This window comes from Calothrix sp. NIES-3974, from assembly GCF_002368395.1.
In the GTDB taxonomy this organism is placed as follows: domain Bacteria; phylum Cyanobacteriota; class Cyanobacteriia; order Cyanobacteriales; family Nostocaceae; genus NIES-3974.
In genome coordinates this window covers 3633306-3690976 of sequence record NZ_AP018254.1, presented here as the reverse complement: position 1 = coordinate 3690976, position 57671 = coordinate 3633306, and the positions used below count along the sequence as shown (strand labels likewise).

The 57671-nt window shown below is 42.8% G+C and carries 36 protein-coding genes, 1 tRNA gene, 3 rRNA genes, 2 pseudogenes and 1 riboswitch (2 of these 43 cut by a window edge); of the genes and pseudogenes, 19 read left to right on the top strand and 23 right to left on the bottom strand.

Translation table 11 applies throughout. The features are described 5' to 3' along the window. From CDC37_RS14845 to ftsZ, 3 genes are all read right to left on the bottom strand, one after another. Positions 1-1091: the beginning of a CHAT domain-containing protein gene (locus CDC37_RS14845; RefSeq protein ID WP_096622717.1), read on the bottom strand. It extends 3364 nt beyond the left edge of the window; the window shows 1091 of its 4455 coding nt (coding positions 1-1091); the start codon lies at positions 1089-1091; its stop codon lies off the left edge, out of view. Between the two features lie 1101 nt (positions 1092-2192). After that, positions 2193-2906 carry a hypothetical protein gene (locus CDC37_RS14840; protein WP_096622715.1) on the bottom strand — a complete coding sequence of 238 codons (714 nt, stop codon included), beginning with the start codon at positions 2904-2906 and terminating at the stop codon, positions 2193-2195. A gap of 940 nt (positions 2907-3846) precedes the next feature. Continuing rightward, positions 3847-5130: a cell division protein FtsZ gene (gene ftsZ / locus CDC37_RS14835; protein WP_096622713.1), complete on the bottom strand. Its 1284-nt coding sequence runs from the start codon at positions 5128-5130 to the stop codon at positions 3847-3849. 94 nt (positions 5131-5224) lie between these two features. Between ftsZ and CDC37_RS25545 the strand changes: the two genes are divergently transcribed. Next, the gene (locus CDC37_RS25545; protein WP_255408810.1) at positions 5225-5350 is read left to right on the top strand and encodes a hypothetical protein; all 126 of its coding nucleotides are present in this window, start codon (positions 5225-5227) and stop codon (positions 5348-5350) included. A gap of 756 nt (positions 5351-6106) precedes the next feature. Here the strand turns inward: CDC37_RS25545 and CDC37_RS14830 are convergent. Then, the gene (locus CDC37_RS14830) at positions 6107-6931 is read right to left on the bottom strand and encodes a cell division protein FtsQ/DivIB (protein ID WP_096622711.1); all 825 of its coding nucleotides are present in this window, start codon (positions 6929-6931) and stop codon (positions 6107-6109) included. A 1588-nt stretch (positions 6932-8519) separates the two neighbouring features. On the opposite strand from CDC37_RS14830, the gene CDC37_RS14825 reads away from it, so the two are divergent. Further along, the gene (locus CDC37_RS14825) at positions 8520-9878 is read left to right on the top strand and encodes a P-loop NTPase fold protein (RefSeq protein ID WP_096622709.1); all 1359 of its coding nucleotides are present in this window, start codon (positions 8520-8522) and stop codon (positions 9876-9878) included. Positions 9879-10290: 412 nt separating this feature from the next. Beyond that, entirely contained in the window at positions 10291-15336 is a 5046-nt protein-coding gene (locus CDC37_RS14820) for an nSTAND1 domain-containing NTPase (protein WP_096622707.1), read from the top strand. A 78-nt stretch (positions 15337-15414) separates the two neighbouring features. Here CDC37_RS14820 and CDC37_RS14815 read toward each other — a convergent pair whose 3' ends face one another. Further along, positions 15415-15726, bottom strand: a complete 312-nt coding sequence (locus tag CDC37_RS14815) for a hypothetical protein (RefSeq protein WP_096622705.1) — start codon at positions 15724-15726, stop codon at positions 15415-15417. 795 nt (positions 15727-16521) lie between these two features. Here CDC37_RS14815 and CDC37_RS14810 point away from each other — a divergent pair. From CDC37_RS14810 to CDC37_RS14780, 7 genes are all read left to right on the top strand, one after another. Further along, positions 16522-17352: a photosystem II manganese-stabilizing polypeptide gene (locus CDC37_RS14810; protein WP_096622703.1), complete on the top strand. Its 831-nt coding sequence runs from the start codon at positions 16522-16524 to the stop codon at positions 17350-17352. A gap of 301 nt (positions 17353-17653) precedes the next feature. Then, positions 17654-17854 (top strand): hypothetical protein, encoded by a 201-nt coding sequence (locus tag CDC37_RS14805; RefSeq protein ID WP_096622701.1) that lies wholly within the window; start codon positions 17654-17656, stop codon positions 17852-17854. Beyond that, positions 17854-18111: a hypothetical protein gene (locus tag CDC37_RS25255; RefSeq protein ID WP_096622699.1), complete on the top strand. Its 258-nt coding sequence runs from the start codon at positions 17854-17856 to the stop codon at positions 18109-18111. Before CDC37_RS14805 ends, CDC37_RS25255 begins: the two co-directional genes overlap by 1 nt. Positions 18112-18745: 634 nt before the next feature. Then, positions 18746-19516 carry an RNA polymerase sigma factor SigF gene (locus CDC37_RS14795; RefSeq protein WP_096622697.1) on the top strand — a complete coding sequence of 257 codons (771 nt, stop codon included), beginning with the start codon at positions 18746-18748 and terminating at the stop codon, positions 19514-19516. A gap of 121 nt (positions 19517-19637) precedes the next feature. Continuing rightward, positions 19638-20555 carry a hypothetical protein gene (locus CDC37_RS14790; RefSeq protein WP_231943068.1) on the top strand — a complete coding sequence of 306 codons (918 nt, stop codon included), beginning with the start codon at positions 19638-19640 and terminating at the stop codon, positions 20553-20555. A 3-nt stretch (positions 20556-20558) separates the two neighbouring features. Next, positions 20559-20804, top strand: coding sequence for a hypothetical protein (locus tag CDC37_RS14785; RefSeq protein WP_096622694.1), 246 nt, complete (start codon positions 20559-20561; stop codon positions 20802-20804). A gap of 763 nt (positions 20805-21567) precedes the next feature. After that, positions 21568-25362, top strand: a complete 3795-nt coding sequence (locus CDC37_RS14780) for a hypothetical protein (RefSeq protein ID WP_096622693.1) — start codon at positions 21568-21570, stop codon at positions 25360-25362. Between the two features lie 122 nt (positions 25363-25484). Here CDC37_RS14780 and CDC37_RS14775 read toward each other — a convergent pair whose 3' ends face one another. From CDC37_RS14775 to hoxU, 3 genes are all read right to left on the bottom strand, one after another. Next, the gene (locus tag CDC37_RS14775) at positions 25485-26936 is read right to left on the bottom strand and encodes a Ni/Fe hydrogenase subunit alpha (RefSeq protein WP_096622692.1); all 1452 of its coding nucleotides are present in this window, start codon (positions 26934-26936) and stop codon (positions 25485-25487) included. 306 nt (positions 26937-27242) lie between these two features. Next, on the bottom strand, positions 27243-27794 hold the full coding sequence (locus CDC37_RS14770) for an oxidoreductase (RefSeq protein WP_096626249.1): 552 nt from the start codon (positions 27792-27794) through the stop codon (positions 27243-27245). Continuing rightward, complete coding sequence (hoxU, locus tag CDC37_RS14765) at positions 27791-28504, bottom strand: bidirectional hydrogenase complex protein HoxU (protein WP_096622691.1); 714 nt, start codon at positions 28502-28504, stop codon at positions 27791-27793. The genes CDC37_RS14770 and hoxU overlap by 4 nt, the downstream gene beginning before the upstream one ends. 681 nt (positions 28505-29185) lie before the next feature. Here hoxU and CDC37_RS14760 point away from each other — a divergent pair. Next, positions 29186-29680 carry a host attachment protein gene (locus tag CDC37_RS14760; protein WP_096622690.1) on the top strand — a complete coding sequence of 165 codons (495 nt, stop codon included), beginning with the start codon at positions 29186-29188 and terminating at the stop codon, positions 29678-29680. A gap of 288 nt (positions 29681-29968) precedes the next feature. Further along, a complete protein-coding gene (locus tag CDC37_RS14755; RefSeq protein ID WP_096622689.1) occupies positions 29969-30193 on the top strand; it encodes a DUF4327 family protein in 225 nt (74 codons plus the stop codon). Between the two features lie 722 nt (positions 30194-30915). On the opposite strand, the gene CDC37_RS14750 is transcribed toward CDC37_RS14755, so the two are convergent. The 6 genes from CDC37_RS14750 to CDC37_RS14725 form a co-directional block, all read right to left on the bottom strand. Then, the gene (locus CDC37_RS14750; protein WP_096622688.1) at positions 30916-32550 is read right to left on the bottom strand and encodes a NuoF family protein; all 1635 of its coding nucleotides are present in this window, start codon (positions 32548-32550) and stop codon (positions 30916-30918) included. Positions 32551-32653: 103 nt separating this feature from the next. Continuing rightward, positions 32654-33136 carry a bidirectional hydrogenase complex protein HoxE gene (hoxE, locus tag CDC37_RS14745; RefSeq protein WP_096626247.1) on the bottom strand — a complete coding sequence of 161 codons (483 nt, stop codon included), beginning with the start codon at positions 33134-33136 and terminating at the stop codon, positions 32654-32656. A 374-nt stretch (positions 33137-33510) separates the two neighbouring features. Then, positions 33511-34581, bottom strand: a complete 1071-nt coding sequence (gene psbA / locus CDC37_RS14740; RefSeq protein WP_096622687.1) for a photosystem II q(b) protein — start codon at positions 34579-34581, stop codon at positions 33511-33513. 1272 nt (positions 34582-35853) lie between these two features. Continuing rightward, positions 35854-36354: a hydrogenase maturation protease gene (locus CDC37_RS14735; RefSeq protein ID WP_096622686.1), complete on the bottom strand. Its 501-nt coding sequence runs from the start codon at positions 36352-36354 to the stop codon at positions 35854-35856. Positions 36355-36401: 47 nt separating this feature from the next. Next, positions 36402-37709 (bottom strand): ATP-binding response regulator, encoded by a 1308-nt coding sequence (locus tag CDC37_RS14730; protein WP_172892787.1) that lies wholly within the window; start codon positions 37707-37709, stop codon positions 36402-36404. Positions 37710-38401: 692 nt separating this feature from the next. Further along, the gene (locus tag CDC37_RS14725) at positions 38402-40435 is read right to left on the bottom strand and encodes a glycoside hydrolase family 10 protein (protein ID WP_096622684.1); all 2034 of its coding nucleotides are present in this window, start codon (positions 40433-40435) and stop codon (positions 38402-38404) included. Between the two features lie 315 nt (positions 40436-40750). Between CDC37_RS14725 and CDC37_RS14720 the strand changes: the two genes are divergently transcribed. Beyond that, the gene (locus CDC37_RS14720; protein ID WP_096622683.1) at positions 40751-41548 is read left to right on the top strand and encodes a hypothetical protein; all 798 of its coding nucleotides are present in this window, start codon (positions 40751-40753) and stop codon (positions 41546-41548) included. Between the two features lie 120 nt (positions 41549-41668). Further along, positions 41669-41956, top strand: a pseudogene (locus CDC37_RS14715) (ATP-binding protein); the annotation flags it as partial. A gap of 173 nt (positions 41957-42129) precedes the next feature. On the opposite strand, the gene crcB (CDC37_RS14710) reads toward CDC37_RS14715, so the two are convergent. Together crcB (CDC37_RS14710) and crcB (CDC37_RS14705) are read right to left on the bottom strand one after the other, a co-directional pair. After that, positions 42130-42519, bottom strand: a complete 390-nt coding sequence (crcB, locus tag CDC37_RS14710; protein WP_096622681.1) for a fluoride efflux transporter CrcB — start codon at positions 42517-42519, stop codon at positions 42130-42132. Further along, on the bottom strand, positions 42519-42944 hold the full coding sequence (gene crcB, locus CDC37_RS14705) for a fluoride efflux transporter CrcB (protein ID WP_096626245.1): 426 nt from the start codon (positions 42942-42944) through the stop codon (positions 42519-42521). The genes crcB (CDC37_RS14710) and crcB (CDC37_RS14705) overlap by 1 nt, the downstream gene beginning before the upstream one ends. Positions 42945-43190: 246 nt before the next feature. Then, positions 43191-43276, bottom strand: a riboswitch (Fluoride riboswitch). Between the two features lie 708 nt (positions 43277-43984). Between crcB (CDC37_RS14705) and CDC37_RS14700 the strand changes: the two genes are divergently transcribed. Next, positions 43985-44875: a hypothetical protein gene (locus tag CDC37_RS14700; RefSeq protein WP_096622680.1), complete on the top strand. Its 891-nt coding sequence runs from the start codon at positions 43985-43987 to the stop codon at positions 44873-44875. Between the two features lie 99 nt (positions 44876-44974). Here the strand turns inward: CDC37_RS14700 and metK are convergent, their stop codons facing one another. Together metK and CDC37_RS14690 are read right to left on the bottom strand one after the other, a co-directional pair. Then, a complete protein-coding gene (gene metK, locus CDC37_RS14695) occupies positions 44975-46186 on the bottom strand; it encodes a methionine adenosyltransferase (RefSeq protein ID WP_096622679.1) in 1212 nt (403 codons plus the stop codon). A gap of 162 nt (positions 46187-46348) precedes the next feature. Next, entirely contained in the window at positions 46349-49366 is a 3018-nt protein-coding gene (locus tag CDC37_RS14690; RefSeq protein ID WP_096626243.1) for a cation-translocating P-type ATPase, read from the bottom strand. Between the two features lie 481 nt (positions 49367-49847). Between CDC37_RS14690 and CDC37_RS25820 the strand changes: the two are divergent. Continuing rightward, a pseudogene (locus tag CDC37_RS25820) lies at positions 49848-49946 on the top strand (IS982 family transposase); the annotation flags it as partial. 87 nt (positions 49947-50033) lie between these two features. Here CDC37_RS25820 and rrf read toward each other — a convergent pair. From rrf to CDC37_RS14665, 5 genes are all read right to left on the bottom strand, one after another. Continuing rightward, positions 50034-50151, bottom strand: a 5S ribosomal RNA gene (gene rrf / locus CDC37_RS14685). Positions 50152-50214: 63 nt separating this feature from the next. Then, positions 50215-53103 (bottom strand): 23S ribosomal RNA (locus tag CDC37_RS14680). 290 nt (positions 53104-53393) lie between these two features. Next, a 16S ribosomal RNA gene (locus tag CDC37_RS14675) occupies positions 53394-54880 on the bottom strand. Together the 16S, 23S and 5S rRNA genes form the textbook arrangement of a ribosomal RNA operon. A 518-nt stretch (positions 54881-55398) precedes the next feature. Beyond that, a complete protein-coding gene (locus tag CDC37_RS14670) occupies positions 55399-55626 on the bottom strand; it encodes an indolepyruvate ferredoxin oxidoreductase subunit alpha (protein WP_096622678.1) in 228 nt (75 codons plus the stop codon). Positions 55627-56092: 466 nt separating this feature from the next. Beyond that, a tRNA-His gene (locus CDC37_RS14665) sits at positions 56093-56165 on the bottom strand. 128 nt (positions 56166-56293) lie between these two features. Between CDC37_RS14665 and CDC37_RS14660 the strand changes: the two genes are divergently transcribed. The 3 genes in view from CDC37_RS14660 to cobA are tightly spaced (at most 31 nt apart) and all read left to right on the top strand, a layout consistent with a single transcriptional unit that may run on beyond the window. Then, positions 56294-56674 carry a DUF4359 domain-containing protein gene (locus CDC37_RS14660; RefSeq protein ID WP_096622677.1) on the top strand — a complete coding sequence of 127 codons (381 nt, stop codon included), beginning with the start codon at positions 56294-56296 and terminating at the stop codon, positions 56672-56674. Positions 56675-56705: 31 nt separating this feature from the next. Further along, positions 56706-57452, top strand: coding sequence for a sirohydrochlorin chelatase (locus tag CDC37_RS14655; RefSeq protein WP_231943067.1), 747 nt, complete (start codon positions 56706-56708; stop codon positions 57450-57452). Further along, on the top strand, positions 57439-57671 hold the start of the coding sequence (cobA, locus tag CDC37_RS14650) for a uroporphyrinogen-III C-methyltransferase (RefSeq protein ID WP_096622676.1). 574 nt of this gene lie beyond the right edge of the window; the window shows 233 of its 807 coding nt (coding positions 1-233); it begins with the start codon at positions 57439-57441; the stop codon falls past the right edge of the window. The genes CDC37_RS14655 and cobA overlap by 14 nt, the downstream gene beginning before the upstream one ends.

Below are 57671 nucleotides of genomic sequence, written 5' to 3'. Positions count from 1 at the left end.
TCCAATTCCTCTGTCACATCAACAAAAATATCATTCTCCCCAGTGCTACGGTCATCACCAATTGACTCCATAATTGGGGATGGAGAGGATTGATTAAGAACTGGATCAACTTCTTTAACAGAATCTGTCTCAAATCTATTTTCTAAATTAGTCTCAAAATTATTTTCACTAGCCTCTAAACTTTCTGCTAAACCCGAACTATCCCAACTCGGATTAACAAACTCAACAAATTGGACACCATCCCCATCCATCTGTACTGGTTTGACCTGAGCATTTGTTTCCTCCTGTACTGGTTTGACCTGAGCATTTGTTTCCTCCGCTAACACCCGACTTCTTTCTAGCTCCGGTTCATCCTCAACCCCTACCTCCCATAATTCATCCCCAAATTGTCTCAACAAATCTTGTCCAGGGGTATTTTCCAGAGCAATCAAAGCATTTTCATCCGGGTTGATCTCCCAATCGTAACCATGATTTTCCGCAGGTTGGAAATCAGCATCAAAAAGAATATTATTACTAGGCAATCCCAAATGTGGTACAGCTATTTCTCCCCCCAGAGAAATAGGGATTGATACATAATCACTATTATCGACCCCATGATTTTGTTCAGGGGAAAAATTGGCAACACCTTCTCCAGATTGCTCACCATTGTCTGCAACTGAAGGTTGAAAAATATCAGGAGTTTCCCACTCAGTCGGATTAGTAGTGCGGGCTAGTAACTGCATACCAATACTACCAGCATATTCGCCAACAATCCCGATATTTAACTCACCTAACTGTACCATCCTAAACGCTAATTCATCATTAGGTACAGGGGAATTTAAGACCCGGGAACCAAATATTTGTAGCCATTCTAACCAGCGCTGTTCACTAATTCGATTTTCCATCCGTTGCAAATATCGGATTGCCCATTGTTGTCCACGAGCTTGATATACACCCTCCAGCAGTTGGGTGAACAAAAACTCTAAATCCGCATTTGTCAATTCTGGTAGATTATGGGTGTGCGTCAATTCATTCCCAATAGTGTCTTGGGAATCCTGAGTAAAAATGCGTTGAAAAATCTGTTTAATCCACTTCACAAGTAGCCTAAGCATCTCCCCTAAAATTGGACTAATTTTCCCCTTAATCGCTGATTAATTAACAGTTATCAAGTGATAGCATTTAAACTTAACCAGTCTTTCAACCTAGGTATAGATATGGACTAGCTGGAAAAATAATTGTCAAAAAATAATAAGTATAACTAATACCTCTTTGACATCACTCTTACCGATAACTTACGGGAAACAAAAGTTACAATAACATTCAAACAGTTAGATATGCCATAATTTTTCCCAGCATATTTAATCTTGTTTACTTTCTTTGTATTTTAGAATCAAATCAATACAAATTTTTCATAGACATTATCAGTATAAGTTGAAATAGATACATTAATCCATGTTATCTGGATGTGGTGTTTTAAATGACTTACAGAGAAAATTGCACCCCAGCATAGCGATCGATCCAAATAGGCTGCAATCTGGAATTGGGGATAGGGAGTAATCCTTTGTTTCAACTTAATTGAACTTCTGTGATGTGGGAATGAGAATTTGCTCCATACTTCCTGGTTGACTCTAGAGCAAGCAAATTTGTACCATTTTAGATGACCTTGGGGTCGATCCACCACTGTCTGGATTTAGGGAGGAAAACCCTTACACAGCAAAACTTTCCCATACCTATCGGTCGCATTCATTTTTGCAATTGGTATGATCTACAAATTCCATCCAACAACCCAAAATAATTTGCTTAAATTGCTCAAACTGTGTGAAAAAATCAGAAAATCGAACAAAATTCAATCTGACAAAAAATATCTTAGAGGAGAATAAAAATCACACAAGAGTCAAAGCCTTTGAATTTTAGCCGCGAAGATTCAGGTACTTTCTTCGATTACCCAGAAATTACGCCACAACAAAAGTCAGAATATGCTTCTATTTCCTAATTACGCTCTCCCATCGTGTTTGGATACAAGCAAACCATGTAGCTTGAGTTTTAGTGCTGTGCATGATTATTACTGTCCGGTTCCCTATTTGACTTGGAAGTAGGGAGTAGTGCAGATCCATCGGGGATGGACGCGAAAGTATGGGGAAAAACAAGGTTCATCGGTTTTGGTGTCAGCACTACAGGTAGGTTGCTCCCTGTTCCCTTCTTTGCCAACCTGATTAGGATTCACTGCTTCCATCCCCAGATACCACACCAGCGGTTTGCAAATGATGCACAACCGCTTGAATAATCATTTCTGGATCATCGCTTTCTAAACCAACCTGTTGAGCCAAGTTTTGCCGTAGGGATGGGTCCTGCTGTATCAATTCAAATAACTGCTCCACGGTAATTGTTTGATACGCACCATCATCCGGTGGGGATTGTACAGATGCGATCGCCTCTTCCCCTGTCTCTCCCAGATTACTACCTATTAGGTGCTGATTATTTGTATCTACTGCGATCGCTGCATCGGGTCCAGTATATTCCCAAATTGGCTCCGGTTGATTGCGTGTTAACAATTGCATCCCCAAATCATAGGCTGCATTCCCTACCGCACCAACTCCCAATTCCCCTAATTGCACCATTCTGGCAGCAATTTCGTTATTTGCCGAGGTGGAAGCGAGTAAGCGGGAGCCAAATTTCTCTAACCATTCTAACCAACGCCGCTCAGAAACGCGATGCTCCAGATTTTTTAACCATCGCAAAGCCCAACTTTGTCCCCTAGCTTGGTGTACTCCTTCCAACAGTTCCGTAAACAAAAATTCCAAGTCCGTATCATCCAGGGGTGGGGGAGCTTGCTTTTCTTTGACTGGATTGACACGGGATGTTGTTTTTTTTGCTCCAAATATCTTGGAGAAAAAACTTTGGAGCCATTGTATCAATCGCTTGAACATAATTTGCACCCTCCCGTGGTGGTGTGTACCCTAAGATTGTAACGGTGTCGAGACAAAATAGTTACAACTTTAGGATTTTTTACATTGAGTATTACTCAATACTAAGTAACTAGACAGGGAATAGGGAGTGGGGAATCGGGAGTAGCCATCTTGTTGATGAGTGGGGTGTAGCTTCTTTTTGAGGTGGGAAGCCGCTAAGTGCCTACGTGTAGGCGTAGTGTTGTCCTAGAGGGTGTTTGTCAAGTGTCAATAAACACCTTATGAACCACTGATTGAAGACGTTCAATAGGCTCACACGTCTCTCCCAATTCCCTTCTGCCTACCGCCAAAAAACAATCTTGTTAAGTATTAAAATCGACTTTTAAAACATCCTCTGGGAGAACTGCGTACACTAGTACCCATGAAAGTTATTTTCCCCTACTTTCCTGGAGACGACCCACCGGATCGCTTCTACTCCCAATTCCCTATTTTCAGAGAGGGATGTGAGATGGGGAACTACCTGGAAAATAGTACTTTAGTTTGTTAGTATAAGAGTATTATTATATGTCACTAATTTAAATTTTAATCTATGGGGAAAATAAAATATGTCATCAAACCAGAGATTCAGGTAATTTTATAGTTTATTTATGCTTTACACGGTCAAGTAAGTAAGCTTTTTCTTTATGGAGATGGTTAATATTCCCTAATTCCTTTCAATCCTAAAACCAGTGACGTAGAAATGCGATCGCGACATCTTGAGGATATCGCCTAGTATGGAGTTAAAAGGGAATTTGATAGATAGGGAACACGAAAAAAATTAATTTCCACCAAATTCGGGCGATTAACATACATTTCAACCAAAAACGCATCACAATTGACCATTGATTGGACGCAAATCAATGGTGGCTTGATCATGTTTTCCACATCTAACCTAGAACCAGGATATCCTGAGAGGATGAATTTAGCGATTACGTCGGCGTTCCAAGAAATCAGGTAAATCCAAACCACCGGATTTGCGTTTAGGTTGTTCCTCGTTTGCCGTGGGTTGGGTAGGTTGGGGAGGGGTAGGTTGACGACGGGGTGGAGTACCTCCAACTCTGGGAGTAGCAGTAGTTTGCTGGTTTGTAGTGGGAGCTTCACCCGTAAACCCTGTAGCAATTACCGTTAAGCGCACCTCACCTTGAAGACGGTCATCAATCACCGCACCAAAGATAATATTGGCGTTGGGATCAACCACTTCATAAATGGTTTCTGCTGCTGCATTGACTTCGTGGAGAGTCAAGTCACTACCACCAGTGATATTAAATACAACCCCCCTTGCTCCCTCAATGGAACATTCCAACAGGGGAGAAGAAATCGCCGCGATCGCAGCTTCTCTAGCTCTAGATTTACCAGAACCTATGCCAATTCCCATTAAAGCCGAACCCGCATCCGCCATCACCGCTCGCACATCGGCAAAGTCCACGTTAATTAAACCGGGAATGGTAATAATATCGGAAATCCCCTGTACCCCTTGACGCAGGACATCATCCGCATATCGAAACGCATCTTGCATCGGAGTCTGTTCGGGAATGACCTCTAACAGCTTGTTGTTGGGAATAATGATTAAAGTATCAACACGACTTTTTAGCGCTTCTATACCCTGTTCTGCTTGGCTAGTGCGACGACGACCTTCAAAGATAAACGGACGCGTCACCACACCCACCGTCAAAGCACCCATTTCCTTCGCTACTTCCGCCACAATTGGTGCAGCACCCGTTCCGGTTCCACCCCCCATTCCAGCCGTAATAAAGACCAAATCGGAACCTTCTAAAGCAGAAGCAATTTCGTCACGGGATTCCTCTGCAGCCTTTTGACCAATTGCTGGGTTTCCACCTGCACCTAACCCCCGCGTCAACTTTTGACCAATTTGTAAACGACTAGGTGCATCAGCTAAAGTTAGGGCTTGAGCATCGGTATTAATCGACCAAAATTCGACTCCGCCAACATCGGAAGCAATCATCCGATTCACCGCATTGCTACCACCACCACCGACACCAATCACCTTAATATTGGCGACGCGTCCGGGAACAATATCCCCCATGCGTGGTTCCTCGGCTGTGGGTTTGCGCATATCGTTACTAGCACCATAATTCAACCCAGAATGGTTAAAAGGGTTGGTTGAATTGTTCGTCAGGGACAACCCTGGTTGTCCGGGAGACTGTGAGTTGATGTAAGTTAGCCCTTGGCTATGATCGAGTGTCATTGTGCGTTTTGCGTTTGTGTAGATAAACGACGGTTTGAGGTGTTTCTCACCTACGAGTCAACAATCTTTGTTTGCTGCCAAAATCGTTGGTGTTATGATTTGTTTGTCTGTTCAACTGGTTAACTGGAAAGGAACGGTTCAAGATGGTTATGATAAATTTAGCCATCTCACACCCCATATCACAGCCAATTCTAAAGAAGTATACCTAGAATTTATCTAAAAATTTGCATGTTATTGGCTTTGACCCTAGACCTCCATCTTGGTTGTCATTTAACACATCAGCATCGCCTCTCCGCATAGATTTTGTATTATACGCAACTACTTTTATTTTGTTCACAGATTTTAAGACTAGTTACTTATTTTACATGTGTCCTTGTCATTTGTTCTGTCCCCATCAAAAACAATTATGGCGATGGAACTGACTAAAAATCTCCTGAAACACTGAGTAGATGACAGTATGCGATTGGTGTTATTGACATTGGCTCCAGTTTTCCTGGATCTAATCGTCCATATAGCTAAAATGAATATTATTTATTTTCAATTAGCCATGATCTCCTTCTTGGGCAGGAGGAGGTAATATTAAAACTTACCACAGGATGTCTGGAATAATTAACAATTTAGCCTGTTTCATAGATGTCCAATGATAATAATCTTCATTTTGTCCATACCTAATTCAGTGGTGAACCAGAATTTCAAGTCAGTTAAACAATTGTGGATTCCGGATTAGTTCCATAGATAAATCTCCTTGTTTTATACTATCTCTGCGTCGCATACACAGGTACAGACGCGACACATTGCTTCTGTTGATGCAAAGGGAGTGGGGATGAGGTCTACTTCGCACGCTGATATATTTACTTTTTAGTTTACTGATAGTTGGCTGGTGATTTTTAAGCATTAACCATATAGACGAACAGTTCACTTGTTGATCGGATTCAAGTATATTTCCATGTTTGATTGTGTCCAAGTGACATGGGGACTAACTTGATTGGGATTTGGATTGTTTTTTTTGTTTCATTTGCAACATAGGTGTTTCGGGATTGCGGAGATTAATATATTCAACTTGTTCTGGTCGAACTTGGGCTTTTGTATAGATATCGCGCATTTCTCCTAAACGCATCAGAGCCTCCGAAAAGTTAGTATCAATATTTCCTAAGTGAACAATTCCTAAATCCGTAGTCAAAATAAGATTACTTGGGTCTTGAAAATTAACTTCTGAAATTGGCACAATACTTTGGCGAATCGAAGGGAGAATCTTTGACCAATATTCCTTGTATTGTTCCGGATTGCCGATTACCTGTAAATTGGGTAAATTCTGAGTTGGAGCATAGTTATCAACGGGGATCAACACACCATCTGCATCCAACAGTCCGATGACTTGGGTTTGGTTGTCTGATCCTACAGCTTGTCGAGCGATCGCCACGGGAATTCGCTCCTCGACCTGAACCACTACACCGGGAGGGAACAAACGTCGGTTCACCGTTGCAGATGCGATCGCGGGTTGTGTCACCAACCTTTGGCGAATTTTTGCTGGTTCAATTCGCCATAATGATTGGGGATAGTCAATGGATAGCTTCGACTGAATCGTTTGAGTGGAGATCAGCTGATTTCCATCGACAATAATATCTTCCGCAGTTCTAATCACCCACATCGGTTGAATTGCGACCCAAAACAATCCACCAGCTAATCCACTCACCGCAGTTGTCTGCCAAATTCGTTGTAAATTTTTAAACTGTCGCTGACGGCGTAATTTTTTACGCCTTGTTTCTAAATCATTTCGGGAAATTGATGCAATATCAGCCATTCAAGACCCTTCCGTCTTCAGTACAATATTCGAGCAGTCGTTTAATTTGTGTCAGTTAAATAAAACTAGCAGTTATAGATTAACGATTACAGTCTATTTTTGCTACATTTTTCCGCGATTTTTTCCAATTTATGACCAAAATCCTGAATTAGTTAGCCTCCATTCCAATACCCCAGTTCCAAGCAAAAACTACAAAAATATACCTGTAAAGGTACGCGATCGCCAATTTAACCTGCATGTCCAAAAGTTAAATCTCAACTATACAAAAGTACTGTGAACTTCACCAGTGGAGTAATTGAACTCTAAAAGTTGAGTTGGAATTACCCTATCCCACCAGCTATACTAAACCCGGATTTCTCACAAATTCCTCAAACTTTCAGTGAGTAGTCCGTGATGGGAGTAGCAGGAAAATCAACCCACTACTCAAGGCTTATTACTCCCTTATGAGAAATGCAGGTAAAAACCCTAAGAAATAGGGACTTTCCACATCCTGAAAATACCCTTGAGTTAGGTGATACAGCTAACCGCTCATAGTATAAACAATTGTGGATTCTAGATTACCCTGTGGATACCCCCATGAGCGTTTTTGGAGACAAGCTACTACTAGTGTGGGATTAACCAGTAGATGCATCTTCTTGCTCTGTATTGCTCTGTAATATCTCTGCATAGCTTGATGGAAAGACAGCAGCGTACAAAAAATACCGCCCACGGACATCTACAAACAATAATGACTCACAATCCTTAATTGCTGAATAAATAATATTTTCTAATGTATGCAGTTAGTAGATGCCTCTTCTACTTAGATAACCTTCGTAATGCCCTGACCCGTAGATGAATTTTACTCCATTCACAAAAAAATAGTAACTAATTATGGATGTGTTACGTAGGCAAATCATGACGAAACCATCAAGGTAGAAAATACATTCCTGAAAATACTCCTAATGAAGTTTGACAAGTAAGAGACTTAGTGATAAGACTACCATGACATTTATCAAAAAATAAAAATTTATTAAAGAAAGGAGTCGGGAATTGGGAATATTTTTTCTATCCGCTTTTACCTCTTGGGGTGTCAAAGACCCCATTTCTATAAGTGGCATGGTTGATATTTTGTATAAAATTAAACTTTTTGTTTCCTGTAATCATTGAAAACCGATCCTAGCTAGGAGAGAAATTGGGAGACTATGTATATGAAGATGTACAGAAAGTTTATTTACCTCCTCTATTTGAGGTCAGTCAACCGTAATTTCCTCTAGTCAGGTGAAAAATTGTCAAAACGTGAAAACAGGGTGTAAAAAAGACGAATATCGGAAATGACCATCAAGGGGAAAAGGATTATGTCCCTATGGATAAATAGTAGCAATGACAGCCGAGGGTCTGGCAATTAACTTTGTCAGAAAACTGAGATTGACAACTCCCTCCCCATTCTGGGTCCCAAGGGTTCGTGGGGAATGGAGGTATGTATACTTTCCACGTTAATTAACTGTCACCTGTCAACGGTTAACAAACCAAAAGGGCAATATATCAGCGTGTGAAGTATATCAGGGTGATTATGTATAGCAAGCAATATTTGGGAAAAACTAGCATCTACATGAAAACAAATCTTAATTTGTCCAGATTTTTTAAAGCCTGTAACCCCAGTAAAACTCTAGTTATTGGTGATGAACTTGACCGCCAGTACTACATTGATTTTTCCGATGTGCGGGGGTGTAAAATTGTTGAGGAACTTCAACGGACAATCGTCCGTATTTCCCCCGATGAACCCACCTGTCAATTATTTACGGGACATATTGGTTGTGGGAAATCTACAGAGCTTCAGCGTTTAAAAGCCGAATTAGAGCAAGCGGGATTTCACGTAGTATATTTTGAGTCCAGTCAAGACCTGGATATGGCGGATATCGATGTCAGCGATATTTTATTAAGTATTGCCCGTCAGGTCAGCGTCAGTTTAGAAAATACAGGAATTACCCTCAAACCAAGTTATTTTGCCAATTTATTTCGGGAAATAGGGGATTTTTTACAAACACCCATTGAGGTAAACGGCGAAATTTCCTTGGGAATTGCCAAAATTAGCACACGCACCAAAGATAGCCCCCAACTGAGAACCCAATTACGTCAGTACTTGGAGCCACGCACCAATAGTATTTTACAGGCCATTAACGAAGAAATCTTAGATAAGGCTAACCAACAACTCAAAACCAAGGGAAACAAGGGTTTAGTCGTTATTGTCGATAACCTCGATCGGGTGGATATGCGACCCATGGCCAGTGGGCGATCGCAACCGGAGTATTTATTTATCGACCGGGGAGAACAGCTACGTCGTCTCAACTGCCATTTGGTTTATACCATCCCCCTAACATTAATTTTCTCCAATGAATGTGAAACCCTGAAAAATCGCTTGGGGGGAGGGATTGCTCCCAAGGTACTACCGATGGTATTAGTTCGACAGCGCGATGGTAGTGACCATGAACCCGGGATGGTACTTTTACGTCAATTAGTTATGGCCCGTGCTTTTCCAGAAGTCCCGTGGAATGCCAGATTAGGGCTAATTCACGAAGTTTTTGATGCCCCGGCCACTTTGGATCGCCTATGTCGTGTCAGTGGTGGGCATATTCGGAATTTACTAGGTTTGCTGTATAGTTGTTTGCAACGCCAAGACCCGCCCTTTTCCCGGGAATGCTTGGAAGCAGTCATCAAGGATTATCGAGATGATTTGTTATTGGCAATAGATGATACCGAGTGGGATTTATTGTACGAAGTAGTCCAACAACAAAGTGTGAAGGGCGAAACCGAGTATCAACGTTTGTTACGCAGTATGTTTGTTTATGAGTATCGGGATATGAGTGGACGTTGGTTTGGCATTAGTCCAGCTTTAGCGGAAACCGAAAAAGTCAGTGCTTGGCAACAAAAGTTACGTACTGATTTGGAAGTTAAACCGGCTGGGATTTGAGGAGATAGGAGTCAGAAGAATACGATTCGGATAAGTAGAGACGCGAGATATCGCATCTCCCGAAATCACCTCATAATACGGGAATACTCAGATACACCATTATCTTCGCACCTCTGCTTTTCCACTTACTTAGAGACGACCCACCTACTTAGAGACGACCCGGTGGGTCGTCTCTACTCCCAACTCCCCTAGAGACGCGACATGTTGCGTCTCTACCCCCTAACGACAAAAAAACTAGTAAATCATCGTCTTGACTCAATATACGTGAATTTACAGTCTTAATTGCCAGAATTGCGTAAATTACGTAGTTATATCCGTAATTCCACAGTATCGAAGTCAAGGAGTAAATGACAGAATCCTATTTTGGCAGCCTGTCGGCAGCTTGTATTGGTGTACCACCCAGTTTGATGTTATGACCCAGTGGGAATTCACTACCGCGACTATTTCTGAAGGTGTGGCAAATCATTCTCTTGCCACTGTCAATCAACGTTCTTTGCAAAGGTTGATTCGAGCGATCGCGCTTTCTGGTGGACATTTTTCCTTGATTTTGGTTCGGTGTAATTACCGACAATTGTCTCAGCAGATTGTGGATGAGTTGCGGATATTGACTAAGGATGTGAATATCCGTGAGGTGTTTTTATCGCCGCAGACAACAGTAAATTTACATAAGACGATTATTTCGGAACTTTATTTAGATATTCCGGCGGTGGCTAGTGATAGTCCACCTTCAGCAGTGATGGTGTTTGGGTTGGAATCGGTAACGGCGATTGAGGATTTGTTGACTGGTTTAAATCAAGCTCGAGATATTTATGCCGATACATTTCCGTTTCCCCTGGTGCTATGGTTGAAGGATGAGACTGCCGCCATGTTGTCTCGATTAGCACCTGATTTTAAAAGTTGGGCTGCGACAACCATTAAGTTTGAGATGGCGGCTGGAGATTTAATTGGGTTGATTCGCCAGCAAACGGAGCCTTTATTTGAGCAGATATTGGCAGCAGGTGCGGATCATTTTCTTTCCAATGCGGCTTTAAATGTTGATCCGGGTTCACAAAATCGTCAGGAAATTACAGCCGCTCGCCATGATTTGAAGAATTTATATAATATTTGCCTGGAACCGGAATTAGAGGCGAGTTTAGAATTTGTATTAGGGCGAGATGCCTACAGCAAGGATGAAATTGAAACCGCGATCGCTCACTATCAATCTAGTTTGGCTTTGTGGCAACAACAGGCGACATCAACCAGTTTACCGGATATAGCCGCCAAAAGTGCCAGTTTTTCCCCCCATACTGCTTGTTTACGCCAAGGGGTGGTATTGTTCCATATCGGTTTATGCTACCGACGGATGGCTGATTTACGTCCAGCCCTGAATGTCAGCTATTGGCGGGAAGCCCACAACTGGTTTGAACGCTGTATCCACCGGTTTAAATCTGTCCAGCGTTTGGATTTGGTAGCCAAATTTGTAGCTGCGGTTTGCGAAATGCTGCAACGTCTCCAGGCTTGGGATGAGTTGGAGGATTTGGCCCAGCAAGCTTTAAAATTACATCAGGAGGACGGAAGTACAGCCCTAGTTGCCCAGGATTACGGCTTTTTGGCAGCCGTAGCTGGTGCGCGGGGAGATTGGCTTAAAGCCTATGAATTGGCAAATATGGCCTTGTCCGTGGCTGAGACGGCCGCCAATGTCTCCCGCCAACAGGAAAGTTGGTATTTGTTGTTACTGGGTCGCGCCCAGTGGCATTTAGGAGAATCAGAGGAGGCGATTAATAATTTAGAATGGGCAAAAGTTGTTTGTGAATTGCAGTATGAGCCGGCTTTGTATTTAGAAATTGTCGAGGAATTGCGATCGCTGTACTTTTTTGAGCGCCGGGATTACAATGAGGCATTTCAACTTAAGCAAGAAAAAATCCAAATTGAACATCAGTACGGTTTCCGGGCTTTTATTGGTGCAAGTCAACTCCAACCCCAACGCTACAAGCTCAATCCCGCATTAGACCCCCGCACCACTCCCCCCATCCCGGAAGCAGTAGCCCAAGAAATCGCCGCTTCGGGACGACAAAAGGATGTCCAAAGATTAATTGAACGGATTGCCCGCACAGATTGTAAATTAACGGTGGTACATGGTCCTTCCGGTGTGGGTAAAAGCTCCATCCTCAAAGCCGGATTAGTTCCCACCCTCCAGGATCAAGTTCTCGGCGATCGCACTGCCAAGGTGTTGCTGATTTCTGTGTATAGTGATTGGATTGCGGTTCTGGCTCGCAATTTAAATATGGCCCTGGCTCAGGTGGATTTGTCCGTATCGGCTAAATTTACGACCCAAGTCCTACTGCATAAAATCAGGGAATTAACGGAGCGCAATTCCACAGTGGTGTTAATTTTTGACCAATTGGAAGAGTTTTTCTTCGTGGTTAAAGAACAAAGTCAACGGATGCAGTTTTATAAGTTTATTGGTGAGTGTTTAAATATACCCTTTGTCAAAATAATTTTTTCCTTGCGGGAAGATTATTTACATCATTTATTAGAATTGGAGCGGTTGAGTCAGCAGCAAAGCACAGCGAGTTATGATTTAGGGGCAATTAATCAAAATATTCTCGATAAAGATATTCGTTACTATATCGGTAATTTTTCCGTTCAAGAGGCAATTGGTGTGATTGACGTATTGCAAGCGCGATCGCATTATGAGTTAAGCAATGAATTAATTAACCAGTTAGTCAGGGATTTAGCCCACGACGAGACGGAGGTTCACCCGATTGAATTACAAATCGTTGGGGCACAACTGCAATCGGAAAAAATCACCACCCTCAAAGAGTATCAGGAATCCGGGGGTTCGGCGAAACTGGTGGAACGGTGGTTATCGTCAGTGGTGAAGGACTGTGGTCGAGAAAACGAACAATTAACCTGGAAAATATTGTTTGAACTCACCTCAGAAAAAGGAACCCGTCCCCTGCGCAGTACAGCCCAAATTGAAGAGGCAATTAACCAAAACCTGGAATTAGGAGCAAAATTTGATACCAGCTGCCAATTGATTTTGGATATATTGGTGGGTAGCGGGTTGATATTATGTTTACATAATGATGCCGGCGATCGCTATCAATTGGTGCATGATTATTTAGTCGAACCAATTCGTCAAAAAAATAATTACGGCATCGTCGCCGAATTAGAAAAAGTCCGATTTGAGAAAACCCGCGCCGAAGTTGCCCAGAAAATCAGCCAAGAACAACTAAACCAAATTCTCACCCGTCGTTTGCGGGAAGCACGCACAATTGGGGCAGTTTTGGCCACCATGACCGCCACCATTGGCGGATTATGGTGGCACGCCGACATCCAAAAACGGGTGGCCATTCGCCAAACTACCCGCGCCGAACAAAGTGAAGCCAATTTAAGAATAGCCGCCATTGCCGCTTCCAGCGAAGCCCTTTTTGCCTCCCGCAAAGAATTTGATGCCCTAATTGAAAGTTTACGGGCTTGGCGACAACTGCAATCGGTCACCACAGTCCCCCAACACTCAGAGGAAATCATCAAACCCGATACCAGGGTCAGAGTAATTACCGCCCTCCAGCAGGCAGTTTACGGAGTATCAGAAATTAACCGCTTGGAAGGACATGTAGATAACGTTTGGGGAGTCGCCTACAGCCCCGATGGTAAATTAATCGCCTCAGTTAGCACCGATAAAACCCTGAAAATTTGGCGCAGCAACGGTCAACTACTGCAAACCCTGACCGGACACACAGAAGCCATTACCAGCGTCACATTTAGCTTAGATGGTAAAAGTTTGATTACCACCAGCATGGATAAAACCGTGCGAATTTGGCAACGTCAACCAGACAGCGAAGAATTCCAGAGTTATCGCATCCTCACCGGTCATACCGACTGGATCAACGCCGCCGCCATTAGTTCCGACAATCAGATAATCGTCAGTGCCGGCAAAGACGGTCAAATATTGATTTGGCAACGGGACGGTGACTTATTGAACAAAATTCCAGCCCATACCAACCGAATTAACTGGGTGACATTTAGCCCCGATGGACAACTAATCGCCACCGCTGGAGAAGACAGCACCATCAAAATTTGGACAAAGACAGGAGAACTCATTGCCAACTTACAAGGACATCAAAAAGGAGTGAGCGCGATCGCCTTTAGTCCCGATGGACAAACCCTAGTTACAGGGAGTGGGGATACGGATATTATCATCTGGCGACGGCAATCTACCCCCAACGGCAAAATTAAATTTCAACGTTGGCGCACCATTAGCCAACATACATCCATAGTCTGGAGTTTAGCCTTTGCCCCCGACGGCAAATCCTTCATCTCCGCCGGCGATGACAACATGATTTACCAATGGAACCTGGAAGGAGCAAGGATGCGCACCTTCAAAGGACACAGTGACGCGGTTGTCAGCGTTGCCTTTAGTCCCGACGGCAAAAATATCGCCTCCGCCAGCTACGATAAAAGCATCAAAATTTGGCGACTTGATGCCCCCCAACAACCAGTCCTCACCGGTCATCAAAAGCGAATCATGGGTATTGCTTGGAGCGCCGACGGTCGATTACTTGCCTCCGCCAGTCGCGACAACACCGTCAAACTCTGGGGAAAAATTCCCACCACCGACTCGAAAACCCCAATCCAACTCCTACATACCCTTAAAGGCCATCAAGAACGGGTCACCAGCGTCAGCTTTGATCCCCGCAATCAACTATTAGCCACCGCCAGCTACGACAAAACCATTAAACTCTGGCGATATGACGGCACTCTAGTCAAAAATATCGGCACAAACGAACAAATTACCAGCATCAACTTCAGTCCCGACGGCGCACTCCTAGTTTCCGGAGGCAAAGACAAAACCATCAAAATTTGGAGTCGGGAAGGACAATTACTACACACCCAGCCAGGACACCAAGCCCAAATTAACCACGTCTCCTTTAGTCCCGACGGTAACATAATTGCCAGCGCTAGCGACGACCGCACCGTCAAACTGTGGCGACGGGACGGTCAACTACTCAAAACCTTTCCCGTGCAAAACGCTTGGATGATGGGAACCAGTTTTAGTCCCACCGAAAAAATATTAGCCACAGCAAGTTGGGACAACAGCGTCAAATTGTGGAAATGGGACGGAACCCTATTACAAAACCTGCTGCGGGGTTATAGCGATAGCGTCAACGCCGTGAGTTTCAGCCCCAATGGGGAATACCTCGCCGCCGCCAACTGGGATAGCACCGTCAAACTCTGGAGTCGAGACGGTAAATTAATCAAAACCCTCAATGGACATACTGCCCCAGTTCTAAGTGTTAGCTTTAGTCACGACGGCAAAACCCTCGCCTCCGCCGGAGAAGACCATACCATCAAACTGTGGAACTTGGATTTAGAAGATTTAGCCAAAAAAGGTTGTAACTGGGTCAGGGATTATCTTCAGCATAACCCCAACCTGGATAGCCGCGATCGCGATTTGTGTCCATCAGGAGAATAAATCAGGAGACAGGATGATTCACATACAGAAGTATTGATATATACTCTTGTCCTTCCCCAGCATCCCCAACAGCCAGCACTACTCCCCATTCCCCTCCTGCTGCTCCAAATAGACAAGAAGGGACTTTAAGCGCATTCGTTCAATATAGGGCCAACCCCCCTCCGCTTCAATTTCCCGTAACAAAGCATACAGATGGTGGCGGCTTTTCGGTAAATTTTCTTGAAACACAGTGTCGCGAATTTCCCGATGTAGGGCTTCCAACTTCCGTAATAATGCGAGGATAGCAATCACATCCGTATCGCAAACAGCGATCGCATCTCGAACCGTCGCGTCAATTTCTTGCAATTTGCCTGATAAAATACTTGCATCAGCCCCAAAATTGTTATCCATACTACCCTCCGTTCCATAAAGCCAAATCAAATTCAACTTGAGATTAACTCAAATTGTGTGTTTGCCAGTTAACCAGCGTAACCAATACAACGCTCGATTTCCAAATCATCATCAAAACCTTTTGATTTTGAGGTGGAAAAAATCGTATGATCTGGCTGAAACCTTTATTAGCCTGTTAGCTGTATTTCCCAGCAACAGGTACAGCAAACGGGGCAAACCACAGTGGTGGAATGTAGTATTCTCCCCCCCAACAAGCTCAAGTTAGAGTCCATTGTTGACTGTGGAATCATTTGTCGGTTCGCGATGGGGTGAAACCTCCCAGCACCCACATCCAACCGCTAATGGTAAAACTGCAAGCTGTGTGCTTGGTATTAAGTAGTAGTGCAAAATTAATTGTCGATACCAGGAAGCGTCAACTCTGGTGCGAATCAGCAACAACGCCTACCTAGGTGTCCTGTATCCCCAGAAATTGAAATATACTGCGGACAAGAAAAATTCTTTTTGCATCCACACCTACTTAATTGCCTGTTTGGAGATGGAGGCTCATACCCCATCCCTAACAGATTCCGCCGTCCGAGCGTCGGAACCAAACCATAGCCCACAAAGGGTTCAGACCATATATCAATCGTCAAAATAACCGCAGACGAAAATGGGAGACCCCCTCAAGGCGCTGTTGTTTCCAGACGCAGCGCTCAACAACAGGTCAGACAACCCTTGATTGTCTAGTACCAAACCTGGAGTGCAGTTTGACAAGCTTTTTTATTTTTGATCGATTTTTTTACATTGAGGTTGACCATGAGGTATCGTGCTTTAATTTTTGCATTTTTAGCGTTATGTATGGGGTTTTTGACTGCGTGTAATGACGTATCTGAGATTGCAAGTGTTGAAACTCTTACCTACGACCAAATTCGGGGTACGGGACTTGCAAATAAATGTCCCCAATTATCTGAAACTAGCCGTGGTTCTATCCCCTTGAATTCAGGTGATTCCCTAGTCATCAAAGAGTTGTGCTTAGAACCAACAGCATACTTTGTCAAAGAAGAACCTACTAACAAACGCCAAAAACCAGAATTTGTCCAAGGTAAAGTTCTGACCCGCAAAACCTCATCCCTCGACCAAATTCAAGGTGATTTGATTTACAATGATGACGGTAGTCTCACCTTTAAAGAGAAAGACGGTTTTGATTTCCAAGCCATTACCGTGAAACTTCCCGGTGGTGAAAGCATTCCTTTCCTATTTACAATTAAAGGCTTAGTAGCCCAAAGCCAACCTGGATTAACTAGCATCAATACCTCAACTGATTTTAAAGGTTCCTTCCGCGTTCCTTCCTACCGTGGTGCAACTTTCCTAGACCCGAAAGGTCGTGGTGTTGCCAGTGGATATGATAATGCTGTAGCCCTTCCAGCCCATGCTGATGAGGAAGAACTCAAAACTGCCAACGTGAAGCGCGTTGAAGTGTTAGACGGTACTATTTCCATGTCTATTGCTAAGGTCAATAGTTCTAGTGGTGAAATCGCCGGTACATTTGAAAGCATCCAACCATCTGATACCGACCTAGGAGCCGATGAACCCAAAGAAGTGAAAGTTCGTGGTCTGTTCTACGGTCGCGTTGAGCCAAAAGCTTAAATTTGGGCTTTGATTCTAAATTCCCAATTGCTCGCAAATCGGGAATGAGGAGCGGGAAAATAACTATGAGCGGTTAACAATATGTTTTGTTAGCCGCTCGTATTATATTTGCCAAAGCTACCTAAAGTATGAAAGTACCTAGTCAACTGTAATTACAAACTTGATTCCATCCGCTATAATTCCGCTATAATGTAGGGCAATATCCTCTGTTTATAAAGGTTCTGATGGACTAAATTAAGCTCACAAGACAAGGGAAAGGAATTTCTTAATTACGCCTTTGACGTTGCTAAAGGAAAAAGTCATGTTAACACTGGAACAAATCGAAACAGCTATCCTTCAGCTTTCACCGAATGATTTTAATCAGCTTTTAGAATGGTTCTTGGATTTAGATTATCAACGTTGGGACGAACAACTTAAGAGTGATATTGCTGCTGGAAAATTGGATAACTTGGCTCAAGAGGCACTGACTGAATTTGAGGCAGGGCACTACCGGGCAATTTAATGCATTTTACAACTCGTAGATTTTGGCAGTGCTATGAATCCTTACCTGAACCTATTAAACAGGTAGCGGATGGAAATTATCAATTATTGAAGACCGATCCATCCCATCCGTCATTACATTTCAAAAAAATCGGAAATTATTGGTCAGTTCGAGCCGGTCTAGGTCATAGGGCATTGGGAATAGAAGTGGAACATGGAATTCTATGGTTTTGGATTGGCACACATGCAGAGTATGAAAGGCTAATCAAAAACCAGTAGCGGCAAGCTTAACATTGACTTGGTAGGGACGATAAGTCGTAGCGCAGTGAATTTTAGAGAAAAATATTTAAATTAACTGATGGCAAGGATAAGTTTCCAGCAGCCTCTTAACCATATCAGTAATAATCCTGACATTTCTTGATGGAAAATTATTATAAAAAACCCAGTTTATTGATTATTATTCTTTTAATATCGAAAAATTTTCCCGTGTCATTACTTTCCCTTTAACAGAAATTACGTACTATCTCGGTTACTGATTCAGGTGTAGAGTTTATATCCTATTCCTATGTAGAAAATCAAGAATACAAGTTAAACGAGAGTCAAATAGAACTACGCACAAACTACCCATTCACGTCGTTACGTGGAAGTGTAGCGGCTTGTCGCAGAGTTGCAAGCCAACAATTTAATAATTTCAAAACATGATTTTTACATGATGGGTGCGCAAGTTCTATAAACGTCCAAAAAATTAAAAACATATATATCTTCGCTGAACGAAGTTAGTGAGGCATGGTTGCAAGGTAAATGCAATTATGGCAGCTTTTGTCTACCATATTCGCGTTTACCGAACTACCACTGCAATACTGTGCAGCGAATTTTTTTTGCCCATTTTTATTCTGGTAGTAAATAAGGTGCCATGCCTACCATCGCCACCAATGAATTAAAACACGAAATTTGGCAATTATTGCGCGAGTACCAATCTACTCAATCCCCTGATATTCGTAACCAGTTAGTTCAATTAAATTTCGGTCTAGTCCGAAAGGAAGCGCACTACTGGATGAATCAATGCCAAGAAAGCTATGAAGATTTACTTCAAGTTGGCTGTTTGGGGCTGATTCGAGCGATTGAACGCTTTGAAATTAGTAAGGGACATGCCTTTAGTTCCTTTGCAATTCCCTATATTCGCGGTGAAATTCAGCATTACCTACGTGATAAAGGAGTAACTGTTCGCATTCCTCGGCGTTGGTTGGCAATTCAGCAACAAGCTATTGGTGTTTCCCGTTCCCTACGCGAACAATACAATCGTCAACCGAGTGATGCTGAACTTGCTGCGGCTTTAGGTGTATCTGTTGAAGAGTGGCAACAAATTCGCTTGGCTTGGATTAATCGTGCGCCGTTAAGTTTAGATGTACCTATTGATGATGATGATGGTGCTGCTTGTTTAGGAGAACTAGTTCCTGACCACCGTTACCGTAGTTTTCAACTTGCTCAAGAAGACCGAATTCGTCTACAACAGGCTTTACTTCAGCTGGAAAATCGCACTCGTGAAGTTGTTGAATTTGTATTTCTCCATGATTTGACCCAAAAGCAAGTGGCTGAAAGACTGGGTATCAGTGTTGTCACCGTATCTCGACAGGTGAAGAAAGGTTTAGGACTGTTGAAGCAACTAATGGGTGGCTACGAATAATTCAGATCCCAAACAAGGCAATTGGCAAAACTTGAGTTATAACAGATTCATATTTACAGACAAATCATCCCCCTGTGGATAGATTTATCCAAGCAAAATTTTCTAACGGGTTTTTACAGGAATGGGCAAATACTTCCAACTGGCAACACTTCCCCAACGAGTCGCGATCGCGCTCGTTCTTGTGTTCTCGATGCTACTTGGTGCTTGTGGTTCAGGAGGGGAACAGCAGGCTGACCAGTCTGCCGACACGACCGACTCGCAAACAAGTGCTAGCACCGATCCATCTACCAATGGGGCAAATTCACAACAAAACTTTAATGATCCAGTGGTGGCAGGTAAAGGGACAGACGGCTTACCAACATCTGTTGCTGCGGCTCCCAATTTAATTCAACCAACCAACCCAACCGAGCGAGCAGTGGTGGTTGATAGGGGTAGGAGCGATCCATTTGCGCAAATTGTCAACCCCCAGTTCATTACCCAACCCGGAAGCAATCAGGCTCAAACACCTAATCAAATTTCTAATCAAGCATCTAACCCACGTCGTCTTGTTCCGACTGTACCGAATTTACCGGCAAATACAACTCGGATTACGAGTGGGAATCAAGGTAAACGTATCCAACGCTCACAGGTGGCTAGTGCGCGATTACCAAAACCCCCACAAATTAGACCTGTGATGCCAAGTGCAATGCCTCCGGTTGTCGCCGACCCATCCCTGACGGCTGCATTACCTCCCACACCCCAACCGGAAACCGCTAGAGCAGTAGTCGTTTCCGGTGTAGTGATGGTGGGAAATCAAGCCCAAGCGATTATTAAAGTTCCCAACGAACCGAGCAGTCGTTATGTCCAAGTAGGCGATCGCTTATCAAATGGGGTACTAGTTAAGCGGATTGAGATGAACGCTGGTTCCGATCCAGTAGTGATATTTGAACAATTTGGCATCGAAGTTGCCAAAATGGTAGGAGAAGGGGCCGCAACTACGACTGCGGCGGTGGATAGCAATACTCCCACCCCCCCGAATGTCCCTACCGGAGCATCTTAAAACATGCCAACACGTGAACGTATAGAAATTACTGGATTACCCTTAGCTGTATATCGGGAACTTGCAGCCCACCTACGTCAAGTTGATCATGTGTCTGTAGAAATAATTCCCCAATCCTCCCCACACTTTGATTACTCCCAAAGTCAAGTGGAAGGACTGTGGCTGAGTTTCGCAGACAACATTTCTATTCAAGGTCGTCACCAAGTTGAGGAAATCCTGAAATACTACCGAGAACGTTATGGTAATTAACGTGGTGGAGTAATAGTTTAACCTTGCCACACCATTAGTGGGAAATAAACTCATTGCTCAACGCTAATTAGGGCTTGCTGAAAAATAGTTAAAGACGCGATTATCGCATCTCTATATCTTGTAAGCTTTAGAGGCTATTTTAGTTCCAGAAAGTGCTTTCCAAATAAGTGCATAGAAAAGCCCAAAAACCTTACATCTTTCGTTTTTTGAAGTCAAGCAAAAGTGGAATTGTTGGGTTAAGACTACTCCCGTACAGACGCGACACGTCGCGTCTGTACCTATTCCCTACCCTCGCGAAAAGACTTTTACAGCTACGCGAACAGCAGACCCTAATTAAAACTGAAGTTTTTGCCATACATTGTTAGGGCGGACATATGTTCGCCCTAACCTATTGGGGGACTTTTTCTGTATTCTGTATAGTTTATTCTACCCGAATACTTGTTCAACTGAAAGGTTGAGGTTACAATTATGACCACTTTCTGTTATCCTACGTCAATAAGCGTGTATCACAGAAATGTAAATAAACTTACGCTGCTTTAATTTTTCAGCAAAATGCCACAAATTGGGAAATTAGATATATACGGTCTGGGTCGCATCGCCTTAGTCTTCTTCAAGTTGGAACTTAATTACTGAGATTTTCTCAAAGATGATGTTCAAAACAAAACGTGAATTCTGTGATTCAATTTGGGTTTGCTGAGGTAAACTGACAAGCAAGGTAAGGCATAAAAATAAGTGCGGTTCGACGGTTTTATTATCACCTACAATGGAAAAGTGGCAATTTTTGATACAAAAACAAGGCGAACGGGTTTGGCAGCCACTCGAATCTCTTAACCAGGAAATTCCAGAGGGGCGGTATCGGATTGTTGCCCGTTCTGCTCGCCTAAATACGGATGTGGAGATACGCGTCTCCCATGTATCTAATGCAAGTAATCCACTCACCCAGCCTCCGATACGCAGGGTTCATAAGCGATCGCGTCGCACAAATCATGAAGGTTTGTTGGCGGTTATTCCTTTTACCTATTTTCAGCCTGGTTTATGGGAAATATGCTGTGGCGGTAGTTTAATTGCCGATGTGATGGGAACTCCTTGGCAACAAATGATTACCTTGAAGGTAAAGGCTAATTCTAGCGATGTAAACCGCGTTCCAGGGATTGACCAACCAAGTCCCAATCGTGTTTCTGGTGAACGGAAGATGTCGGTTTTACCTATTCCTCCCGCACCTCCACCAGTTTCATCTGTGTCGTCTGGTGTAAATCAGAAACCGGATGCTGTCCGGGAAATTACTGACAAGGTGGTCGCTGAGTATGTTAGTGATTTGGATGCTCAGGGGGATGGATTAGGTCAAGCATCGGTTCCTAAAAGTTTTCCAAATGTTAATAATTTGCCCAAAACTCGATTGGGTGATACCCCTTCTCCCTCTGAAGAAGTAGCAATGATGGAGATGGAAACGGTTGTTGATTCTCAGGATGGGATGGAATCGAGTGATAATGAAGAAATTCTTGAGGCTTTGTTAAGTTTGAATGAGCCGATTGAGGAGGATAGGGATGCTGTTTCGGCGGATGTTGGTGGTGGGAATATAGGTTTGGCATCGGAATTGTTAGTTGCTCATACTGATGAAGTTGAGGGTGGAGTTAATCTGGAATCGGCTGTTTTAGATAATAATGACGATAATTCTGATGTGGATAGAATTATTGATTTTAATGCGGATGATGGTTTAGTTGATAATATCTCAAGTGTGAGTTCGATTAATCTGCTGGAAGAAAATCAAGCGGATATCCAGAATGATGGGGTTATAAATGGGAATGAGGGTGAGGATGTAGTTGTGCATTCTCAAGTTGACCTTGCTCAAAATCAATCTTTGACTGAGATTACATCAAACTTAGAATTAGCAACAAATTTAGATGCTGATATTTCCACAACATCAAACTTAGAAGTAGCAACAAATTTAGATGCTGATATTTCGACGACATCAAATTTAGATGCTGATATTTCCACAACATCAAACTTAGAAGTAGCAACAAATTTAGATGCTGATATTTCCACAACATCAAACTTAGAAGTAGCAACAAATTTAGATGCTGATATTTCGACGACATCAAATTTAGATGCTGATATTTCCACAACATCTCATCCGGAAGCACAAACTAATTCCCAATCTTCACAGATTACAGAGGATTTGAGCATATCATTTGGTAGTGCTACACCAGTTGATCAAATCACCACGGTTTCACCCACCCAAATTAACTCAACTGAGATTTTAAATCAGTTTGATAGTGTTATTTCTCAAGGGATAGATGGAGAGGATGTATCATCAGAGTCAATCTCGAATCCAGTTTCAGCCGCTTTAAATACTGGGAATACTGAAATTACAGATAATGGGGATGTTGATGTATTAGAGGAAAATTTAGATACTCCAGAAGGTGACACTCAGGTTAACCGGGATGAATCCAATTCTCCCAATTATAGTGATAATTCCATCAACGATACAGAAGAGATTTTTGCTAATTATCCTGTATCTGACACAGTAAAAATAGATTCAGAAGCTCCCAAAACTACATTTAATCTTGACTCAGAACCAAGAAAAGAAGTTAACACATCAGAGATAACACCAATTGCGATCGCAGAAGATGATTTACCCGTGGCTATAGTATTAAGAAATGATGCGATTGTCCATCAACCCACTCCAGCACCTTGGGTGCAGGGAAATTCGGCGGAGGATATATTACAATCCTTACTGGATTTAGCCTTACCCAATCCAGAACCCCTGCTAACAGAAGAAACAACCGCAGATGATGCTGTTACTCCCCAAGTATCTTTACCTCTAATCATTAATTTAGAAGCCCAGAATTATGTCTCTCCTTGGGGTGTACCCTTGACAATTGCGGGTAATGTGGAAATTAACCCCAAACATGGACAAACAGACATAACCAATACGAGTAGGCCTTATTATCAACATGTTAGCAATGTGGAAGTTCGCTTAGATGTGCGATCGCCACAACAGTTAGAAGTATTAACAACTGTTCAAAAATCTTTAGGGACTGAGGAAATAGTTCCTTTCCCGATTGCTGTTAACTGTCAAATTCCCATTGATTGTGAATCCAAATTACTATTAGCGGATATCTATATCTATGGTGCTTTAGATGGAATTGGCGAATCGACTCTACTGGGGAGCCAATCATTTACCATTACAGCAGATATTAGCGCCCTATTAGCGATTAGTGCTGCTGCCAAACCTAGCGCTCCAGATATGTTAGATTACCCGGTTTTAGCCACTGCTCCCCCACCTCCACCTCCCCAAGTAGCAACCTCACCCATCGATTTGGAACTATTTAACTTGGTGAAAACCACTAAACCAGGACAAACCCTAAATATTACCCATTCCCCAACCAAAAAATCACCCAAAATTACCCTACCCCCAACCATTCAACCCCGTCGCCATCGTCAAACAACCAATCAAGCGATCGCTTCTGGGTCAGAAACAATAACCAAGGATTCCACACCCATTTTACCCTTTCTCCGCAAAATCTCTTCTGCTGAATTATCCCTCACTTCCCAGGTGGAAGCCAATATTGCAGAAATTATCCGTAGCTCCTTCCCCGATTTTGCAGAGTTTGACATTAACCGGGAATTTGCTGCGATCGCACCTGAAGATAACGCTGCTGAAAATACCTCCCCAGAAACAACAAATTCTCAACTCCAGCAAATTGCATCTGGGGAAATACCAGAAATATTCCCTGTCCGCAAATTGGAAGTAAAGGAGGAATTTACTGCCATAGAACCAATTGGGGTGGAAACAGAGGAAATTATTTTCGATTCAGAAAATACCCTATCCATTGGAGAAGAAACTACCCAAGCACCCTTAGAACTTTCCTTTGACCGTTCGATGTCTCCATTAATTCGCCAATGGGTAGCCAGTCAAAACGAAAAAATCACTCCTAGCGAAAGTGATTCCCCAGTAGAACCAACCAACAAGCTAACAGACGATGATACTCAAACCTTCATCGGAGGTAGAATCCAAGAAAATATTCCCGCTTCCATTCCCACACCACCACCACTGGTTTATCCCTCCCTACAACAACAACCTCCCCGTTCTTGGGTCAGTAGGGAAATTATCGTAGATGACGAACCCATCGAATTACCTCACCCAAATCAAGATAATTCCTCCGACCCCAATCAACAATCAGAAATACCCGAAAATCTACCCACACCCATTATCCATTTATTACCAGGTGACCTAGTAGCTGGTCGTGTTATGCGTCTACGGGTGGAATTACCCCAATCCTACCCCCAAGTAGCAATTAAACTATGGATGGAAGACTGTCAAACTCGCAGTTTACTAGACGGTCCCCACCTACTGACAGCACTATTACCCAATAGCAAAGGGGGAGCAGAAACCATCGCGCAAATGAATATTCCCTTTGGTTGTATCGAAGTGCGAATCGGTGCGATCGCGATTCATCTTCTGAGCCAACAAGAAAGCCGGAAAACTACCATCCAGCGTAGTGTCATCCCTCCCGACTTACCCAAATTAGGTATAGACCAGATGTATGGAATCTAAAATTATTCGTAATAGCCTGCGGCAACGCTTCGCGTACGTAATTCGTAATATCCGCTATGCGGGAAGCAAGCTACGTAATTTGTGATAGCGACAGCATAAGGGGTTGATTAAATTAATTTTGGTCAATTCCGCCAAGCCTCGTTCAGTACGGATCCATCTGCTCCCACTAATTCAACGTGTAAAGGCATTTGTCCTACTGCGTGGGTCGAACAGCTTAAACAGGGGTCGAAAGCTCTAATTCCCGCTTCTACACGATTTAACATACCTTCGGGAATATCTGAACCGTGGATAAAATATCTAGCAATTTGAGCAATGGTTCGATTCATCGCTAAATTATTTTGACCTGTAGCAATAATTAAATTTACTTGCTGAATTAAGCCATTTTCATCCACTTGATAATGGTGGAATAAAGTTCCCCTTGGTGCTTCGCTAACACCGATTCCTTCTAATTGATTAATACCAGCATCGGCACGTAATCTATTGGATAGGATATCGGGGTCATCTAATAAAATTTCGATGCGTTCAATCGCTGCCAAAATTTCAATTAATCGGGCATAATGATAAAAAAACGAAGAGGTGACAACACCTTGACCGATGTCTCGAAATTCTCGCAGTTCCCTATCTGCTAAATCCGTACCAATGTGGGTACAAATATTCAACCTTGCCAAGGAACCAACTCGATACATGCCACTATCTAAAAGGCAGGATGCGCGGGAATCGGGATAGCCAAGGGGTCGGTAGTAGGGAGATTTTAAATAGGAGTCGGGTTCCACAGCTTCGGCAATAAATTCCCGATAGCAATTAGGGTCTAATTTATCGGCAATAATATTTCCACCACTATCCACAAAACGAATATATCCATCGTAGTGTTCCCACAATCCTGTGGGTGTCACCAAACCCATAAATAAGCTGGGAAAATTGCCGAAGGTTTGTATTTCTTGTTGATACTTATTAAGTAATTGTTTGAATCTTGCTAAAGCATCAAGAATAATATTTCTAGCCTCAGAAATTCGATTTTGTATCTGCGTACGTCCCTCTGGCGATAAAGCTTCCCTAACACCACCAGGAACAGCCCAAGATGGGTGTATTTTGCGTCCTCCTAATAGTTCGATTATCTCTTGTCCAAATTGACGCAAACGAATTCCACCACGGGCTAATTCGGGTTCTGCGGCGATGAGACCAAACAGATTCCGTTGGGAGGGTTCACTATCCATTCCTAATAATAAATCAGGAGCGCTGAGGTGAAAAAAACTCAACGCATGGGATTGGATAATTTGAGCTAAATTCATTAACCGACGGAGTTTTTCTGCTGCTTTAGGAATATTCACTGCTAAAATGCGATCGCCTGCTTTAGCTGAGGCTAATAAATGACTCACGGGGCAAATACCACAAATCCGAGCGGTAATTCCTGGCATTTCCCACAGGGGACGACCTTGACAAAATTTTTCAAATCCGCGAAACTCGGTAACGTGAAAACGAGCATTACTGACTTGTCCACTATCATCTAAATAAATACTAATTTTCGCGTGTCCTTCAATCCGGGTAACTGGATCAATGATAATTTTTTTAGACATGACGATTTAGGGCGTGCTTGAAAGGTCGTTTTGAATACTTAAATTATCGTTTTTTGGGAGTAGAGAATCGGGAATCGGGAATAGTCGATAACGATAGATAGCCGTCATGTAAAAATGACACCATAACCAATAAAAAATAGATTTTTGTTTGTATGTAGAGACGTAATATATTACGTCTCCTATTCGAGATATATTACAAACATTTTTTATTTTGGAGTAAGCATCCTAGCCTGAATTGAAATATCATAATCGGCTTTTTAAGCCATACTAAACCACAGATAAATACAAGCTATTAAATTCTCTTTATTAACCAAATTTAATCAATTCTCGCCCGACTAATTGGGGAGTTTTCCCTTGCAATAATGCTGCTAATACAGCCCGAATTCGAGTTGCGGAGGGTGGACAACCAGGTAAATAAACATCAACATTAACTATCCGATGAACGGGTTGTACTTTGTCTAGTAAAGGGGGAACAATACCCGTTTCCTGGGGGATTTGGGGATGGGTATCAGCCAAATCAATGTAACAACGTTGCAGGATTGATCCAACATTATCTGCACCTAAAGGATTGCGTAAAGCCGTCACATTCCCAGTGACCGCACAATCTCCAAAGGAAACCAAAATACGCGATCGCTCTCTAACTGTATAAATAGTTTTCAGATGTTCCGCGTTCCCAACTGCACCCTCCACAAGAACTATATCCACACCAGGAGGGTATTCCTTAATATCAGCCAAGGGACTGTAAACTAAATCTACCTGAGTCGCTAAATCCACTAACCATTCGTCCAAATCAAGGAAGGACATGTGACAACCGGAACAACCACCTAACCATACTGTAGCAAGCTTCATAGGAGTCAAGACCATTGTTTCTTCTCCCTTGCTGTGACAATAAATTTAATGCGATCGCGTTGATGTACCATTTCTCCAACGCTCGAACCTTGATCAAAAATTGCACCCGTCGGACAAGCATTAACGCACTTACCGCAGGAAGTACAAGTATCTGAAGTTCCCCAAGGTTGATTTAAGTCGGTAATCACGTGGGAGTTTTTTCCCCTTCCAGCCATATCCCAAGTATGCGCTCCTTCGATTTCATCGCAAACACGCACGCACCGAGTACAAAGCACACAGCGATTGTGGTCAATACCAAAGCGCTTATGGGAAATATCTACCTGACGTTGGGGGAATTGATATTCCAAGCGGACATGATCCATACCCATCTCAATGGCTAAATCCTGCAATTCGCAATTACCATTAGATACACACACCGCACAAATATGATTGCCTTCTGCAAATAACATTTCTACAATAGTACGACGGTATTTCTGCAATCGCTCAGTGTTTGTCATCACTTCCATCCCTTCTGCAACTTTGGTTACACAGGCTGGTACAAGTCTATTACTACCGACAATTTCCACTAAACACAAACGACAAGCTCCAACCTCTGATAATCCTTGGAGATAACAGAGGGTGGGAATTGAAATACCTGCGTCTTGTGCAGCTTGGAGAATGGTTTCCTTTTCATCCGCTCCAATTGGTTGGTCGTTGATTGTTAAGGTTTTGACAGCCATAATTTTAATTCGTAATTCATAATTCGTAATACCCGCTACGCGGGAAGCAAGCTACGTAATTTTGCTATTTGTATTTGTTGCTGGATTGTAGGGGATTAATATGACTTTTTACTTTCGGTTGCACTCACTATCCCATCGAACTTATACACCAACAATTTGAGGAAGTTGTGAGTAGCTTATTTACAATTAGTAATATTTAAGCAAGTAGTACAAAAAGGCAAAAATTAAAACTAAAAAGCATATATTTTAGACTTTTCAGCCGTGTTAAAGATTTCTCATAAATGAAACTAGAATAATCAACGATTATAGCCCCTACTATGTAACTACCATTGGCGTAAACAATATAAACTGTGTTGTACCATTACAACTTGGCATCAATCTCTAGACAATTCATCTGGGGACTAGGGTTAGGGAATATTCTTTACTGTTAGTAGCTTTTCCATGATTCGCTAGCATAAATCTTCACAAGTTCCTCAAGTTTATTAGATACACTTAAAATATTAGAGACTTGAATGTAAATTAGTCCCCATGTCGTTTAGACATAACCTTTTGGAGGTTTGGCAAAGTCTAACAGGAAAATCGTTCATTTCTATTCCTTGTAGAGACGACCTGACGGTTCGTCTCTACTCCCTATTCTCAAACGAGAACGTACTTCTTAAGTATAATTACAGGGGCGAATTCATGAATAAATATTTAGTTACGGTAATTGATGGTGCGAGAGCAAGATTTTTAACACTTGAACCGCTCGATGATAGCTCCTTGGATGAATCTAATTGTCACCTAGTTGAACACAAAGGACTCCTTAATTCGGCAAAAGAATTGCCAGGTAAAGACTTGTGGACAACTACGAAAACGGGTCGTCATCAAGGAACTGGAACTCAAGCCCATGCTTATGATGATGGTAGGGAAAGCCACCTCAACGAATATGGAAGACGTTTTGCAAGAGCGATCGCTGATGAAATGATTGAATTTTGCCAACGTCAGTCGATCCTGCAATTGGTAATTGTCTCGGAACCACAAACCCTAGGTATTTTGCGAGAATTCGTGATTCCTTCACTACCTAATAATTTACGTGTACAGGTTCTTGCTAAAGATGTATGCAAGCTCAAACCATCAGAAATACACGCATATTTAGCTGAGAAAAAACTCCTGCCTGCCCATAAATTTGTAGTATAAATTACGTAAAGTTAATGTAATCACACAACTTTAGTTGCAGCCAAATTTTCCAACTATCCCCAAATAAAATATCTGAATAACCTACAGGTAACTATTGATACTAGAACTTATAAAAGTGGTTTTGTCTCCCTAATACCGATTCAAAAAATGTTTGCAACATATACTCAATACAGGACGTAGCAATGCTACGTCTCTACAAGATTCATCTGTTACATTCTTTTTTTTAAAATTGGTATAACTCCGTATTCCCTACTCCCTCTATATTACAAACGAGGAGGTTGATTGATTATGGCAACTACCGTTAAATATGACCTAGAGGTTTTGCGAGCAGAAGCTCGTCAACTTGTGGAAAAAGGAAAAGTTAAACGGAATGATCCGATTTATGCTTTGTGTAAATTTATCCCTGGTCGCGATTGGGTCTGTATTGAATTAGAATTAGAGGAAAATGATTTTCTTCTCCGCGATAAAATCATCGATTTGCTAGCTCAGGAAGAATGGACGGAAGATAATTAACAAGACTTAGGCAAAGAAGATTTGTCCTCAGCGACCGAAACGCAGTTTCGGGAAGCAATCGCAGGATTTTTGCACAAGATGCGCGTCTTGTGCAGCAAGCTTACTACGTTTCGGTCCAGTGGCGTTAATTTTGCGTCAGTCATAATTCAATCTCAATCAGTCTCCCACGTCCTTTGGACACAACTGAAATCATGTAAATAAATCATTTCCACTCCCAATTCTCCACTCCCTCTGCATCAAGCGAGTTAATGTTGATTACAACAGTAAATTATCATGAAATACTAAATAATAGTTTCCATCAAGACAGAATCATTAAAATATCTCTAAATGAGTTGACGGGCTTTGTCTGGTGCTGACTCTACCCGTCAATTCGTGTGTTGGTTTTTCAATTTACCTCCACAAGGTATTTAATTGGACTGGTTTCGCAGTTTTTAGCCACCCCTCCGATAGCTGCATGTTCCGAATGCTTCGTTTGGTTTTACTCTTGAAGAAGTATGACCACCACGTCTATCTCGGAGGAGCTATTGGTCTTCTACGATTCCAATAATATATTAACATAAATCATTGCAATTTGTAAGGGTGTAAATTGGAAAAATTACAGATTTTCATCCCTTGAATATTTTGGGTATTGTAGACGTAGTATTGCTACATCTCTACTACGATAATTGTGGTTTGAATACAAAATGTAAATAACGACAATTCATACCCAAATTCCGCAATGCCTATTTTTTATTCCCCTGATCAATCAAAGCCAAATACTCATCCCGAAAATACCGCAATGTACTAAACACTGGATTTGGTGCAGACTGTCCTAAGCCACATAAACTCGTATGCTTCACCATGTCAGATAATTCCTCCAATAATTCCAAATCTGCCATTGAAGCTTCCCCTGCACGAATTTTTGTCAGTAATTGATACAGCTGCACCGTACCTACTCGACAGGGAATGCACTTCCCACAGGACTCATCCATGCAAAATTCCATGAAAAACTTGGCAATTTCCACCATATTGATGGTTTCATCCATGACAATCATCCCCCCGGAACCCATCATCGAACCTAGTTGGTTCAAGGACTCATAATCAACGGGAGTATCAAAGGCAGAAGCCGGAATACACCCCCCGGAAGCACCACCAGTTTGTATGGCTTTGGCCGTTCCCTGGGCTACACCTCCCCCCATTTCTTCCACTATTTGCCGCAAGGTGGTTCCCATCGGCACTTCAATTAAACCTAAGTTGCGTACATTGCCAGTCAAAGAAAATACTTTTGTCCCCTTACTTTTTTCCGTGCCGATACTTGCAAAGGCATCTGCACCATGACGAATAATCCAAGGCACATTGGCAAAGGTTTCCACATTATTAATGAGGGTCGGAAAGCCCCATAAACCCTTCTCTGCGGGATAGGGTGGTCGGGGGTGGGGGACACCCCGTTTACCTTCAATTGATGCCATCAGGGCTGTTTCTTCACCGCAAACATAGGCCCCTGCTCCGACGCGGATATCAATGCGAAAATCAAAGGGGGAGTCAAAAATACGACTACCTAACAAACCCAGTTGTTGGGCTTGGTCGATGGCGATTTGCAAGCGTTGGGTAGCTAGGGGATATTCGGCACGGATGTATATGTAACCGTGATTTGCACCGACTGCATAGGCGGCAATTATCATCCCTTCAATGACGCGATGGGGATCGCTTTCTAATACACTTCTATCCATGAATGCACCGGGGTCGCCTTCATCGGCGTTACAAATCACGTATTTGCGACTTCCTTTGGGTGTATCACCCCGTGCTTTGGCGACGGTAGCCCATTTTAAACCTGTGGGATAACCTGCTCCTCCCCGTCCCCGTAATCCGCTACGAGCGATCGCATCTACAACTTGGGTGGGTGTCATTTCCCGCAACACATGTCCTAGCGCTCGATAGCCATCATGGGCAATATAGGCTTGAATTCGCTCTGGGTCAATTTTGCCAGTATTTTCCAGGACGATGGGTAATTGTTTGGTAAAAAATGGATGGGTTAAATCAGCTTGAGGGAGTTGGGTTGTTTCTTTTCCTGCCAAAGCAGCAATGATTGCGGTTGTCTTATCTGGGGTGACTTGCTGGTACAGTATGCTGTGTTTTTCCCTTGGATTAAGGGTATCAACTCGCACCAAGGGAGCTTGACTACACAACCCCAGACAACCAACACCACATACCTGCACCTGGTTTTCTAAACCAGAGGTTTTGACTGCTGCATCAAGTCGTTGTTTAACTAATTGGGAGTTAGCAGAAACGCAACCAGCAGCAACACAACATTTAATTTGGGTGGGTTTTGCTGATTGACGTTCCTGTTCGGCAATCTCCCACAGTTCTGTTAAATCCATTGATTAAACTCCCATCCTTTCCAGCGATCGCTCTCAATATCCACGTATCTCCAAGATTAGGAGAAAAGATTGAGAATTTTGTGAGGAAAAATTCTGTTCGTTCTCAAATCTTACTCATCTGTTCGCCAATGAATTCAGATGTGGTGCGACCAAAAAGCACCCCATCAAACAGAACAACAGGTGCTAGTCCACAAGTCCCTAAACACCTGGCTGTATGCAGAGAAAGTTTACCATCTGCCGTTGTTTGACCTGCACGGATATGGGTGGATTTTTCTAATTTTGTGAGGATTGTTTGGTTTCCTTGAAAATAGCAAGCCGTTCCCGTACACACAATACAGGTATGTTGAGCAGGAGGTTTTAGAGAAAATAGATGATAGAAGGTCGCAACACCATAAACTTGGCTGGGTGGTAATTTCAGGCTATGGGCTATGTGCAGTAATATATTTTCCTCTAGATAACCAAAAATTTCTTGAGCTGTGTGCAATATCTCAATTAAAGCATCCTGCTGATACTGATACCGCTTAATGGTACGGTCAAGTTTTTGCAAGTGGTTATCGGTGGGTGGTTGCTGTGTGGGATTCATCATTATCTGTGAGGGTAGGGAAAAGGGAGTGGGGAGTAGGGAATAGTTAATAGTTTGAACCATTCCGATTCCACTTTTGCTTGGTGAGAAAAATTACGGGGTTGCTGAATACAAATATGAATTGAAAATTTGACGTTGTGTAGAGACGTAGCATCGCTACGTCTCTACGACGATTGTGGTTTTAATACAAAATGTAAATAATCATAATTCATAACCAAATTCAGCAACGCCAAAATTACAAATGCCGTGTTTTTAAACCTTACATACCTATTTGGAAAGCACTTTTTGCGACTAAAATAACCTCTAATTCTTGCAATATTATAGAGACGCGATATAGACGATATATCGCGTCTTTACTATTTTTCCGCCAGCCCTATTTAACTTACTGGTATTGCCTCACCTCCAGACATGACCATTGGGAAGTGATGGACATTGGGAGCGTGCATTGCTTGGATTCCTAGATTTGCTCGATTGAGTATATCTGCTTCCGTTCTGACAACTGCACCCTGACTATCTAGTAGGGAGTGGTTAAAGTTGAAACCATTTAGGTTAAATGCCATCGTTCCCACACCCAGCGCAGCACACCAGATACCGACAGTTGGTAATGCAGCTAGTAAAAAATGGAACCCACGGTGATTTCTGCTGGCAAACCAAGGGATTAATAAACGTCCTAAAAAACCACTGTGTCCGGCTAAATAGTTGTAGGTATTTTTGGTTTGACCGAATTGATAACCGGTTGTAATTGCTTCCTTGTCTGTGGTGTGGCGATACAAAGTTGATGTCACCAAGGAGCCATGCAATGCACTTAACAATGCACCACCAAATACCCCCGCGACACCGAGCATATGTCCGGGATGCATCAAAATATTGTGGTCAGCTTGGAATGCCAACATAAAGTGGAATGTACCAGATATTCCTAACGGTAAACCATCCGAAAAACTACCTTGACCGATGGGATAAATTAACAATACCGATGTCGCAGCTGCAACGGGAGCAGAAAAAGCGATCGCAATCCAAGGACGCATACCCAAGCGGTAACTCAGTTCCCAAAGTCGTCCGAGATAGCACCAAATCCCTAACAAAAAATGCAACACAATTAACTGATAGGGACCACCGTTATACAACCATTCATCTAAGGATGCAGCTTCCCAAATCGGATAAAAATGCAGTCCAATGGCTGCGGATGTCGGTACGACTGCTGCTGTGATTAAATTATTACCAGCCATCAGGGAACCGATCACAGGTTCACGGATTCCATCCATATCTACACCGGGAGCAGCAATAAAAGCCAGGATAAAACAGGTAGTGGCAACTAGCAAGGTGGGAATCATTAATACCCCAAACCAACCGATATAAAGCCGATTTTCCGTGCTGGTGATCCAATCACAAAAACTATCCCATATTTGCCCAATAGATAATCCTCGACGCGGTTGAATTATGGTACTCATGGAGATGTTCCTCCTAATTTCCTGAATTGAAAGTAAGTAGGGAGTGGGGAGTCGTGATTAGGGAGTAAAAATGAACTATTTTTTAGGCGCTTTGCGCCAAGCTAATGCGACATGTTTAAGTAGGGAATGGGGAGTAGGAAAAAACCACTTTTATTGGTTCCGGTGTATTGTTTGGATGTGGAAATTACTTGTTTTTCAAGGTTTGATTGTGTTTCCCAGACCCCATCTACAAATTTTTTAGTTTCGTTGTGATTTCGAGGATGTTTGGGAACTCCCACTCCCAAAAAACAGTAAGTTAAGTACCCAAAGTGATTTTGAAAACATCCTCTTTTTTGACACTTTCCCAGTTGATAAACTGAGCTTTTCGTTTTGACGGTTAACGCTTAAAGGTCAACTGTCACCTGTTAACAAACCAAAAGGGTACAATCAGCGTCTGGAGTATAGCTATTGTCCTGTAGGTACAAGTTTGGACTCTGCTATGCGTACTGTTATAAAACAAGAATGTGAGGAAGTTGTGAGGAAAATGTGATTAGTCGTGGAAAAAATTAGGTGTACTTGTTGAGACTGGGAATAGGGAACACAAAAAGCAAGGTATGTAACCTGTAGTTCTCACAAATTTCTTAAACCTACAGGGAGTAGTGATTAGGGAGTAGAAGGACAATTCATCCGTCAACTGTTAACAACCCTACACGTAAGATTTCACAAGTTATTTAGGACTGGTGTATATAAACTTATTTCAATAAGTGTACCTAATAGTTAATTTAGAGGGAAAATATAAATAGGAGATACAGACGAGGGAAAAACTGATACCAATTCGTAATTTATAATACTCTGCGGTAAGCCACTACCCTGGATTTCCCACAAGTAAATTTTAAGCCTTGAGTGACGGACTGATTTTCCTTCTAATTCCGTCACGGACTATTCCCTTTGAGTTTGAGGCTTTTGTGAGAAATGCGGGACTACGAGCCTATGTAATAGGCTAATTATAAACACTAGATGTCCCAATGATTTCCTAGATTCCATCTGTTGCCTAATTTTAGGGAATTGGTGTTACCGATATAGAAGACGGAAATCTGAATGGAGGTGAGATTTATGGAATCTTTAATGCAAAACGTAATCGAACGTTTAACGCAAAATTTATTACTACCAGAAACCTGGATATATCTTATCGTCAAGGTTGGCGCATTACTGCTAGTATTATCTATCTGGATGCTACTTCGGTCACGCCCAGCCTATTAAATGTTCGCAATGGTTAAAGAATCTTCAAAATAATCAATATTTACCCCATTCACCCTGATTGATGATCTGGGTAATTTTGGCGATCGCGATCGCAACTCCAATTTCCCCGGTTAACGATAACTGTTCTCCCAATTGAAAATTTTCCCCTGGAACTGTCACTAATAAAGCAGGGGGACAATAACCATAAATTACTTGGGTCAAGGTTAATAGGGATTGGGGATTTGCTGTATGTCCTCCTAGGGGGGTATTATTATCGGGTTCTAGGATACGGACTCGAACATCAGGGTTTAATGTCAACTGAATTCGGCTTTTGTCTGAAGTTTGCCAATTGAAACAAGCATCAACAAAAATAACTAAATCCGCTTTGACAATCTTCTGGGTGAGTTCGGGAGTAAGCTGATGAACTGCAAGGGATGTGAGGTTCCTGAAACGGGAATTTTGTTTGAACTCGTTGGCTACCCTTTGTCCAATACCATCATCACTACGTAGGTCGTTACCATAACCAATCACTAATACATTATTCCTTTTGACCATTTGAGATTTATATCACGGTGGATCATCCTCAAAGTCTATTTTTATCTTTACCACATCCGATGCTTTGGGAACAACAACACATCCTGTTGCGGATAGATGGATGGATAGGAAGCGATCGCGTTTAGTTTGGCATTCTCTGCTAATGCGCTACTAGGTTGAACACCCATAATCTGTCGCGGTATCTCCACCCGAAATGTGGAACCTTTACCAGGTTCGCTACTAACGATTATTCGACCCTGCATCATATACACTAAAGCGTTGACAATGGCTAAACCCATCCCCACTCCACCATATTTGCGGGATAAACTACTATCCAGTTGGTGAAACACATCAAAAATATTTTCGACCTGTGATGTGTCAATGCCAATGCCTGTATCATGGACGGTAATAGCTAAACCTTCGGCTGGTAAATCCTCCAATTCGATACGAACTTGACCCGCTTCAGTAAATTTAATGGCATTCGACAGTAAATTAATTACTATCTGCCGTACCCGCATCTGGTCATTATAAATGATGCCGTTTTGTAGGTGATTTTGAAAATTTAATGAGAGATTTTTACTAATAGCCTGAGCTTTCATTTCCTCAACTGTACAACCAACCGCAACGGCAATATCAAAAAATTGCGGTTGTAAATCCAGGGTTCCCGCTTCCAGTTTCCCAAAATCGAGAATATCATTCAGTAACTGGAGGAGTTGTTGACTATTATTGTAAATTCGCTCGACCATATCCCGTTGTTGGGAAGAAATTTGATCGCTGCGCATTTTTAACAAAACCTGGGAAAATCCCTGAATTGCGTGCATGGGAGTACGTAATTCGTGGGAAATTGTCGATAGAAACTGGGATTTGAGTTGAGATGCGGTAATTAGCTCGATATTTTTCTGGTTGATGTGTAATCTTTGGGTGGCAATCACTTGAGCTTGATGGTTTATTTGCTCTTGGCGATCGCGCAGTTCCTGACGTAGGTGTTCCGCATTACTTTCACTTTTGTAAATCCGGATACTATTACGAACTATTCGGGCAATACTGAGGGGATTTATTTCCCTTTCTTCCACTACATCAATAATACCAAAATTCTGCCAATTCTCTATTAATAATAAATCTGTATTTTCTGTCACTAGCACAATTGGTGCATTCAGTCCCGAAGTTTGCAAATTTGTTACATATCCTTCCCCTACAATCCCATCGCTCAAAAATACACAATCAAATTGGTGGAGACGAGAAATTGCGATCGCGCTATCAATATTGTCAACCTGCTCAACCTGAAGATTCAGCTGACAACATTCGAGAGCATTACTAAGGGTTTGTCGTTCTGCCACACGATTATCAATTAGCAGAATTTGGAGTTTTTTGTTCATCGCATTTGGTGCAGATATTCGCATATATCTACTGAAGGCTAGATTATTTGCAGTGTTGAAAATATCGTTAAAAATATCTTAAATTATAGAGTCAGCACCTGATTCCAATAAAGCACCCATGTCAGTAGCAGATACAAAGACTTGCTTTACCATGCTTGCTTTTATTTTACGGTCTCATTCTAAAATATTACCGTTCCCTTTGTCGTCATCCAATAGTTATACGCTGTGCCCAATAACACTATCTTCACACAATCTAAATGGTTTTTTTATATTACTTGCTCTCTACGTCTTAAGTCTTACAACTAGTTAATATTACTCATAAATTTATTACATTATTTAACCTACAGGAACTAGCTTGGAGAAAATTGCTATAAAATGCATCCGTAAAAATGCTGAAGTATTGGGATATGCCGTTGCTGGTCTGCGTATTTTAACAGGAGAACACATTTTTCCTGGGGTTTTATGTAGAGACGTAACATTGCTAAGTCTCCACATAAAACGTCAAATTTTCAATTCACATCTGTGTGCAGCAACGCTAAATTAACGTGAATTAACAGATTCAAAGAATCCCTCTCCCGACCTCTCTTTTTTGGGTACAGAGGTTTTGATGAAATTGATTCTTGATTGAAAACCACGAATTTTCCGTCCCTTTCCGAAGTCGGAGAGGGGTTGGGGTGAGGTTCATCAATCCACTAGCTCACCGTAATCTGCACCGCAGCACTTTCATTCACAAAGCGATCCACCGCACAGACAGCATATGTACCCGGTTGCACCGTTGCAAAATGGGTTCCTCGACTGAGAATACGTTGCAATTCCCAGGTATTACCGTTGCGTCGATACAGTGTCCAGGAGCGAATATCGGGGGTATTTGCTGGATTCCACTCTAAACGGCGATTTTTCACATCTAAACCCGATGGGGGAGTGGGAGGTCTGTCACTATGCCATGACAATTGGGGTGGTAAGGCGGGACGGTTGTATAGTTTACTACCCAAAGTGTTGGCGATACCTTGGCGATTTTCGTTAATCGCGTTGACACTAAAAAAAATATTACCAAGGGATAATTCGGCTGCAAGACTACGGCTAATTTGGACTTGTTTTTCGATTTCCGTATCTTTCCAGTCCTTATCGTCCAGTTTACCCAAGTTATTCCCCGCGAAGATATATCGTCTGCGCGTATTGATTTGTGTCCACCATCTCAGGAGAGTGGGATAACTTTGTTGGGTTTGGTCAATTCGCCAATACAATTGGGGTGCGAGGTAATCGACCCAACCTTCTTCCAACCATTTTTTGGCATCGGCATACAAGACATTATAGGCATCTAAACCGACAATTCCCGGTGGTTGACCAGGACGATAGATACCAAAGGGACTGACACCGAAAGAAACATGGGGTTTTACGGCTTTAATTCCTTCATACAAACGTTGAACCATTTGATCGACATTTTGCCGTCGCCAATCAGCCAAATCTAATCTACCACCACTAGCGCGGTAGGCTGCATAGGTTTGATCATCGGGGAAATTTTGACCAGAAATCGGATAGGGATAGAAATAATCATCCAGATGGATACCGTCAACATCGTAGCGTCTGACCACATCCATAACCACTTGATAAACCCGGTCTTGAACTAATTTTATTCCAGGGTCCATCCAGAGGGTATTTCCCCAGCGATAAACACATTCTGGATTGGTGACCGCAAGATGATTGGTCGCTAAATTACCCTGATTAGTGGTGACTTTTGCACGGTAAGGATTAAACCAAGCATGGACTTGAATATTACGTTTACGACATTCAGCGATCGCAAATTCTAGGGGGTCATAGAAGGGGGTAGGAGCTTGTCCTTGGGTTCCCGTTAACCAGCGACTCCAGGGTTCGATGGAGGATGCATACACCGCATCTCCTTCGGGACGTACTTGTAAAATTAAGGCATTAAAATTCAAGCGTTGTAGAGTATTGGCAATTTTAATAAATTCTGCTTTTTGCTCTTCCACTGGTAAATTTGATTTAGAGGGAAAATCAATATTCCAAACCGTACTTACCCAAGCACCGCGAAATTCCCGATTATGACTAACACTAATAGGACTTGATGGTGGGGGGGTGATGGGACTGGATTCTCCGGGGGGCAAAATAATATAAGGCGAAGAAACTTTCTGTATTTGATTTAAATAGGCTAAAGCTTGATGGACAAAGGTTGCCACATCTGCCCTTGTGGCTGCTAAATTAGGATTTAATAACTTGGTATTGGGAAAACTAGTAATTAATTTGGCTCTAGTAGCGACAGCAACCTGGGTACGTCCATAACCAGGAATTTGGGCTGCATCTTCATATATCTGCGGTAATAAAGTTAGTAAATCAGCTTGCACCTGACCAGCCAAATTTAATCCCGACACCAACGCAACCAAAGCCTCGATTCTGGTGAGTCGGTTATCAGGACGAAAACGGTTATCAGGGTAGCCAATCATAAACCCCTGTTCGTAAACCAACTGAATCGCCCTTGCACCCCAAAAACTTCCGGGTACATCTAGAAAACTTCGATACTCCCTCCGTTTCGGTACATCCCGAAAGGAACCCGCCAACATGGTTGCAAATTCAGCCCGAGTAATCGAATTATCGGGACGAAATGTACCATTAGGGAAACCAACGATAATTCCCCTAGCCGCCAAAGCATGTATAAAATCCCGTGCCCAATGATTCTGAGTATCAGGGAAAGATGTAGTCATAGATACGATGTGCTATTCCAACTCGTTGCATCGATTTTAAAATTGATTGTCAACTTTGGTACAGGATAGTATGATTTGGATTTTCTCCCTCTTTAATAATTCGTAGTTCGTAATACCCGCTACGCGGGAAGCAAGCTACGTAATAGCCTGCGGCAACGCTTCGCGTACGTAATTCGCAACTTATGCCTAGGCTGTTGATTTTGTGGGAATTTACCCCTATTGAGTTCGCACAGTTTTTGTGATGATCTCGTCCCTATGCTCCGCGTGGGGACGCATTCCACGAGGCTCTATTTGAGAGAATTTGGTATAATCGATATTCAACCTATGAACCCATCCACCCTTCCCCCAGATATAGCATTAGCCCTAGACGACTTTGCCAACTCCACTATACCCGGAGTCTGGAAGAGTGTGGAGAAAACCCAACTAATTGCTCAAATGCGCGATCGCATTGTTAACCCTTTCCAAATTAACCAAGGTGGACAACCTTTTTGTGGTCCAGCATCAATTATTTTTGAACTTGTCCGCAAACAACCATTGAAATATATCGAACTGTGTCGCAGTCTATTTGAAACCGGTACCTACAAAACTGGCAATATCCACATTCAAACATCACCTCTACTACGTCGCAGTCAAGGTAAACTCCGCACCCAACCTACCGATTGGATGGTATTGTCGGCATTACGAGAAGCTGAAAATTCGATTTTCAATATCGAAGCCAATCTACCCGATTTTGTGCGCAACCTCGCAGGAATTACCAAACCCTGGGAAATGGAAACCTGGACAAAAGAACTACTCGGCTACCAAAAAGTCACCTATCACCGCACCTATTTCTCTGGTGAATTTCAAGCTTTACAAGCTGCAACCAAAGCGCTGCAAAATCAAGGAGTCGTCTTTCCCCTAGTCACTGCAGATGGATTTTTACGCGCTAAAACCCCATTCCTTGCACTTCCCAACCATTGGATTGTCCTCCTGGGTAATATTTCCGTCCAAGGAGGAGAATGGCTAGACACCGAACCGGGAAAAATCAACTTGGATGTCTATTCTTGGGGAAAACAATATCGTATTCACCTCCCAGAAGAAGACTTTGGTAATTACTTTTGGGGAGTGGTTATCGGGGAATAGCTGTCATTCTGGATTTCTCATAAGTAGTGCCATTTCACTCAAATTTTGATACATTTTCTTACCCCGCTTCCCGTCAGGTATCAACTCCAATAGTCAAACGGTATAAGCGGTAAGTGTTGTGGAACCCTGGAGCGGGAATATGCCATTGGTAGTGACAGAATGGATTTATGTCTGCGTTACAAAGGTGTAACATTAGGTATTGAGTTAAAAGTATGGCGGGAGAAAAAGCGTGACCCCCAAGCAGAAGGAATTGAGCAGTTGGAATCCTATTTAGCAAGGTTGGGGTTGAATGAGGGTTGGTTATTTGTGTTTGACCGACGCAAAAATGCTTTACCGATGGAGGAGCGGTTATCTACCCAGGTTGTGGTCACGGAAAATCAACGTACTATTACGGTGATTCGAGCGTGAGTGTTTTGAATAGTGTCGGAATCGTAAAAGCGATCGCTGAGTTGAAAGTGAGTAGGGAGTGGGGAAAACGACTTTAGGGTTTGCTGTTCGCGTGTAAGCGTGCTATTTATGATTTTTCCGCAGACCCTATTTACAAGCGAGAATATTTGCGGAGGCTATTTTCCTGCAAAACACTAAAGATGTAGATGCTGTGCGAAGGTGATACCTCCTTCAACCGCTAATAACCCTGCTAGCGGACTACCTAAACCGTAAAGTAGCACCCGTTGATAGTTACCAAGCTTCAGGAGGATTGAGATATCTAACATGTAGGTGGAAAACGTTGTGTAAGACCCTAAAAAGCCGATTGTGGCTAATCCGTAGAGCCATTGCTCTGTATTGATCTTCTGAAGTAGGGTTGTCAAGAACCCGATCAAAAAAGTACCAGAAAGATTAATAAAGAAGGTCGCAAAAGGAAAATTTCCACCAAATCTCTGAGTACAAAGGAGGGTCAAATAATAACGGATTAGCGCTCCAGGAATTGCACCTAACGCAATCCATACAGGGAGAAAACTAGAAGGTTCCATCAGCTTGGCCAATCCCGATCAAGTTTATTAAGTATCCACTCTGCGATCGCAATCCCCGTTTGTAAGCTGATAAATCCCAGCAACACACTCCCTATCCAGTAAATCAAGTCCGTTTGTAAATCTCTTTGCAATAGAAGTTTGGCGCTATCGAGTTCATAACTTGAAAACGTGGTGTATGACCCTAAAAATCCAGTCAAAAGCAGTAGTCTCAAATCAGGATGAAAGCTGATACTTTCCCCAAAAGACAGTGTTGCTAAAAGACCCATCATAAAGCATCCAGTAATGTTTACCACTAGGGTGCTGTAGGGTATAGCTGTGCCAAACAAATGGCTAATAACGAGTCCTAGGTAGTAACGGCATAAAGCTCCTGCGATCGCACCTAATGAGATAGCCATCACAGTTCGCACCAGAGGCTGTTTAAGCATGATCATATTCTCCCATTGTTTGTGCGATCGCTCTTGGCAAGTCTGCTACATTGCCTATGTTCTAGTACTCCCATTCGCCGAGCAATTTGCCCCACGAAAAAGCCCATCAACAAAATCCAAATCACCTTCTCTAACATACCGTCACCTTGCAATTGAGTTCGGTTGAGTTAAGTAATTAACGTGACTTGTTGCGGTCAGCTTAGTGGGAGCCGGAATCAACATACCCCTACCCTTCCGCTACAAGTCGGAACAGTAGGAGCCATCAGCCTAACACGTTGTGGATATCCTAGAAACGCTGGGCAGTTTCGGCGAGCTCCATCGCCATCACTTCTTTACTTATACTATCACCATACCAATTCAGTGAAGACCTCCCTTGTAAATAGGGAGTAGGAATGATTTATTCACATGGTGTTATTGTGTATAAAAGTCTACAAAACACTAACTTAAATTTCTCAGTGTGCAGCCACCTTTATAGACTGATGTAACGGCAGCTTATGGTTTTTATGTAGTATGAGCAAGGGTTTTCCAATGGGTTTGCTTGGCTGACATTTTAGTATAGTAAACTCGGAAATAAAAAATCATTAATTAATACTTTCAGAGAATACAATGAGGAAGTCTAGAACATAGAATAAAGCCATCATTGAAGGTATTTGATAAAACTTTAGTTCTTAATTTAATACACTATACTTTGAACATAGAAGAGTTCCATTGGGGATAAAATCAGAGGATATCGGAATGCTGATTCGATAAATTCTTATTTATCACCTAGCATTTTGGTATACTGAAACCCCAATTTCAATTTCTACGTAACATGATTTTGTAGACAGAGGACATCTACAGAAAGTCATCAAAATAATTAATCAACTATCGATATCTATCTTTAATTTGAATTGCAGTCAGAGATGATTGCCAGTTTGCTGTGTATTTTCATGATGAAAAATATCTCTGTAATCATCTGTAGTACATCTACATTCAGTTTGTAAATAAGTATTTTTGATTCTGTATAAATATTCAAGTAAATTCAATTGCAACTGAGAACAATGACCCAACTAAGTATCCAGAAAACGATATCTACCGCATTTCAGGTTTATCGGTTGAGACTGGGAACATTTATCAAAACTTCCTTTTATCGTTATCTGTGGTTATTCTTATCGAGTCTAGGATTGATAGGAGTATATTTCTGTTTCATTTTTTTACCCCTATTGCTTTTTGTCGCTAACTTATCTGCTACTGATTCTTTCGGTAATAATTTATTAATTATCTTACTTTCCCTTGTGGGAGGAATTCTATTTGCATATTTAACCGTTTTCACTGCAAGCAAAGGTTTAAGAATGGAAGCCTTAATTGCTTGGATAGCATCTAAAGAATTGAGTGGTGAAAAGGAAACACTACAAACCGCTAACAGACAAGTGAAAAGATTTTGGGCGTTTTTCCTGGCTCAATTTTATATTTTGTTAATCAGTATTGCTTTCTCGTTACTTGCCGAAGTATTGAGTAACGTATTTCCTGAGTATTTAGCAGCGATTGTATTTCTAATCTCGCTGTTGATCAATATCTGGATAACGGTAAAATTCCTATTTGCTGACATTGCGATCGCGTTGAGAAATACAACTGCATTAGATTCCCTTAAGTATAGTTTCCAACTATCACAAGGTTTTTTCTGGCAAATTACTATCATCGTCATCTGTATTTACCTCATCCTTCTCCCCGCATATATTATTCCTCTCCTACCTTTTCTATTCGGATTATTTTCTGCACTTGCACAGACACCAACAATTACATCCAACTTGAGCAGTTTTTTGGTAGTTCTCAGTAGTCTAATTCCATTATTGCTCATCAGCTTTATTGGTTTGAGTATAGTTGGAATATTAACAATACCCCTTTGGCAATCGGTGAAGGCAGTAATTTACCACGAGTTATCAGAGAAATAAATCAAGTATAATCATAGTGGAGAGAGTCTAGGCATTAACGATAAATTAACTTGCAGTTATTACTACCTATCTCCACTCCCAGACATTTTCCGAAATCCATTATGATGTCTTGATGCTGTCAAAAACATCTATTTTATCTGTCATTTCCCAGGGTAAATGTATATCAGTTCTACCCACATGACCGTAGGCTGCTAATTTTTCATAAAAACCACCTTTTAATTGGGAAGGTAAAAATCTCAAGTTAAATTGTTTAATAATACCTGCTAAACGAAAATCAAAATTTTGTGCGAGAATTTTTGCAATTTCCCCATCGGGGATTTTTCCGGTTCCAAAGGTTTCCACTTGGATACTCAAGGGTCGCGCATAACCAATTGAATAACTTAGTTGGACTTCGCACTCATCGGCAATTTTCGCGGCAACAATATTTTTGGCTGCATAGCGAGCGACATAAGCACCGACCCTATCGATTCTAGTTGGGTCTTTACCACTTAAAGCCGCACCACTGTGTCGGGAATATTCACCATAGGTATCAATGGCATTTTTCCTACCTGTTAAACCCGAATGAACCGAAGGTCCACCGACACTAAATGGTTCATCAAAGTCAATAAATATTCTCGTTTTACTGTCAGGTTTAATGGATTCCTCTAAAAATACAGGTTTAATTACTGTTTCCCGAATATCCTCTGCAAGTATATGCAAATTCGATTTTTCCCATCTATTTTGACTGGCAATAATTGAAATACTGTGAATTCTGTAGGGTTTACAATCTCGAAATTCTACCCCTACTTGCACCTTCCCATCGGGAGATAAATAATCAAGTTTTTGATTTAATTTAACTTGACTAAGTTGTCTGGCTAATTTATGGGCTAAATATATTGGTAAAGGCATTAAAATCGGAGTCTGGTTGCAAGCAAAACCAAAAACTGTCACTTGGTCTCTCACCGTAATTTGTTCAATTTCTGCATCAGATAATTTCCTTTCATCAATTTCTGCAAAACGATGAATCCTAGCTGTCGGTAGCTCCTTTAAGGTCGTTAAAATACTACAGGTTTTACCATTAAAATCTGGTTGGTCATAGCCAACTTTTTCAATTACTTGTCTCGCTATATCAGTAAAATCAACATTATCATTTTGTTCAAACCTAGCTGCTAAAAAAACAATTCCTGTAGATACGGCACATTCGGTAATAACTCTCGCATAGGGGTCATGGAGTAAAAAGCGATCGACAATAGCATCGCTAATTTGATCACAAAGTTTATCTGGATGACCTGCTGTTACAGATTCGGAAGTAAACAAAAAATCTTTTTTCATTATTGTCACCTATTTTCCACCCAACTAGCTTGTAAATAGAGTGTTGACGTGTAGCGAGGGAATAGGGATTAGGAAGTAGAAATGAGCTATTTTAGACGCTTCTCCGTGAGAAACTGCACTATAGCGGTCTAAGCGTCAAGCTAAAGCTATATATTTACTTATCTAATCAATCCCCCCATAGGAACGACCGGAGTCGGTGAATTTTTTCCTTGTTTCATTAACTACCAATGGCAAAAAGGCACTACTACTAATTACCAATCCATCGGTGAGATTAATCGGTGATAAACTTAATAACATTCTTAATCCGGGAACACCCAAAGATAATAGCTGCAAGCCAATGGAACCAAACAACGCAGCATTTAAATATTTATTTTGTGGTAACTTACCACGGTCAAAAATAGTGTATGTTTGGGAACGACAACTTAAGGCGTGAAGTAGTTGTCCGACTGTCAAACTCATAAAGGCAATTGTACTAGCTTGTGAACCCATCCCATACTTGCTAATACCATAACCATAAGCTGCTAAACTACTCAAAGAAATGCTACCGGATTCAAACAAAATATCGCCAAAATCTGATTTTTGAATAATAGCTTCCTCCGGATTGCGGGGTGGTTTTTTTAATACATCCGGTTCCGTTGGTTCTAAAGCAAGGGCTAAACCAGGAAAGATATCTGTGACTAAATTCAACCACAAAAGTTGAATCGCATTTAAAGGTTGTCCCAAACCCAGGGTTGTAGCTGCTAACATTACCATAATTTCACTCATATTGGTTGCTAGCAAAAAATGCACCGATTTACGGATATTATTGTAAATTGTTCGTCCCCGACTCACCGCAATCATCATCGTCTCCAAATTATCATCGGCAATGATGATATCTGCAACCTCTCGCGCTGCATCCGTACCACTATGACCCATCGCTACACCCACCTGAGCAGCCTTCAGGGCTGGTGCATCATTTATACCATCTCCCGTCATTGCCACCACCCGTCCAGCCGACTGCAAAGTTTGCACGATTTGGAGTTTATTGGCTGGGCTAATCCGAGCAAAAACATTTACTCTATCAAAAATCGCACTCTTAGCCTCAGCATTAATACTGAGCATATCAGTGGAATCAAGAATTTGTAGTTGATTATGGTTAGCTAATTCCAATTCCTTGGCGATCGCAAATGCGGTGGGTGTCTGATCACCGGTAATCATGACGGTATCAATTCCCGCTTGATGAAATTGTGCAATCAAATCTTTGACTCCGGCTCGAATGGGGTCTTTCATAGCAATTAAACCGAGCCAAATCAGATTTTCCTCCGGGTTTTTCCTGTCTTTTCCCCCTTCTATGTGGGTATAAGCTACTGCTAGTACCCGCAAAGCTTTACCCGCCATCCGCTCATTTTCTAGCTCAATGGCTAATTTATCATCTGCGGTTAAGGGAACTATTTCTCCCCCTTTCATCCGTCGGTTACACCGTTGCAACACCTCCATTGGTCTCCCTTTGACCGCAACTAAGGTTTCCCCTTCCTTAGTTCCATGTAGGGTACTCATCAGATTACGATTTTCAGAGCGTTGATTAATCTCCTGGAGAGGATAACTCTGCCGCAAGCCGATTACATCTACCCCAGCAGCGATCGCAATATCAATTAAAGCATTTTCCGTTGCCGAACCATTGACGATATATTTACCTTCCTGTTGCACCACTTCACTTTCATTACATAGCACCGATACATGCAACATCTGCACCAATTGCTGACAACTATAGGGATTAATGATGCGATCGCCATTTACGAATTCACCATCACGTACCTCGATTCGTTGAGCATCTGTCTGAATTTCCACCACGGACATGCGGTTTTCCGTAATTGTCCCGGTTTTATCCAAACAAATCTTCTGCACCGAACCTAAAGCTTCCACCGCATTCAAACTCCGCACCAGAACTTGATGCTTGCGCATATCGCGAATCCCCAATGCCAAAGTCGTAGTTGCAACCGTTGGTAAACCCTCCGGAACTGCTGCTACTGCTAAGGATATGGATGTAGTCAACATTACCAACCAGGGATAACCCCGCAACAATCCAATCAAAAACACAACTCCGCAAATACCACCACTGAGCATCACTAATTGGCTACCAACCCGATCCAATTGTTTAGCCAGGGGAGTATCTGTAGCATTTGCGGACCCAACCAGTTGTTGAATTTGACCTAGTTCCGTATATTGACCCGTACCCGTTACTACTGCTAAACCCTGTCCCCCCGTCACCAGAGTACCCTTATACACCATATTTACTCGGTCTGCGAGACAAGTTTCCTTACTATACAAAGGCTTAGTAATTTTATTTACTGGTATACTTTCACCTGTTAACGCCGACTCATCCACAGTTAAATTTTCCGCTTCCACCAGTCTCGCATCTGCGGCCACATAACTACCTGGTCTCAGAATCAAAATATCTCCCAGAACAACATCAGCCGTATTTATTTCCCGAATTTGGCCATTTCTCAGGACACAAGTAAAAGGGCGATCGCGTTTTTTGAGAGACTGAATAATTTTTTCTGACTGACTCTCTGTAAAATAACCAATCACCGCATTAATTCCCACTACCCCCATAATGACTAAAGCATCAATCCAGCCACCCGTTACAGTTGAAAGTACAGCAGCACCTGTTAATAAAGCTACCGGTAAAGACTGGAATTGCTCCATAAAAACCCTGAGTTGGGAACGGGATGGAGACTCAGGTAAAAGATTTTGTCCGTATTGCTCTAGCTTTGCTAAAGCTAATTCCTCAGATAAACCATATGCTGGGGAAGTTTGCAAAGTTTCAATCACCGCATCTGTTTCCAGCAAATGCCAATCTTCTTCAACAAAAGCACCGCATGTTTCACTAATATCCGCTTGATTGATAGTTTTCCCAGAATTTCTGCCTAGTGGAGAAACCTTCGGCAGTTGACGCTGATATTTTTTTTGTTTATACTCCCTAACAATCAAATCAATAATATTCTGAATCCGTGTATGACTAATATTTGGATTAAAAAAAATCAAAACATTGCTAGTCAACGTATTTGCACGCACAGAAATTATCTCTGGAATTTGGGTAAGGGATAATTCTAAATAATCCTTAAAACCTTCTTGCTGATAAAGTTCATTTAATTTATACCTACCTCTACCCCTGACACTGGTATGTATTGCTTGAACCACGAAACCCCCCATTCAATTTGAGAGTTAGCAGATACATTCTGAAGATAGGAAAAAAACTTGAGGATTTTGTGAGGGAAGAGAAATCATTAAAGATTGATTAGCGATCGCTATTCTCTCCGACATTAGACCTACATTTTCATGCTCTGTACCTTCTCGGTGTTTCTTATAACTACTCAACCAGACATAATATAACTAACTTCAAGCAAGTCCCCCATGTCCCTGGGACACAGCCAAACAAGAAAATAGCTCATTCCCATTTCCAACTCCTTATTTTCAAATAAGAGTCTTGGAACACAGGTAGGGAAGCTCAACTTCCTGATTTGAGGAACAGAACCTGGAAGCGAGTCATGACTTCAATGTCACTTATGGACAAGAAGCCTCCCAATTAACTTGACAAGACTTTTATGAACCAAATGTAAAGTAATGGTAAATCCAGCTTGACTCTTTATATAACTATCTGATTAGATAATGAAAAGGTTGATTTACCTTGATAGGTATGATACTAAAGGAGACTAGTGATTGTACTGAATATATTTTAGATTCTTTTCCCGTACCAATGTGCGACAATATCCGTATTTTTAAGTAATACAAAAAAGCTCCGTAAACAAATTTACAGAAGCTTTGGATCGTATTTATTATTAAAGTTAAACTACAACATAAAAAAAAGACCTGGCATCGAGCTATTTTGACGGGAGGCAACCCTCCAGCTATCGTCGCCGCAGCAGCGTTTCACAACTGAGTTCGGGATGGGTTCAGAGTGGTTCCACAGCGCCATCGACACCAGGAAAACTTGTGGGGAATCAAAGTTCCCTGAAGAATGGATAGAGATTAGTATTAGTAGTAGTCAAAAGGTCAAGCCCTCGGTTTGTTAGTACTTCTAGGCTTCATATGTTGCCACACTTCCACCGAAAGCCTATCAACACATGTTCTATGTGTAACCTTACTCCCAAATTGGGATGAGAACACTCATCTTGAGGTGGGCTTCCCACTTAGATGCTTTCAGCGGTTATCCGCTCCGAACATGGCTACCCAGCGTTTACCGTTGGCACGATAACTGGTACACCAGAGGTTCGTTCTTCCCGGTCCTCTCGTACTAAGGAAGACTCCTCTCAATGTTCTAACGCCTGCACCGGATATGGACCGAACTGTCTCACGACGTTCTGAACCCAGCTCACGTACCGCTTTAATGGGCGAACAGCCCAACCCTTGGGACGTACTTCCGCCCCAGGTTGCGATGAGCCGACATCGAGGTGCCAAACCTCCCCGTCGATGTGGACTCTTGGGGGAGATCAGCCTGTTATCCCTAGAGTAACTTTTATCCGTTGAGCGACGGCCATTCCACTCTGAGCCGTCGGATCACTAAGACCTACTTTCGTACCTGCTCGACTTGTGGGTCTTGCAGTCAAGCTCCCTTCATGCCTTTACACTCGCCGCACGATTTCCAACCGTGCTGAGGGAACCTTTGCGCGCCTCCGTTACCATTTAGGAGGCGACCGCCCCAGTCAAACTGCCCACCTGAAACCGTCCCACTCCCGGCTCACGGGAGATGGTTAGAATTCTAGCTTCGCGAGAGTGGTATCTCACCGTTGGCTCCATACTCCCCACAAGGAATATCTCTTCGCCTCCCACCTATCCTGCGCACGCCAAGCCCGAACCCAATTCCAGGCTACAGTAAAGCTTCATAGGGTCTTTCTGTCCAGGTGCAGGTAGTCCGTATCTTCACAGACAATCCTATTTCGCCGAGTCTCTCTCTGAGACACCGTCCAGATCGTTACGCCTTTCGTGCGGGTCGGAACTTACCCGACAAGGAATTTCGCTACCTTAGGACCGTTATAGTTACGGCCGCCGTTCACCGGGGCTTCGGTCGTCAGCTTCAGCCCGAAAGCCTGACCAACTTCCTTAACCTTCCGGCACTGGGCAGGCGTCAGCCCCCATACTGCGTGATTTCACTTCGCGGAGACCTGTGTTTTTGGTAAACAGTCGCCTGGACCTCTTCACTGCGACCCAAGTTCTACCTTGGGCACCCCTTCTTCCGAAGTTACGGGGCCATTTTGCCGAGTTCCTTAGAGAGAGTTATCTCGCGCCCCTCGGTATCCTCTACCTCCCCACCTGTGTCGGTTTCGGGTACGGGTCAAATGCAATTTCCGTAGTTCGAGCTTTTCTTGGAAGCCTGACTATGCCACTTCGATTCCGTAGAATCTCGTACTCCCATCTCATCTCAAGACGTTTTCTCCGTCTCTCTCCAACTTAATGGTTGAGCCGGTAACCAACATCCGGCTGACACTCGCCTTCTCCGTCCCTCGCTACAATTACATCCAAGTACGGGATTCTTAACCCGTTATCCATCGACTACGCCGTTCGGCCTCGCCTTAGGTCCCGACTTACCCAGAGTGGACGAACCTGCCTCTGGAACCCTTGGGGTTTCGGGGTATTGGATTCTCACCAATATTTGCGCTACTCAAGCCGACATTCTCACTTCTGTTTCGTCCACTGCTGCTTGCCGCTACAGCTTCTCCCTACTACAGAACGCTCCCCTACCACTTATTTCTAAGTCCGCAGCTTCGGTACTACGTTTAGTCCCGTTCATTTTCGGCGCAGGAGCGCTTGACCAGTGAGCTATTACGCACTCTTTCAAGGGTGGCTGCTTCTAGGCAAACCTCCTGGTTGTCTATGCACTCCCACCTCCTTTGCCACTTAACGTAGATTTTGGGACCATTAGCTGGCGGTCTGGGCTGTTTCCCTCTTGACGATGAAGCTTATCCCCCACCGTCTCACTGGCTAGGTGTTAACTTGGTATTCTGAGTTTGTCTCGATTTGGTACCGGTCTCCCAGCCCGCACCGAAACAGTGCTTTACCCCCAAGTGATATTCCTAACCGCTGCGCCTCAACACATTTCGGGGAGAACCAGCTAGCTCCTGGCTCGATTGGCATTTCACCCCTAACCACACCTCATCCGCCAATTTTTCAACATTGGTCGGTTCGGACCTCCACAAGGTGTCACCCTTGCTTCATCCTGGACATGGTTAGATCGCCAGGGTTCGGGTCTATAAATACTGATTTTCGCTCTTTTCAAACTCGCTTTCGCTTTGGCTCTGACATTCCCGTCTTAACCTACCAGTACCTATAACTCGCCGGCTCATTCTTCAACAGGCACGCTATCACACGTTTAATCGTGCTCTAACTGCTTGTAGGCTGATGGTTTCATGTTCTATTTCACTCCCCTCCCGGGGTTCTTTTCACCTTTCCCTCGCGGTACTGTTTCGCTATCGGTCACGCAGACGTATTTAGCCTTACCGGGTGGTCCCGGCTGATTCACATGGAATTTCACGTGCTCCATGCTACTCGGGATACTGCTTCTATCTGTTTAGTTTTCGACTACAAGACTTTCACTTTCTCTGGTGCATCTTTCAAATGCTTCGTCTAACTTTCAGATTCGATTTTGTTGCAGTCCCACTACCCCAAGTTACATGTAACTTGGTTTGGGCTTCTCCCCGTTCGCTCACCACTACTTGGGGAATCACTTTTGTTTTCTTTTCCTCTGGCTACTAAGATGTTTCAATTCGCCAGGTTCGCTCTTTCCTGTCTATATATTCAACAGGTAGTATTCTGGGTTTCCCCATTCGGATATCTCCGGCTCTCTGTTTGCTTCCAACTCCCCGGAGCTTTTCGTTGGTAACCACGTCCTTCTTCGCCGCTGCGTGCCTAGGTATCCACCATCAGCCCTTTCTCGCTTGACCTTCTCACTCGACTCTTTGCTCTCCCTTCACAATCGCAAAGCTCGTGCAATGATTCTCTGTGTTCTACTACTACTGCTTTCTTCTCTATCCAATTTTCAAGGTTCTTTTACTGAGCTTTCACTCAGCAGACAAAAACATAAAGTTGTTTGGTGCTGAGAAAAATCCAAACCAGAAATATAGTTTGAAGGGGAGACCAAAATTATATTGACTCGCGCTCGACCTGGGATTGACCAGCTTGTGATTGACTTGTTGGCTTTTCCATCCAATCTACAAGTGGGTAGGTCTCCCTAAAAGGAGGTGATCCAGCCACACCTTCCGGTACGGCTACCTTGTTACGACTTCACCCCAGTCACCAGCCCTGCCTTCGGAATTTCCCCCCACGAATGGTTAGGATAACTACTTCGGGCGTGACCAGCTTCCATGGTGTGACGGGCGGTGTGTACAAGGCCCGGGAACGAATTCACCACAGTATGCTGACCTGTGATTACTAGCGATTCCTCCTTCATGTAGGCGAGTTGCAGCCTACAATCTGAACTGAGCCACGATTTCTGAGATTTGCTTGCAGTCGCCTGCTTGCTGCCCATTGTTCGCAGCATTGTAGTACGTGTGTAGCCCAGGATGTAAGGGGCATGATGACTTGACGTCATCCCCACCTTCCTCCGGTTTGTCACCGGCAGTCTCCCTAGAGTTCCCCACTTAAGGCTGGCAACTAAGGACGAGGGTTGCGCTCGTTGCGGGACTTAACCCAACATCTCACGACACGAGCTGACGACAGCCATGCACCACCTGTGTTCGCGCTCCCGAAGGCACTCCAGTGTTTCCACCAGATTCGCGACATGTCAAACCCTGGTAAGGTTCTTCGCGTTGCATCGAATTAAACCACATACTCCACCGCTTGTGCGGGCCCCCGTCAATTCCTTTGAGTTTCACAGTTGCCTGCGTACTCCCCAGGCGGGATACTTAACGCGTTAGCTACGGCACTGGTAGGGTCGATACTACCAACGCCTAGTATCCATCGTTTACGGCTAGGACTACTGGGGTATCTAATCCCATTCGCTCCCCTAGCTTTCGTCCCTCAGTGTCAGTTACGGCCTAGCAGGGCGCTTTCGCCACCGGTGTTCTTCCCAATCTCTACGCATTTCACCGCTACACTGGGAATTCCCCCTGCCCCGAACGTACTCTAGTCTTGTAGTTTCCACCGCCCTTATGCGGTTAAGCCGCACGCTTTAACAGCAGACACACAAAACCACCTACGGACGCTTTACGCCCAATCATTCCGGATAACGCTTGCATCCTCCGTATTACCGCGGCTGCTGGCACGGAGTTAGCCGATGCTTATTCCTCAAGTACCTTCATTCTTATTCCTTGAGAAAAGAGGTTTACAACCCAAGAGCCTTCCTCCCTCACGCGGTATTGCTCCGTCAGGCTTTCGCCCATTGCGGAAAATTCCCCACTGCTGCCTCCCGTAGGAGTCTGGGCCGTGTCTCAGTCCCAGTGTGGCTGATCGTCCTCTCAGACCAGCTACAGATCGTCGCCTAGGTAGGCCTTTACCCCACCTACTAGCTAATCTGACGCGAGCTCATCTCTAGGCAGCTAGCCTTTCACCTCTCGGCACATCCGGTATTAGCAGACGTTTCCATCTGTTGTCCCAGACCTAGAGCCAGATTCTCACGCGTTACTCACCCGTCCGCCACTATCTCCGAAGAGACCGTTCGACTTGCATGTGTTAAGCATACCGCCAGCGTTCATCCTGAGCCAGGATCAAACTCTCCGTTTTGTTCAGAGTTTTAATTCCTGAATCTCTTGAGATTCTGGATAAACTAATCCATTATTTTTTGTTGTAGTATGTTTCAAGTTCTTTCAGCTTTACTCAAGCTTGGAACTAAATTCATTCTCTGACGCGAATCAAAATTTAGTTTTAATCGCCTTCAAACTATTTTCTTTTCTCGGTTCGGCGTTCAAGCTGTTTTTCTTGCGCTTGACACTTTATATAAGCTAGCAGGATTAAAAGAAACTGTCAAGCAGTTTTTTGAATTTTTTTTTCAGGATGGTTAGCAAAGTGGGGAAATGCTTATGGAAACCCGCATTTCTCACGAAACCCTAAAACTCACAGGGAATAGGGAGTAGTCCGTGACGGGAGTAGAAGGAAAATCAATCCGTTACTCAAGGCTTACAACTTAACTCGTGAGAAATCCAGGGAAAGATGGTTTTAAGCATCTTGTCCGCAGGAAGTATATGTTCCTATCGTTTATTCTGGTCGGGGATGGATGTGCTTTCGTGATAATTGGGCATTTTTTAAGATGGGGTTTTTTGTAGTTCGGGTCGTTCTTCCGGTAGGATTGCATTCTCTACAGGGCAAACCTGTATACAAATTCCGCAATCAATGCAAGTGTTAAAGTCGATCCAGTACCAATCTGTACCTTTGATGTTTTTGCCTGGACCGGGGTGGATACATGCGACTGGACAGGCATTGACGCAATCAGCGATACCTTCACAGATTTCGGTGACAATTGTGTGTGACATTTATGATTGATTCCCTATCTTCGTGATGTTGCTTTCCTTACTGTTTAAGTCAATCATACGACTTAACTATCGGTCGATGGAGGATGGAGATAGTACTATTTACCCAGAAATTTCACACAAAAGAGCAAGCTTTTTGAGCGTCTAGATATCATTCACTTTGTACTTTTTCGCGATAAAAAAGCTGAAAGCACTTATCCGGTAAGACTTATACTGTTATTCAGTAACCCCTATTTAGACATTTAGACTAAACTTCGGTCCCTCAGCAAAAAATAGGAAACTGTCAAGCAGGAAAGATTTCAATTTGATTTCCTTTGACTGGGTACTAAGTACGAATTGTTCAGTTTTCTGGGACTGTGAGAATTTGAGACGTTAATCTCCAGGTGTTTGAATACTTAAGATATTTTGAAGAGTTAACAAATTATGCTGTTAGATACACTGGAAACGTAACTGTAGTTGATAAAATAAGGGCGAACGATGGGACTCGAACCCACGAATGGTGGAACCACAATCCACTGCCTTAACCACTTGGCTACGCTCGCCTCGCATTTGCAATAGCGATTATATCATGTGGTGTTCAACTTAGCCAAGTTTTTTTGCTCAAAAAATTAAAGGTGTTGTTCGTCGCTTCAATAAGATAAACTTATGAAATGAGGATGTTGATCACAAGATGAAACTGTTAAGTGTTCTTGCAGTTGTTGGGACTGCGGGTTTATTGGGGTTAGGTGTGGTGATGGCGAAGAGCAATCCGGGACAGGTGGAGTATGAGGAGTATGCTGCGCAACGTTTTGGGTTGTACTTGAAGGAGAATGCCTGTGGAGAGGGTAAAAATCCGTTAGAAAAGTTTTTGCAAGAAAATTGCGATCGCTTGATTCAGGAAGCACAACCGACGATTCGCGGTTTACTGAGTGCGACGACACAAAGGCGTGATTTTGTGTTTTTCAGTTTGTACACAACGGATTTAAAGGTGAGTCGATGGCTTCCTGGTTATCAGTTTGAAACTTTAGGAGCATTTAATAATTTCTATACTTTTAGTGCTAGGGAAAACTAATTAGGGTGTTTGTGGTTTGGGGGAAGTGGTTGTGTCTGCATATTTGCTGGTTACCCATGGAAGTCGAGATTCGCGACCGGGTTTGGTGATGCAGGAATTGGTGACTAAATTACAAAGTCGCGGTGTCCCCTGTGTGGATGTAGCTAATTTAGAGTTAGCATCACAACCATTATCTGAGCAAATTCAAGATTTTGCTGAGTATGTTTGGAGTCTGGGTTATAAGCGGGTGGTGATTGCACCGTTGTTTTTGCTTGCGGGGGTACATGTGATGGAAGATATTCCGATGCAGGTGGAAATAGCTCAAGCTGGGTTAGCTGGAAAAGTTGAGATAGAAGTAAAAACCTATTTGGGTGCATATTCTGGTGTGGAAGATTTTTTGAGGAGAATCTGCCAACGTTTTGTAGATGATAATTTGTACGGCCAGAATATTTCCCAGCAACTACTGATTTTGCTTGCTCACGGTAGTCGAAGAGTAGATGGAAATACTGCTGTTGAAGCTTTAGCAACAAATTTAAATGGATTGACCGCATATTGGTCTGTGACACCGAATTTAGAATCAAGATTGGCGAAATTAAATCAAGAAGATACTTCAGTTACAAAGGTGGTTGTCGTACCATATTTTTTATTTGCAGGTAAGATTACGGATGCGATCGCAGCATCGATCGACGCGCTAAAATTACAGTTTCCAACAATAACAATATACCAGGCGCAACCGTTGGGTTTAAATGAAGGCTTCGCCGATTTGATTTGGGATTGGTTAGTCGATGAACGAAAATAGTCCAGTAGAGGGAGAATTTTTGGGTAAGGTGTATTTAGTGGGTGCAGGACCTGGAGACCCTGGTTTATTCACTCTCAAGGGGAAAGCCATACTCGAATGTGCAGATGTAGTGATTTATGATGCCTTAGTTAGTCCAGAAATTTTAGCGATGATTAATTCGCAGGCGGAGAAAATTAATGCCGGAAAACGGATGGGTCGGCATTCGTTGTTACAGGAGGA

Bases quoted from the DNA above. Each gene is read 5' to 3' on its own strand.
- CDC37_RS14720 (WP_096622683.1), top strand. From the start codon at position 40,751: ATGAACCCATCCACCCTTCCCCCAGATATAGCATTAGCCCTAGACGAC.
- CDC37_RS14830 (WP_096622711.1), bottom strand. From the start codon at position 6,931: ATGGCTGATATTGCATCAATTTCCCGAAATGATTTAGAAACAAGGCGT.
- CDC37_RS14810 (WP_096622703.1), top strand. From the start codon at position 16,522: ATGAGGTATCGTGCTTTAATTTTTGCATTTTTAGCGTTATGTATGGGG.
- CDC37_RS14660 (WP_096622677.1), top strand. From the start codon at position 56,294: ATGAAACTGTTAAGTGTTCTTGCAGTTGTTGGGACTGCGGGTTTATTG.
- crcB (WP_096626245.1), bottom strand. From the start codon at position 42,944: ATGCTTAAACAGCCTCTGGTGCGAACTGTGATGGCTATCTCATTAGGT.
- CDC37_RS14780 (WP_096622693.1), top strand. From the start codon at position 21,568: ATGGAAAAGTGGCAATTTTTGATACAAAAACAAGGCGAACGGGTTTGG.
- CDC37_RS14805 (WP_096622701.1), top strand. From the start codon at position 17,654: ATGTTAACACTGGAACAAATCGAAACAGCTATCCTTCAGCTTTCACCG.
- psbA (WP_096622687.1), bottom strand. From the start codon at position 34,581: ATGAGTACCATAATTCAACCGCGTCGAGGATTATCTATTGGGCAAATA.
- hoxE (WP_096626247.1), bottom strand. From the start codon at position 33,136: ATGATGAATCCCACACAGCAACCACCCACCGATAACCACTTGCAAAAA.
- CDC37_RS14795 (WP_096622697.1), top strand. From the start codon at position 18,746: ATGCCTACCATCGCCACCAATGAATTAAAACACGAAATTTGGCAATTA.
- CDC37_RS14790 (WP_231943068.1), top strand. From the start codon at position 19,638: ATGGGCAAATACTTCCAACTGGCAACACTTCCCCAACGAGTCGCGATC.
- CDC37_RS14775 (WP_096622692.1), bottom strand. From the start codon at position 26,936: ATGTCTAAAAAAATTATCATTGATCCAGTTACCCGGATTGAAGGACAC.
- CDC37_RS14730 (WP_172892787.1), bottom strand. From the start codon at position 37,709: ATGAACAAAAAACTCCAAATTCTGCTAATTGATAATCGTGTGGCAGAA.
- CDC37_RS14760 (WP_096622690.1), top strand. From the start codon at position 29,186: ATGAATAAATATTTAGTTACGGTAATTGATGGTGCGAGAGCAAGATTT.
- CDC37_RS14840 (WP_096622715.1), bottom strand. From the start codon at position 2,906: ATGTTCAAGCGATTGATACAATGGCTCCAAAGTTTTTTCTCCAAGATA.
- CDC37_RS14750 (WP_096622688.1), bottom strand. From the start codon at position 32,550: ATGGATTTAACAGAACTGTGGGAGATTGCCGAACAGGAACGTCAATCA.
- ftsZ (WP_096622713.1), bottom strand. From the start codon at position 5,130: ATGACACTCGATCATAGCCAAGGGCTAACTTACATCAACTCACAGTCT.
- metK (WP_096622679.1), bottom strand. From the start codon at position 46,186: ATGAAAAAAGATTTTTTGTTTACTTCCGAATCTGTAACAGCAGGTCAT.
- CDC37_RS14735 (WP_096622686.1), bottom strand. From the start codon at position 36,354: ATGGTCAAAAGGAATAATGTATTAGTGATTGGTTATGGTAACGACCTA.
- hoxU (WP_096622691.1), bottom strand. From the start codon at position 28,504: ATGGCTGTCAAAACCTTAACAATCAACGACCAACCAATTGGAGCGGAT.
- crcB (WP_096622681.1), bottom strand. From the start codon at position 42,519: ATGGAACCTTCTAGTTTTCTCCCTGTATGGATTGCGTTAGGTGCAATT.
- CDC37_RS25545 (WP_255408810.1), top strand. From the start codon at position 5,225: ATGATTTGTTTGTCTGTTCAACTGGTTAACTGGAAAGGAACGGTTCAA.
- CDC37_RS14820 (WP_096622707.1), top strand. From the start codon at position 10,291: ATGACCCAGTGGGAATTCACTACCGCGACTATTTCTGAAGGTGTGGCA.
- CDC37_RS14815 (WP_096622705.1), bottom strand. From the start codon at position 15,726: ATGGATAACAATTTTGGGGCTGATGCAAGTATTTTATCAGGCAAATTG.
- CDC37_RS14755 (WP_096622689.1), top strand. From the start codon at position 29,969: ATGGCAACTACCGTTAAATATGACCTAGAGGTTTTGCGAGCAGAAGCT.
- CDC37_RS14670 (WP_096622678.1), bottom strand. From the start codon at position 55,626: ATGTCACACACAATTGTCACCGAAATCTGTGAAGGTATCGCTGATTGC.
- CDC37_RS14825 (WP_096622709.1), top strand. From the start codon at position 8,520: ATGAAAACAAATCTTAATTTGTCCAGATTTTTTAAAGCCTGTAACCCC.
- CDC37_RS25255 (WP_096622699.1), top strand. From the start codon at position 17,854: ATGCATTTTACAACTCGTAGATTTTGGCAGTGCTATGAATCCTTACCT.
- CDC37_RS14700 (WP_096622680.1), top strand. From the start codon at position 43,985: ATGACCCAACTAAGTATCCAGAAAACGATATCTACCGCATTTCAGGTT.
- CDC37_RS14785 (WP_096622694.1), top strand. From the start codon at position 20,559: ATGCCAACACGTGAACGTATAGAAATTACTGGATTACCCTTAGCTGTA.